45 protein-coding genes and 3 pseudogenes (1 of these 48 running past the window's edge) are annotated in these 57,671 nt (G+C 58.8%); 27 read left to right on the top strand and 21 right to left on the bottom strand.

Features of this window, described 5'->3' with window-relative positions; all coding sequences use genetic code 11:
- The 3 genes in view from ptsN to LOY56_RS04050 are tightly spaced (at most 15 nt apart) and all read left to right on the top strand, a layout consistent with a single transcriptional unit that may run on beyond the window.
- Positions 1-388, top strand: partial view of a PTS IIA-like nitrogen regulatory protein PtsN gene (gene ptsN / locus LOY56_RS04060; RefSeq protein ID WP_007901530.1) — the 3' portion only. It extends 77 nt beyond the left edge of the window; 388 of the gene's 465 nt are visible here — the last part of the coding sequence; its start codon lies beyond the left edge, outside the window; the stop codon is at positions 386-388.
- A 2-nt stretch (positions 389-390) separates the two neighbouring features.
- Complete coding sequence (rapZ, locus tag LOY56_RS04055; protein WP_258620083.1) at positions 391-1,248, top strand: RNase adapter RapZ; 858 nt, start codon at positions 391-393, stop codon at positions 1,246-1,248.
- Positions 1,249-1,263: 15 nt separating this feature from the next.
- Entirely contained in the window at positions 1,264-1,539 is a 276-nt protein-coding gene (locus LOY56_RS04050) for an HPr family phosphocarrier protein (protein ID WP_223486252.1), read from the top strand.
- Positions 1,540-1,724: 185 nt separating this feature from the next.
- On the opposite strand, the gene pmbA is transcribed toward LOY56_RS04050, so the two are convergent.
- The gene (gene pmbA, locus LOY56_RS04045; protein ID WP_258620082.1) at positions 1,725-3,071 is read right to left on the bottom strand and encodes a metalloprotease PmbA; all 1,347 of its coding nucleotides are present in this window, start codon (positions 3,069-3,071) and stop codon (positions 1,725-1,727) included.
- Positions 3,072-3,179: 108 nt separating this feature from the next.
- On the opposite strand from pmbA, the gene yjgA reads away from it, so the two are divergent.
- Positions 3,180-3,704, top strand: a complete 525-nt coding sequence (yjgA, locus tag LOY56_RS04040; RefSeq protein ID WP_258620081.1) for a ribosome biogenesis factor YjgA — start codon at positions 3,180-3,182, stop codon at positions 3,702-3,704.
- Positions 3,705-3,755: 51 nt separating this feature from the next.
- On the opposite strand, the gene tldD is transcribed toward yjgA, so the two are convergent.
- From tldD to mreB, 8 genes are all read right to left on the bottom strand, one after another.
- Positions 3,756-5,198: a metalloprotease TldD gene (tldD, locus tag LOY56_RS04035; protein ID WP_258620079.1), complete on the bottom strand. Its 1,443-nt coding sequence runs from the start codon at positions 5,196-5,198 to the stop codon at positions 3,756-3,758.
- Positions 5,199-5,210: 12 nt separating this feature from the next.
- Complete coding sequence (locus tag LOY56_RS04030) at positions 5,211-6,065, bottom strand: carbon-nitrogen hydrolase family protein (RefSeq protein WP_258620077.1); 855 nt, start codon at positions 6,063-6,065, stop codon at positions 5,211-5,213.
- 179 nt (positions 6,066-6,244) lie between these two features.
- Positions 6,245-10,048 carry a YhdP family protein gene (locus LOY56_RS04025; RefSeq protein ID WP_258620076.1) on the bottom strand — a complete coding sequence of 1,268 codons (3,804 nt, stop codon included), beginning with the start codon at positions 10,046-10,048 and terminating at the stop codon, positions 6,245-6,247.
- Positions 10,049-10,123: 75 nt separating this feature from the next.
- Positions 10,124-11,581, bottom strand: coding sequence for a ribonuclease G (gene rng / locus LOY56_RS04020; RefSeq protein WP_258620075.1), 1,458 nt, complete (start codon positions 11,579-11,581; stop codon positions 10,124-10,126).
- Between the two features lie 57 nt (positions 11,582-11,638).
- Entirely contained in the window at positions 11,639-12,235 is a 597-nt protein-coding gene (locus LOY56_RS04015; RefSeq protein WP_258620074.1) for a nucleoside triphosphate pyrophosphatase, read from the bottom strand.
- A gap of 90 nt (positions 12,236-12,325) precedes the next feature.
- Positions 12,326-12,817: a rod shape-determining protein MreD gene (gene mreD, locus LOY56_RS04010; protein ID WP_038978956.1), complete on the bottom strand. Its 492-nt coding sequence runs from the start codon at positions 12,815-12,817 to the stop codon at positions 12,326-12,328.
- A complete protein-coding gene (gene mreC / locus LOY56_RS04005; RefSeq protein ID WP_258622563.1) occupies positions 12,817-13,965 on the bottom strand; it encodes a rod shape-determining protein MreC in 1,149 nt (382 codons plus the stop codon). Before mreC ends, mreD begins: the two co-directional genes overlap by 1 nt.
- A 142-nt stretch (positions 13,966-14,107) precedes the next feature.
- Entirely contained in the window at positions 14,108-15,145 is a 1,038-nt protein-coding gene (gene mreB, locus LOY56_RS04000; protein ID WP_002555108.1) for a rod shape-determining protein MreB, read from the bottom strand.
- Between the two features lie 210 nt (positions 15,146-15,355).
- Between mreB and gatC the strand changes: the two genes are divergently transcribed.
- The 6 genes and pseudogenes from gatC to LOY56_RS03970 form a co-directional block, all read left to right on the top strand.
- Complete coding sequence (gene gatC / locus LOY56_RS03995; protein ID WP_007901429.1) at positions 15,356-15,643, top strand: Asp-tRNA(Asn)/Glu-tRNA(Gln) amidotransferase subunit GatC; 288 nt, start codon at positions 15,356-15,358, stop codon at positions 15,641-15,643.
- Positions 15,644-15,659: 16 nt separating this feature from the next.
- Positions 15,660-17,111, top strand: coding sequence for an Asp-tRNA(Asn)/Glu-tRNA(Gln) amidotransferase subunit GatA (gatA, locus tag LOY56_RS03990; protein ID WP_258620073.1), 1,452 nt, complete (start codon positions 15,660-15,662; stop codon positions 17,109-17,111).
- Between the two features lie 10 nt (positions 17,112-17,121).
- Positions 17,122-18,567 (top strand): Asp-tRNA(Asn)/Glu-tRNA(Gln) amidotransferase subunit GatB, encoded by a 1,446-nt coding sequence (gene gatB / locus LOY56_RS03985; protein ID WP_258620072.1) that lies wholly within the window; start codon positions 17,122-17,124, stop codon positions 18,565-18,567.
- A gap of 127 nt (positions 18,568-18,694) precedes the next feature.
- The gene (locus tag LOY56_RS03980; RefSeq protein ID WP_123355900.1) at positions 18,695-19,069 is read left to right on the top strand and encodes a septal ring lytic transglycosylase RlpA family protein; all 375 of its coding nucleotides are present in this window, start codon (positions 18,695-18,697) and stop codon (positions 19,067-19,069) included.
- A 50-nt stretch (positions 19,070-19,119) separates the two neighbouring features.
- Positions 19,120-20,181: a calcium/sodium antiporter gene (locus LOY56_RS03975; protein WP_258620071.1), complete on the top strand. Its 1,062-nt coding sequence runs from the start codon at positions 19,120-19,122 to the stop codon at positions 20,179-20,181.
- A gap of 42 nt (positions 20,182-20,223) precedes the next feature.
- A pseudogene (locus LOY56_RS03970) lies at positions 20,224-20,418 on the top strand (carboxymuconolactone decarboxylase family protein); the annotation flags it as partial.
- A gap of 17 nt (positions 20,419-20,435) precedes the next feature.
- Here the strand turns inward: LOY56_RS03970 and LOY56_RS03965 are convergent.
- The 4 genes from LOY56_RS03965 to LOY56_RS03950 form a co-directional block, all read right to left on the bottom strand.
- Positions 20,436-21,377: an AEC family transporter gene (locus tag LOY56_RS03965; protein WP_258620068.1), complete on the bottom strand. Its 942-nt coding sequence runs from the start codon at positions 21,375-21,377 to the stop codon at positions 20,436-20,438.
- Positions 21,378-21,507: 130 nt separating this feature from the next.
- Positions 21,508-23,235 (bottom strand): ABC transporter ATP-binding protein/permease, encoded by a 1,728-nt coding sequence (locus LOY56_RS03960; protein ID WP_258620067.1) that lies wholly within the window; start codon positions 23,233-23,235, stop codon positions 21,508-21,510.
- A 96-nt stretch (positions 23,236-23,331) separates the two neighbouring features.
- The gene (locus LOY56_RS03955; protein ID WP_007901386.1) at positions 23,332-23,892 is read right to left on the bottom strand and encodes a response regulator transcription factor; all 561 of its coding nucleotides are present in this window, start codon (positions 23,890-23,892) and stop codon (positions 23,332-23,334) included.
- Positions 23,885-25,147 carry an ATP-binding protein gene (locus LOY56_RS03950; RefSeq protein ID WP_030128039.1) on the bottom strand — a complete coding sequence of 421 codons (1,263 nt, stop codon included), beginning with the start codon at positions 25,145-25,147 and terminating at the stop codon, positions 23,885-23,887. The genes LOY56_RS03955 and LOY56_RS03950 overlap by 8 nt, the downstream gene beginning before the upstream one ends.
- A 321-nt stretch (positions 25,148-25,468) precedes the next feature.
- Between LOY56_RS03950 and LOY56_RS03945 the strand changes: the two genes are divergently transcribed.
- Complete coding sequence (locus tag LOY56_RS03945; RefSeq protein ID WP_258620066.1) at positions 25,469-26,185, top strand: SIMPL domain-containing protein; 717 nt, start codon at positions 25,469-25,471, stop codon at positions 26,183-26,185.
- 119 nt (positions 26,186-26,304) lie between these two features.
- On the opposite strand, the gene LOY56_RS03940 is transcribed toward LOY56_RS03945, so the two are convergent.
- The gene (locus LOY56_RS03940) at positions 26,305-26,673 is read right to left on the bottom strand and encodes a DUF6124 family protein (protein ID WP_258620065.1); all 369 of its coding nucleotides are present in this window, start codon (positions 26,671-26,673) and stop codon (positions 26,305-26,307) included.
- A gap of 891 nt (positions 26,674-27,564) precedes the next feature.
- Between LOY56_RS03940 and LOY56_RS03935 the strand changes: the two are divergent.
- The 9 genes and pseudogenes from LOY56_RS03935 to LOY56_RS03895 all read left to right on the top strand — a co-directional run.
- Positions 27,565-27,870: pseudogene (locus LOY56_RS03935) on the top strand (ABC transporter substrate-binding protein); the annotation flags it as partial.
- A 260-nt stretch (positions 27,871-28,130) separates the two neighbouring features.
- Positions 28,131-29,756, top strand: a complete 1,626-nt coding sequence (locus LOY56_RS03930) for an ABC transporter substrate-binding protein (protein ID WP_258620064.1) — start codon at positions 28,131-28,133, stop codon at positions 29,754-29,756.
- Between the two features lie 300 nt (positions 29,757-30,056).
- Positions 30,057-31,658, top strand: a complete 1,602-nt coding sequence (locus LOY56_RS03925; protein ID WP_258620063.1) for an ABC transporter substrate-binding protein — start codon at positions 30,057-30,059, stop codon at positions 31,656-31,658.
- Between the two features lie 172 nt (positions 31,659-31,830).
- Positions 31,831-33,264 carry an OprD family porin gene (locus tag LOY56_RS03920; protein WP_258620061.1) on the top strand — a complete coding sequence of 478 codons (1,434 nt, stop codon included), beginning with the start codon at positions 31,831-31,833 and terminating at the stop codon, positions 33,262-33,264.
- Between the two features lie 75 nt (positions 33,265-33,339).
- Entirely contained in the window at positions 33,340-34,935 is a 1,596-nt protein-coding gene (locus tag LOY56_RS03915) for an ABC transporter substrate-binding protein (protein WP_258620059.1), read from the top strand.
- A 73-nt stretch (positions 34,936-35,008) separates the two neighbouring features.
- Positions 35,009-36,019: an ABC transporter permease subunit gene (locus tag LOY56_RS03910; protein ID WP_054049982.1), complete on the top strand. Its 1,011-nt coding sequence runs from the start codon at positions 35,009-35,011 to the stop codon at positions 36,017-36,019.
- 10 nt (positions 36,020-36,029) lie between these two features.
- Positions 36,030-36,941, top strand: a complete 912-nt coding sequence (locus LOY56_RS03905; RefSeq protein WP_258620055.1) for an ABC transporter permease subunit — start codon at positions 36,030-36,032, stop codon at positions 36,939-36,941.
- 10 nt (positions 36,942-36,951) lie between these two features.
- Entirely contained in the window at positions 36,952-37,920 is a 969-nt protein-coding gene (locus LOY56_RS03900) for an ABC transporter ATP-binding protein (RefSeq protein WP_258620053.1), read from the top strand.
- Complete coding sequence (locus LOY56_RS03895; RefSeq protein WP_258620051.1) at positions 37,920-38,900, top strand: peptide ABC transporter ATP-binding protein; 981 nt, start codon at positions 37,920-37,922, stop codon at positions 38,898-38,900. Before LOY56_RS03900 ends, LOY56_RS03895 begins: the two co-directional genes overlap by 1 nt.
- A gap of 105 nt (positions 38,901-39,005) precedes the next feature.
- On the opposite strand, the gene LOY56_RS03890 is transcribed toward LOY56_RS03895, so the two are convergent.
- Both LOY56_RS03890 and LOY56_RS03885 read right to left on the bottom strand, forming a co-directional pair.
- The gene (locus tag LOY56_RS03890; protein WP_258620049.1) at positions 39,006-39,215 is read right to left on the bottom strand and encodes a hypothetical protein; all 210 of its coding nucleotides are present in this window, start codon (positions 39,213-39,215) and stop codon (positions 39,006-39,008) included.
- A gap of 232 nt (positions 39,216-39,447) precedes the next feature.
- Complete coding sequence (locus tag LOY56_RS03885; protein WP_258620047.1) at positions 39,448-41,031, bottom strand: peptide chain release factor 3; 1,584 nt, start codon at positions 41,029-41,031, stop codon at positions 39,448-39,450.
- A 329-nt stretch (positions 41,032-41,360) separates the two neighbouring features.
- On the opposite strand from LOY56_RS03885, the gene LOY56_RS03880 reads away from it, so the two are divergent.
- From LOY56_RS03880 to LOY56_RS03860, 5 genes are all read left to right on the top strand, one after another.
- A complete protein-coding gene (locus LOY56_RS03880; protein WP_258620045.1) occupies positions 41,361-42,077 on the top strand; it encodes an ABC transporter permease in 717 nt (238 codons plus the stop codon).
- A gap of 20 nt (positions 42,078-42,097) precedes the next feature.
- Positions 42,098-42,991 (top strand): glycine betaine ABC transporter substrate-binding protein, encoded by an 894-nt coding sequence (locus tag LOY56_RS03875; RefSeq protein WP_258620043.1) that lies wholly within the window; start codon positions 42,098-42,100, stop codon positions 42,989-42,991.
- Positions 42,992-43,003: 12 nt separating this feature from the next.
- Positions 43,004-43,657, top strand: a complete 654-nt coding sequence (locus tag LOY56_RS03870) for an ABC transporter permease (RefSeq protein WP_258620041.1) — start codon at positions 43,004-43,006, stop codon at positions 43,655-43,657.
- Entirely contained in the window at positions 43,654-44,811 is a 1,158-nt protein-coding gene (locus LOY56_RS03865) for a betaine/proline/choline family ABC transporter ATP-binding protein (protein WP_258620039.1), read from the top strand. Before LOY56_RS03870 ends, LOY56_RS03865 begins: the two co-directional genes overlap by 4 nt.
- Before the next feature lie 466 nt (positions 44,812-45,277).
- Positions 45,278-46,441, top strand: a complete 1,164-nt coding sequence (locus LOY56_RS03860) for a type III PLP-dependent enzyme (protein WP_123355945.1) — start codon at positions 45,278-45,280, stop codon at positions 46,439-46,441.
- 44 nt (positions 46,442-46,485) lie between these two features.
- Here LOY56_RS03860 and LOY56_RS03855 read toward each other — a convergent pair whose 3' ends face one another.
- From LOY56_RS03855 to LOY56_RS03840, 4 genes are all read right to left on the bottom strand, one after another.
- Positions 46,486-47,364, bottom strand: a complete 879-nt coding sequence (locus LOY56_RS03855) for a hypothetical protein (protein ID WP_258620038.1) — start codon at positions 47,362-47,364, stop codon at positions 46,486-46,488.
- Between the two features lie 46 nt (positions 47,365-47,410).
- Positions 47,411-49,618: an alpha-xenorhabdolysin family binary toxin subunit A gene (locus LOY56_RS03850; protein ID WP_258620036.1), complete on the bottom strand. Its 2,208-nt coding sequence runs from the start codon at positions 49,616-49,618 to the stop codon at positions 47,411-47,413.
- A gap of 387 nt (positions 49,619-50,005) precedes the next feature.
- The gene (locus tag LOY56_RS03845) at positions 50,006-50,707 is read right to left on the bottom strand and encodes a tetratricopeptide repeat protein (RefSeq protein WP_258622562.1); all 702 of its coding nucleotides are present in this window, start codon (positions 50,705-50,707) and stop codon (positions 50,006-50,008) included.
- A 57-nt stretch (positions 50,708-50,764) separates the two neighbouring features.
- Positions 50,765-51,445 carry a Fe2+-dependent dioxygenase gene (locus LOY56_RS03840; RefSeq protein WP_258620034.1) on the bottom strand — a complete coding sequence of 227 codons (681 nt, stop codon included), beginning with the start codon at positions 51,443-51,445 and terminating at the stop codon, positions 50,765-50,767.
- Positions 51,446-51,649: 204 nt separating this feature from the next.
- Here LOY56_RS03840 and LOY56_RS03835 point away from each other — a divergent pair, with 204 nt between their 5' ends.
- Together LOY56_RS03835 and LOY56_RS03830 are read left to right on the top strand one after the other, a co-directional pair.
- Complete coding sequence (locus LOY56_RS03835) at positions 51,650-53,908, top strand: TonB-dependent siderophore receptor (RefSeq protein WP_258620032.1); 2,259 nt, start codon at positions 51,650-51,652, stop codon at positions 53,906-53,908.
- 147 nt (positions 53,909-54,055) lie between these two features.
- A complete protein-coding gene (locus tag LOY56_RS03830) occupies positions 54,056-56,584 on the top strand; it encodes a sulfite reductase flavoprotein subunit alpha (RefSeq protein WP_258620031.1) in 2,529 nt (842 codons plus the stop codon).
- Positions 56,585-56,713: 129 nt separating this feature from the next.
- Here LOY56_RS03830 and LOY56_RS03825 read toward each other — a convergent pair.
- Positions 56,714-57,627 (bottom strand): annotated as a pseudogene (locus tag LOY56_RS03825) (alkaline phosphatase D family protein).
- Between the last annotated feature and the right edge of the window lie 44 nt (positions 57,628-57,671).

Below are 57,671 nucleotides of genomic sequence, written 5' to 3'. Positions count from 1 at the left end.
CGAGCAAATTGCCAACCTTATCCACCGCGAAGTACCGGATCTGGAAATGCAGGACGTCTTCGAGGCCCTGATTGCCCGTGAGAAACTCGGTTCTACCGGTTTCGGCAACGGCATCGCCATCCCCCACTGCCGGCTCAAAGGCTGCACCTCGCCAATCAGTGCGCTGCTGCACCTGGAAGCCCCTATCGATTTCGACGCCATTGATGGCGCCCCGGTTGACCTGCTGTTTGTGCTGCTGGTCCCGGAAGCCGCCACCGATGCACACCTGGAATTGCTCCGCCAGATCGCCAGCATGCTTGATCGCAAGGAAGTGCGTGAAAAACTGCGCAGCGCCCCGAGCAACGAAGCCTTGTATCAGGTTGTCCTGGACGAGCAAAACGGTCACTAATCATGCGCCTGATCATCGTCAGTGGCCGCTCCGGCTCAGGTAAAAGTACCGCCCTCGATGTGCTCGAGGACAACGGCTACTATTGCATCGACAACCTGCCTGCCGGCTTGCTGCCGGAACTGGCCGAACGCGCGCTGATTCACACCGAACTGGCACAACCGCTGGTGGCCGTGTCCATCGACGCGCGCAACCTGCCGAGCCATCTGTCACGGTTTCCCGAATTGCTGGAAGAGGTCCGCAGCCGGCACATCCAGTGCGATGTGCTGTACCTGGACGCCGACGAAGAAACCTTGCTCAAACGTTTTTCCGAAACTCGCCGCCGCCACCCGCTGAGCAGCGCCAATCGCTCATTGGCTGAGGCGATACAGGACGAAACCAATCTACTGGGACCTATCGCCGATCTGGCCGACCTCAAGGTCAATACCACCAATCTGAACCTGTATCAGCTACGCGATACCATCAAGCTGCGCCTGCTGAATCAGCCGGAGCCTGGTACTGCGTTCCTGGTGGAATCTTTCGGGTTCAAGCGTGGCATGCCGGTGGATGCCGATCTGGTATTCGACGTGCGCTGTCTGCCCAACCCTTATTGGAAGCCGGAGCTACGGGCACAGTCCGGGCTCGATCAACCGGTAGCCGAATACCTGGCGGCACAGCCGGATGTCGAAGAAATGTTCCAGGACATTTCCTCATATTTGCTCAAGTGGCTACCCCGTTTTGCTGCCAGCAATCGCGCCTACGTCACGATTGCCATTGGCTGCACCGGAGGGCATCACCGCTCTGTCTACCTGACCGAACGCCTGGGCCAGGTCCTGCAAAAAAACCTGAAGAACGTCCAGGTCCGCCACCGCGACCTCAGTTAAAGGATTCACATCGCGATGCCTGCTCTGGAAATCGAAATCATCAACAAGCTGGGCCTGCATGCCCGCGCGTCTGCCAAATTTGTCGGAGTCGCCGGTCAGTTCAAGGACTGTACGATCAGGGTAGGACGCACACCAGAATCCGCGGTCGACGGCAAAAGCATCATGGCCATGATGATGCTGGCCGCTGGCAAGGGCACCAAAATCCACCTGAGTACCGAAGGCGAACAGGAACAGGAAGCGCTGGATGCACTGGTAAAGCTGATCAACAACTACTTCGACGAAGGCGAATAAACAGCCTATCGAGCGGGCTCTTGTGGCGAGGGAGCTTGCCGCGATGAAGATTGAAAACTCAACATCGATGTCGACTGAAATGACGCTATCGCGGGCAAGCCCGTTCCCACAGGATCTGCGTTGCGTCCAATAAAAAAGGCGCGCCATCCAATAGATGGCGCGCCTTTTTTTGCAGCGATCGGAAGTCAGCTACCCGCCACGGTCATCCGCTCGATCAACACCGAACCGGTGCGAATGTTGCTGCGCAATTCCAGGTCATTACCGACCGCCACGATCTGCTGGAACATGTCGCGCATGTTGCCGGCGATGGTCACTTCCTGCACCGCGAACTGGATTTCGCCATTCTCGACCCAGAAACCCGCCGCGCCACGGGAGTAATCGCCGGTGACCATGTTCAGGCCCTGCCCCATCAGTTCGGTGACCAACAACCCGCGCCCCATGCGGCGCAGCAAGGCTGCCTGATCTTCATCGCCATGGGTGACGAACAGGTTGTGCACACCGCCGGCGTTGGCGGTGCTCGGCATGCCTAGTTTGCGGCCGGAATAAGTGCCAAGTATGTAGGACACCAACTCGCCCTTCTCCACGAACGGTTTGGCATAGGTCGCCAGGCCATCGCCGTCGAAGGCCGAACTGCCCAGACCGCACATCAAGTGCGGGCGCTCATCGAGGGTCAACCACTCAGGGAACAACCGTTGGCCCAGCGTGCCTTCGAGGAACGACGATTTGCGGTACAGGTTTCCACCGGAAATCGCCCCGAGGAAGCTGCTGAACAGACCGCCGGCCAATTCCGCGGAAAACAATACCGGCACTTCGCAGGTTGGCACCGGGCGGGCCCCCAGACGACTCGCCGCTCGTTGCGCGGCGCGTTGGCCGATGCTTTCCGGGTCAGCCAGCAAGTTGCCCTGACGATTCACGTCATACCAGTAATCGCGCTGCATCTGGCCATCGGCTTCGGCGATCATTACGCAGCTGAGGCTGTGACGAGTCGACGCGTAACCACCGACAAAACCGTGGCTATTACCGTAAACCCGGCAGCCCTGATGAGTGCTGAGCGTGGTGCCGTCGGCGTTCTTGATCCGGCTGTCGGCGGCAAATGCCGCCGCTTCACAGGCCAGGGCCTGCTCGATGGCTCGCTCCGGGGTGATGCTCCATTGGTGGAACAGGTCGAAATCCTGCAGATCCTTGGCCATCAGCGCGGCATCCGCCAAGCCCGCGGCTTCATCTTCCGAGGTGTGTTTGGCGATCGCCAACGCAGCGGCGACGGTTTCGCGAATCGCCTCCGGACCACTGGCCGAGGTGCTGGCCGAGCCTTTGCGCTGACCGACATACAAGGTGATGCCAAAACCCTGATCGCGATTGAATTCAACGGTTTCGACTTCCCGCTGACGCACCGTGGTCGACAGGCCCTGCTCCAGCGACACGGCCACTTCACAGGCACTGGCGCCCTGGCGCTTGGCTTCAGCGATGATCTGCTCGACTTGTTCTTGCAGTGCCGGCAACGCTTGTGGGCCGACGCTTTCAACTGCACTCATGCTGTTCTCCACTCAAATTCTGCTTTCGGTGACGGTCATCGAGCGACCGGGCCGGACAAGCGGCCCCCGACTGGTTATCATGGCGGCGTTTCTTTGCGGACGGCCACCATGGTTGATTCTTACGACGACTCCCTCGATACGGGAGAAAAAAGCAAATCCCAGGTTAAACGCGAGCTGCATGCTCTGGTTGACCTCGGCGAGCGCCTTACAACGCTCAAGCCTGACTTGTTGGCAAAACTGCCGTTGACCGACGCTATGCGCCGGGCCCTGGCCGATGCGCCCAAGCACACCGCGAATATCGCGCGTAAACGGCACCTTATGTTCATCGGCAAACTGATGCGCGATCAGGACACTGACGCCATTCTGATTCTGCTCGATCAACTGGATGCCTCCACTCGGCAGTACAACGAACGTTTCCATGGCCTGGAACGCTGGCGCGATCGCTTGATCGCGGGCGACGATGCAGTCCTGGAGAAGTTCGTGCTCGACTACCCGCAGGCTGATCGTCAGCAATTGCGCTCCCTGATCCGTCAGGCCCAGCACGAACTGGCGACCAACAAGCCACCGGCCTCGAGCCGTAAAATCTTCAAGTACATCCGTGAGCTGGACGAGACTCAACGCGGTTTGCGTTAAGTCCCGAATCGGGTGAGTTGCCAAGCGGCTCACCCGAAGCTCCATCCCTTCTCACGATCCTGTGCCACCCACAGTGATCGCATCAATTTTCAGCGTTGGCTGGCCGACACCCACCGGCACCGACTGCCCATCCTTGCCACACGTCCCCACACCGCTGTCCAGCGCCAGATCGTTACCGACCATCGACACTTTGCTCATGGCTTCCGGCCCGTTGCCGATCAACGTTGCGCCTTTGACCGGGGCAGTAATCTTGCCGTCTTCGATCAGGTACGCCTCGCTGGTGGAGAACACGAATTTGCCGCTGGTGATGTCCACCTGACCGCCGCCGAGGTTGGCGCAGTAAATGCCTTTTTTCACCGAGGCAATGATTTCCGCCGGGTCGCTTTCGCCAGCCAGCATGTAGGTGTTGGTCATGCGCGGCATCGGCAAATGCGCGTAGGATTCACGACGACCGTTGCCGGTGCGGGCTACGCCCATCAGGCGCGCGTTGAGCTTGTCCTGCATATAACCTTTGAGCACGCCGTTTTCGATCAGCGTGGTGCACTCGGTCGACGTGCCTTCGTCGTCGACGCTCAGCGAACCACGGCGCCCGGCGAGGGTGCCGTCATCGACGATGGTGCAGAGCTTCGAGGCAACCATTTCGCCCATGCGCCCGCTGTAGGCTGAACTGCCCTTGCGGTTGAAATCGCCTTCCAGACCATGGCCAACCGCTTCGTGCAGCAACACGCCGGACCAACCGGAACCCAACACCACCGGCAACGTACCGGCCGGGGCCGGAATCGCCTCCAGATTCACCAGCGCCTGACGCAACGCTTCGCGGGCATAGCCCATGGCGCGGTCGTCGCTGAGGAAATAGCGGTAGTCGGTACGACCGCCACCGCCATGACCGCCGCGCTCACGACGGCCATTCTGCTCGACGATCACGCTGACGTTGAAACGCACCAACGGCCGCACATCCGCCGCCAGCCCGCCGTCGGTGGAAGCAACCAGAATCCGCTCCCAGACCCCGGCCATGCTCACAGTGACTTGCTGAATACGCGGGTCGAGGGCGCGAGTCGCTACGTCGATACGCTTGAGCAGTTCGACTTTTTCGGCACGGGTCATCACTTCCAGCGGATTGTCTGGCCCGTACAACTGGGCGACATCCTGGGTGGTGAACGCCTGCACAGTGCCATTCTGCCCGGCCCGGGAGATCGAGCGGGCCGCACGGGCTGCCGCGCCCAAGGCTTCGAGGGTGATCGCATTGCTGTAGGCGAAACCGGTCTTTTCACCCGATTGCGCACGCACGCCAACACCCTGGTCGAGGTTGAAGCTGCCTTCCTTGACGATCCCGTCTTCCAGCGCCCAGGACTCGGAAATCTGCCCCTGGAAATACAGGTCGGCGGCATCAATGCCCGGGCCGGCCAGATCACCGAGCACACCTTGCAAGCTCTCGATTGTTACGCCGCCGGGTGCCAGGAGGTGTTCACTGACGGAGGACAACAACTCGCTCATATGCTTTACACCTTAAATTCGTCGTTCTGATGCAGGTCGCTGGGCGCCCTGCGAGAAAAAGCGCCGGTGAGTAGACACCGGCATCCGCGCCCTGATGGACGCCTGTTCGCTGCTGTCGCGCTCGGCCAGCAGCACGGCCTCACCCTGATCTTGGTGTGCCAGCACGCGCCCCCATGGGTCGACAATGGCGGCATGACCAAAGGTTTCTCGTGGCCCCGGATGCGTTCCACCCTGAGCGGCCGCGAGCACGTAACACTGAGTTTCGATGGCTCGCGCACGAATCAGCACGTCCCAATGGGCTGCGCCGGTCACCGCGGTGAAGGCCGACGGCGCGGTAATCAATTCCGCGCCGGCAGCACGCAATTCACTGTAAAGCTCCGGAAATCGTAAATCGTAACAAACCGTCAGGCCGACTCGACCGACGGGCGTGTCGGCAACCACCACGCCACTGCCATAAGCATAGTCATCGGATTCGCGATAACGCCCGCGATTGTCCGCTACATCGACATCGAACAGATGCAGCTTGTCATACCGTGCAATGGTTTCACCCTGGTCATCCACCAACAACGAGCACGCATGCACCTTGGCGGTCGGATAATCCACGGGCGGCAACGGCAATGTGCCGGCCACTATCCATAACTTGAGGTCGCGGGCAGTCTGTTTCAACCATGGCAGGATCGGACCTTCGCCCAAGGCTTCGGCGCGGCCGATGTCGGCAATGTCGCGACGGCCCATGGCAGCGAAATTTTCCGGCAGCACGGCAAGCCGCGCGCCACCGGTCGCCGCCTGTTCAAGCAGACGACGGGCCTGTGCCAGATTGGCCAGCACGTCGCTCTGGCTGACCATTTGAATCACCGCTACAGACATGGCCTATTCCCTATGTGAAATCTACGCAGACCTGTAGGAGCTGCGGAGCAGGCTGCGATCTTTTGACCTTGATCTTTAAAGTCAAAAGATCGCAGCCTGCGGCAGCTCCTACAGGGGTAAGCGGCGTCGCATGAAAACATGCTACTCCATAGGCCCAAAGAGTGCTTTTTCAAAAAAATTCAAAAAGGCTTGTCGAAGGTGATTTTCGGTTCTTTCCATGGGCCTTTGACGGTGTATTTGACACTGGCGAAGCGCGCCACGCGGTCACCGATCAGCTTATCGATCAGGAACAGCGCTCCGCCGACGGCCGGTGCACCAACGATCAGCGCGGCAATCGGCAGATTGTTGGTCACCGGTAAAGTCACCAACAACTTGGCGTCGACCTGATCAGCCACCAGGTCCAGTGTGCCGTTGAGCTCCAGATTGCTCGACGGCCCCGTCAACAAGATCGGCTCACGGGTCACGTAGACGCCGTTGCTCGCGACCAGCAGGCCTTTGACCCGGTCATAACTCAAACCTTTGCCAAACAGGTCGGAAAAATCCAGGCGCAAACGGCGGCCGATGGAGTTGAAGTTGAGCAGGCCAAACACCCGCAGCGCCTGAGCGCCGCCCTCGACTTCAACAAACTGACCTTTATTCAGTGATGCATCAAGACTGCCGGAGAAGCGCTTGGTGGCCAGCCACGCCGGTGAGCCAGGCCAGCGACCGTCGACATTCATGTGAAACTCTTCACTGGTGACGCTCGGCGCAAAACCCCAGCCCTTGAGCACGTCGGCAAGGTTCTTGCCACTGACTCGGCCCTTGTACCAACTGCTGGAATTACCCGGCACACCTTCCCAGCCACCGCTGCCCTGCAAGAGGATGCCCTTGAGGCCCATATCCAGCGTAGTGAGCGCAATGCCTGTGGCGCTCGGACGGACTTTCAAATGCCAGGCGCCTACCAGATCCTGGCCCTGAAACAACTGATTGATGGTGATATCCAGCGCCGGGATCTTTGTCGGGTCCACGGTGGCCAAAGGGTCCGGCGAATTCTCGTCAGCCAGCGCTGTCGGGTCTGGCGCCGGCAAACGCACGTATTGCAGATTGACCGCAATCGGCGCGGCTTTCGCATCGGGGATACCAACGCTGCCCTTGGCCTGCTGACTGTCGAGTTGCATGGCCCAAGCAGCCGGTTTACGCGTCAACTTCACCGACGCCTGATCGAGGGTGGTGCCGAAACCAGTGAGTTTTCCAACCTTGAAATCCGCGCCACTGAGCAATTGCTTGGCACTGCCACCCGGATCCTGACCGGCATACTTGTTCACCAGATCCTGCCAAGGGCCGACATCCAGTTCGGACAATACGCCACGCACGCGCAAGCCTTTGGCGCCAGGCAAGACGGCATTGCCGCCACCGAGAAACAACTCGCCGCGACCGTCGGCGAAATTGCCGGTCGGTGCCGCAAACGTGAAGCTCGCCAGTTCACCATAGGTGGCCCAGTAACGCCGCTCCGGTCCCTGCAGGGTCATGCGGAACACGGTATCGCGCCCGACATCGGCCGCCATGCCGAACGGCGCTGGCAGATCCACCGCCACGCCTTTGAGGTTGGAGCTGACCATCAATTGGCTGTCGGCGCCATCAAGGTTCAGCTGCAACTGATAAGGAATCATCCCCGTCACTGGCAATGGCTGAGTGACATTCAGCCAATCGGTGAGTTTCTTGACCTCGACCTCACCCGATGCGGCAACCCGAGTGTTGAGCTTGCCCGGGCTGCCTTCAGCAAAGATCTGTGCGGTCACCGGCTTGTCGAAGGCTCGCGCCGTGATCTTTTGCCCGCTCAGCCCCTTGGTGCTGTCGAAACGGAAATCGCCCTTGAGTTGTGTCAGTTCCAGAGTGGGCTCACTGAGCTTCAAACGGGCCTTGGCGGTCTTGAAGTCGACGAGGATTTTCGGCTGCTCGCCTTTGACCAGCGGGATATCGAGTTTGAGCTTGCCTTGCAGATCACCCTCACCTTCCCAACCGGCGAAGGTGTCGGCGGTGCCGATCGGCGCTTCCTGCAGAATCTTCAGGCCATCGCCCAACCCGCCAGCGAACGCGCCGTCGAGGAACAGATGAGTGCTCTGCCCGGCAGGTACACGGGGAATATTGACGTAGACGTCGCTGACCTGGGTGTCGAGCAATTGGCCCTTGCTCGCGAGGATCCGCACACCGCTGTCTTCGATGAACACATCGCCGCTAACCTTGCTGACAGGCGGCCAGCCTGGCTGAAACGCCAGCTCGGCATCGTGGACCTTGAAGAACAGGCTGATGCTGCGAGCCGTTTCGGCCGCGCCGTGATTCAGCGAGCCCTGGTACTGGAAGAAACCTTCATCCACCGCGCCTTTGAGAATCGCGGTGCGCAGCCATTCGTCCAACCCTGGGCTGAGAACCGTCGGCAGGTACTTGGCGGTGTAGCGACCGTCGCCGTCGACCAGGCCGACCCGCAGGTCCATGTAGTCTTCCTGGGTGTGATCGAAATGCAGGCGGATCAGGAAGTCGCCGGCAATCTTGCCCTCCTCGCCCAGCACCTTCAGGTACGGTGCGATCAGGGTGAAACCTTCTTTATCGAGTTTCCAGGTCAACCGGGCGTTGGCCTGAAGGTATTGCCATGGCTTGGCGAAAATCGGGTCCAGATGCAGGGAAAAATCCTTGCTGTCCATGCGTAATTCGCCCTGCCCGAGGTCGCCGCTGATGTTGCCGCTGACATTTCGCACCGCTGGTGCGCCGCGATAAGCGTCGAAACCGACCTTTTCCAGATTGGCGGCAAAGCTGAATTTGCTGTCATCGGTAGCGGCTGGGCGGAAGTCGATCAGTACGTTGCGCAAAACTCCGCTGACCTTGAGCCGCCCGACCGCCGTGGCGATCCCTTCGGGCAGTGGGCCCAGTGCGTTCAGCAGCGGAGTGAGCGGGGTGAGATCGAGACGGTCGGCTTGCAGGTGCAAGAGCTCTGGCACCGTATCGGTCGCGGCAGTTTGTTGAAATTGCAGTTTCGATTCCCAGCGGCTGTCGCCCAGGCTCATGGCCAGAGAATCCAGGGTCACCAGGACGCCTGTGGAACTGCGCTGGAAATACCCGTTCAGCGCCAGATTATTGATCTGGATCGGCTTGCGCTCGGCGTAGGCGCCCTTGAGTTGCGGCGCGTTCAAACGAATCGCGGCGCGTTGCAGGGTGCCCTTGCTCCAGTTCACCCAGAGCTCGCCACCGGCCTTGATCTCGGAGAAGTTCCATTGCTGGGTCAGGCGCTCGGGCAACCATTTCGACCAATCACTCTGCGGCAGGCTCAGGTAAGCGTCCGCTTCGCCGTCCTTCCATTGGGCTGCGCGCAAACGGGTGCGCAGGCTCATCGCCACCGGCTGGCCGTCGGGCAGGGTCAAACGGGCATCGAGCCGCTGGCGGGATGGACCGGTTTTCAGATTCAGGCCAACGTAGGTCAGGGTCAGCGGCGACTCCCCCAACGGCTGCAAGGTGATCTGGCTGTCGAGTACCGACAGTTGCTGAACCATCTGCATGCGATTGAGCAGTTGCTCCGGGTTCAGCGGCTGGTCCTGCTGCACCGGCAAACCTTCCAGCGCCCAATGACCGTCCTCACCTTCCTTGAGGCTGATCTTCAGACCGTTGAGCTCCAGGTGTGCGATGCGCACTTCGCGCGCCAGCAGGCTGGCCCAGAGATCCGGCACCGCGCGCACCTGATCCAGGCGCAAGGCATTGGTGCCCTCGCCGACCATCACGTCATGGGCCAGCAGAACCGGGGCGAGGCCGCTCCAGTTGCCTTCCAGCTTGCCGATCTGCAGGGGCATCCGCAAGGCATCGCCGGCTTTGGCTTCGACCTCGGCACGGTATTCGGCCACCAGCGGCGTCAGCTCCCGGCCGAGGCTGACGAACAGCGCCATCAGCACCAAAACCAACGCACACAGACCCAGCCCCCAGCGGGTCAGTGCGGCCAAAAGGCGTGTCAGACGGTCCATGTCAGTTGGCTCCCATGGCAAAAATACTGCAAAAAGCTGAGGCCAGCCGTTCTAGTGGAATTAAAACAAAACGATTCAGAGCAACACCACGTCGTATTGTTCCTGGGAATACATGGTTTCCACCTGGAACCGAATGGTACGTCCGATAAAGCCTTCGAGCTCGGCGACGTTGCCCGATTCTTCATCAAGCAAACGGTCGACCACTTTCTGATTTGCCAGCACCCGATAGCCTTCGGCCTGATAGGCCCGGGCCTCACGCAGGATTTCGCGGAAGATCTCGTAGCACACGGTTTCCGGAGTCTTGAGTTTGCCGCGCCCCTGGCAACTGCTGCACGGTTCGCACAGCACTTGCTCAAGACTTTCGCGGGTGCGCTTGCGGGTCATCTGCACCAGGCCCAACTCGGTGATGCCGATGATGTTGGTCTTGGCGTGATCGCGTTCCAGTTGTTTCTCGAGGGTGCGCAACACCTGACGCTGATGTTCTTCATCTTCCATGTCGATGAAGTCGATGATGATGATCCCGCCCAGGTTACGCAGACGCAGCTGACGGGCAATGGCGGTGGCGGCTTCGAGGTTGGTCTTGAAGATGGTTTCTTCGAGGTTGCGATGACCGACAAAGGCCCCGGTATTGACGTCGATGGTGCTCATGGCTTCCGCCGGATCGACTACCAGATAACCGCCCGATTTGAGCGGCACCTTGCGTTCCAGGGCTTTCTGGATTTCGTCTTCGACGCCATACAGGTCGAAGATCGGCCGTTCGCCTGGATAATGCTCCAGGCGGTCAGCGATTTCCGGCATCAGTTCGGCGACGAACTGCGTGGTTTTCTGGAAGGTTTCCCGGGAGTCGATGCGGATCTTCTCGATCTTCGGGCTCACCAGGTCACGCAAGGTGCGCAATGCCAGGCCAAGGTCTTCGTAGATCACGCTTGGTGCGCTGATGGTCTTGATCTGGTCGCTGATCTGGTCCCAGAGCCTGCGCAGGTAGCGGATGTCCATGAGGATTTCATCGGCCCCGGCCCCTTCGGCTGCGGTACGCAGAATAAACCCGCCGGCTTCCTTGATGCCTTCTTTGGCCACACAGTCGGTGACCACTTGTTTGAGGCGTTCGCGCTCGGCTTCGTCCTCGATCTTCAGGGAAATGCCGACGTGGGCAGTACGCGGCATGTACACCAGATAACGCGACGGAATCGACAATTGCGTCGTCAGGCGCGCGCCTTTGGAGCCGATCGGGTCCTTGGTGACTTGCACCACCAGGCTCTGACCTTCATGAACCAGCGCGCTGATGCTCTCCACCGTCGGGCCTTCGCGCAGGGAGATTTCCGAGGCGTGAATGAACGCGGCACGGTCCAGTCCGATATCGACGAAGGCGGCCTGCATGCCCGGCAATACCCGCACCACCTTGCCTTTATAGATGTTGCCGACGATCCCGCGTTTTTGCGTGCGTTCGACATGCACTTCTTGCAACACACCGTTTTCAACCACCGCCACGCGCGATTCCATCGGCGTGATGTTGATCAGGATCTCTTCACTCATGGCAGGGTCTCGTTCAGGCATGTTCACGATAATGGCCGCATCTTGTCAGTACGACGCTCAGCGCGCGTTAAGGGGTTGCCAACAGGGTATGCCGAAATGGCCGAGCAATTCTGCGGTTTCGCACAGCGGTAGTCCGACCACCGCCGAGTAACTGCCATTGAGCCCGACGACGAACACCGCGCCCAACCCTTGAATCCCATAGCCGCCAGCCTTGTCCCGAGGTTCGCCGCTGGCCCAGTAGGCCGCCGCTTCATCGTGACCGATGGTGCGAAAACGCACCAGGCTGCGCACCACCAAAGACTCGCAGCGCTCACCATTGCGCACCGCAATCGCTGTCAGCACTTCATGTTCGCGCCCGGACAACAGCATCAGCATGGCGCATGCGTCAGCTTCATCCACCGGTTTGCCGAGAATTTTCCCGTCCAGCACCACGGCGGTGTCGGCGCCCAATACACAGAAATCGGCGTCGGACGCCACCGTCTCGTGCCCGGCCTCGGCCTTGCCGCGCGCCAGACGCTCGACATAGGCCGATGGGGATTCTTCAGGTAAGGGGGTTTCATCGATGTCCGCGCTGATGACGGAGAACGACACGCCGATCTGCGTGAGCAGTTCACGCCGACGCGGCGAGCCTGAGGCGAGGTACAGCTGCTTCATCAAGACATCTCCCTGCTTGGCGCCCTGTCTCACAAATACTGTTCCTTTTTGGCGAGACAGGGCACCGGTGCGGGCACATGCCTGACCGAATTAATTGATTTTGTAGCGTCGACGCAAACCGCGCAAACCGTAGCTGATCCATGGCCAGAGCAACGCGCTGACCAGTGCCGGCAACACCAGCGCCAGGGTCGGCTGACGATTGCCGGTCAGGGCGCTCAGCCACAACTGAACCAGTTGGGCGAGGCCGAAGATCACCAGGATCACCAGGCTCTGTTGCCACATAGGGAACATGCGCAGGCGCTGTTGCAACGACAGCACCAGGAAGGTAATGAGCGTGAGGATCAACGCGTTCTGGCCCAGCAATGTGCCATACAGCACGTCTTCGGCCAGCCCCAGGCACCAGGCAGTCACCATCCCGACTTTCTGCGGCAGGGCCAACGCCCAAAAGGCCAACAACAAGGCCAGCCACAGAGGCCGCAGGATTTCCATGAACTGCGGCAACGGTGAAACGCTGAGAAGCATGCCGATAGCGAAGGTCAGCCAGACCATCCAGCCGTTTCGGGAGGAAGTTGCACCACCCATTATTCTCTTCCCCCAGTAGTAGCCGGCGCGGAGACAGGCGGTTTGGCAGCTGGCTTCACGGCAGCGGGCTGGGCCGTCGGTGGTTTGGCGGCGGCCGGTGCCGTCGCGGGTGGCTTGCTGGCAGCATGAGCAGCGGCAGGTTTTGCCGGGGTTGCGACAGCAGGCGCGACAGCAGATGCCGCCGCCGGAACAGCCGGAGCAGCGACAGTAGCCGGTATCACCGACACGGCCGGTTTCGGCACGGTCGCTGGAATGATCGGCCCACCGCCGTGCTGGTCCAGCGCTTCCTGAGCCTGGGCGGCGTCGTTGGCGCGCTCCTCGGCTGTGCGCCCGTCACTGAATACCAACAACAGATAACGGCTGCGGTTCAACGCGGCGGTCGGCACCGCACGGACGATGGCAAAGGGTTGACCGGAATCGTGAATCACTTCCTTGACCGTCGCCACCGGGTAACCCGCCGGGAAACGCTGGCCGAGGCCTGAGCTGACCAGCAAATCGCCTTCTTTAATGTCGGCGGTATCGGCCACATGACGCAGTTCAAGGCGTTCCGGGTTGCCGGTGCCGCTGGCAATCGCCCGCAGACCGTTACGGTTCACCTGCACTGGAATGCTGTGAGTGGTGTCCGTCAGCAACAGTACGCGGGAGGTGTATGGCATCAACTCCACCACCTGCCCCATCAGGCCCCGTGCATCGAGCACCGGCTGACCAAGGATCACACCGTCGCGCTCACCTTTATTGATGATGATGCGATGGGTAAAGGGGTTGGGGTCCATACCGATCAACTCGGCCACTTCGACCTTTTCGTTGACCAATGCGGAAGAGTTGAGCAACTCGCGCAGCCGAACGTTCTGCTCGGTGAGGGCGGCCAGCTTTTGCATGCGCCCCTGCAGCAGCAGGTTTTCGGTCTTGAGTTTTTCGTTTTCGGCGACCAGTTCGGTCCGGCTGCCAAATTGGCTGGCCACACCTTGCCATAGCCGCTGCGGCAGGTCGGTGATCCAGTAAGACTGCATCAATACCAGCGACATTTGGCTACGCACTGGCTTGAGCAGTGTGAAGCGGGCATCGACCACCATCAGCGCGACCGATAGCACGGCCAGCACCAACAAGCGCACGCCCAGTGAGGGGCCTTTGGTGAAAAGCGGTTTAATAAGCCGCTCCTCCCAGGCAAATGTTCTCTTTATTCATACGGCATCAAACCGGCCTGGATGCAGACTGACAGAAGATAAACGCAACAGGCAGCACTGCAAAGTGCTGCCCGCGCGCTCAACAGCATAGAGGCGATCCGGCGACTTATTCGCTGGAAAGCAGGTCCATGGTGTGTTTATCCATCATTTCCAATGCGCGGCCACCGCCACGAGCAACGCAGGTCAATGGGTCTTCGGCGACGATCACCGGCAGACCGGTTTCCTGGGCCAGCAACTTGTCGAGGTCGCGCAGCAAGGCGCCACCACCGGTCAATACCAGACCACGTTCGGCGATATCCGACGCCAGCTCCGGAGGCGACTGCTCCAGTGCACTTTTCACGGCCTGAACGATGGTGGCCAGGGACTCTTGCAGAGCTTCCAGCACTTCATTGGAGTTCAGGGTGAATGCGCGTGGAACGCCTTCGGCCAGGTTACGGCCACGAACGTCGACTTCACGAACTTCGCCGCCCGGGTAGGCCGTACCGATTTCCTGTTTGATGCGCTCGGCGGTGGATTCGCCGATCAGGCTGCCGTAGTTGCGACGCACGTAGGTGATGATCGCTTCGTCGAAGCGGTCGCCGCCAACCCGTACGGATTCGGCATAGACCACACCGTTGAGGGAGATCAGCGCGATTTCAGTAGTACCACCACCGATATCGACCACCATCGAACCGCGCGCTTCTTCAACCGGCAGACCGGCACCGATTGCAGCAGCCATCGGCTCTTCGATCAGGAATACTTCACGTGCACCGGCGCCAAGGGCCGATTCACGGATGGCACGACGCTCAACCTGGGTGGATTTGCATGGAACGCAGATCAGCACACGAGGGCTAGGCTGCAGAAAGCTGTTTTCGTGAACCTTGTTGATAAAGTACTGCAGCATTTTTTCGCAGACGCTGAAGTCGGCGATTACGCCGTCCTTCATCGGACGAATGGCAGCAATGTTGCCCGGCGTACGACCGAGCATGCGCTTGGCCTCGGTGCCGACAGCAACGACACTTTTCTGGTTACCGTGTGTCCGAATAGCCACAACGGAGGGCTCATTCAGGACGATACCGCGCTCGCGCACGTAAATAAGGGTGTTGGCAGTGCCCAGGTCAATGGAAAGATCGCTGGAAAACATGCCACGCAGTTTCTTGAACATGGGAAAGGGACCCTAGGCAACGCGTGGGTAAAAAAGTGCGGCAAACTCTAACAACGACAGGGATTTTGGGCAAGGCGCCAATATGTTAAATTGGCCGCTTTTATGTGCACCAAGCCCCACAATCGCGGCCTTGAGACCGTAGAAATGCGGTAGTGTTCCGACAATCTAACACACGGACGCCGTCCGTTCTGTTTTCCACTGGAGAATCCCATGGCGCTTGAACGCTCCGACGTGGAAAAAATCGCTCATTTGGCCTGCCTTGGCCTCAATGATGCCGATCTTCCACACATCACTTCGGCCCTGAACAGCATTCTCGGGCTGGTCGACGAAATGCAAGCGGTCAATACCGACGGTATCGAGCCGCTGGCCCACCCATTGGAAGCCAGCCAGCGCCTGCGTGCAGACGTCGTGACCGAAACCAATCATCGCGAGGCCTATCAGTCCATCGCACCAGCGGTCGAAAACGGCCTGTATCTGGTTCCGAAAGTCATCGACTAAAGGGAAAGAGCCTGCAATGCATCAATTGACTCTGGCCGAGATCGCCCGCGGACTCGCCGATAAAAAGTTTTCTTCCGAAGAGCTGACCAAAGTCCTGCTGGCGCGCATCGCCCAGCTCGACCCGCAGCTCAACAGTTTCATCAGCCTCACCGAAGACCTGGCGCTTGAGCAGGCGAAAGCCGCTGATGCTCGTCGGGCCAATGGTGAGAGCGGCGCCCTGCTCGGCGCGCCGATCGCCCACAAAGACCTGTTCTGCACCCAGGGCATCCGCACCAGCTGCGGTTCGAAGATGCTCGACAACTTCAAAGCCCCGTACGACGCCACCGTGGTTGCCAAACTGGCCGCAGCCGGGGCCGTGACCCTGGGCAAGACCAACATGGACGAATTCGCCATGGGGTCGGCCAACGAGTCGAGTTACTACGGCGCAGTGAAAAACCCGTGGAACCTGGAACACGTTCCGGGCGGTTCGTCTGGTGGTTCGGCTGCTGCAGTTGCCGCTCGTCTGTTACCGGCCGCGACCGCCACCGATACCGGCGGCTCGATCCGCCAACCGGCAGCGTTCACCAACCTCACCGGTCTGAAACCGACGTACGGTCGCGTTTCGCGTTGGGGCATGATCGCTTACGCGTCCAGCCTCGATCAGGGCGGCCCATTGGCCCGCACCGCCGAAGACTGCGCGATCCTGCTGCAAGGCATGGCCGGTTTCGACCCGCAGGACTCCACCAGCATCGACGAGCCCGTGCCAGATTACTGCGCCGGCCTCAACGGTTCGCTGCAAGGCCTGCGCATCGGCGTGCCGAAGGAATACTTCAGCGCCGGTCTCGACCCACGCATCGCCGACTTGGTCATGGCCAGCGTTGAAGAGCTGAAAAAGCTCGGCGCCGTGGTCAAGGAAATCAGCCTGCCGAACATGCAGCACGCAATCCCTGCGTACTACGTGATCGCTCCGGCGGAAGCGTCTTCCAACCTGTCGCGTTTCGACGGCGTGCGTTTCGGCTATCGCTGCGAAGCCCCGAAAAACCTGGAAGACCTGTACAAGCGTTCCCGTGGCGAAGGTTTCGGCCCGGAAGTGCAGCGCCGGATCATGGTCGGTGCCTACGCGCTGTCGGCCGGTTACTACGACGCCTATTACCTGAAGGCACAGAAGATCCGTCGCCTGGTGAAGAACGATTTCATGGCTGCCTTTAATGAGGTCGACGTCATCCTCGGCCCAACCACGCCGAACCCGGCCTGGAAGCTTGGTGCCAAGAAAGACGATCCTATTGCCGAGTACCTGGAAGACTTCTACACCATCACCGCCAACCTCGCCGGTCTGCCGGGCTTGTCCATGCCAGCAGGTTTTGTCGATGGCCTGCCGGTCGGCGTGCAGTTGCTCGCCCCGTATTTCCAGGAAGGCCGCTTGCTCAATGTTGCCCATCAGTACCAACTGAACACTGACTGGCACACTCGCACCCCAACCGGCTTCTGAGGAGAAACACATGCAATGGGAAGTCGTGATCGGGCTGGAGATTCATACCCAGCTCACCACCCGGTCGAAAATCTTTTCCGGTAGTTCCACCACCTTCGGTTCCGAGCCGAACACCCAGGCCAGTCTGGTAGACTTGGGCATGCCCGGCGTATTGCCGGTGCTGAACCAGGAAGCGGTGCGCATGGCAGTGATGTTCGGCCTGGCCATCGATGCCGAGATCGGTCAGCACAACGTGTTCGCCCGTAAAAACTACTTCTACCCGGACCTGCCCAAGGGCTACCAGATCAGCCAGATGGAATTGCCGATCGTCGGCAAGGGCCACTTGGACATCGCCATGGAAGACGGCACGATCAAACGTGTCGGTGTGACCCGTGCGCACCTGGAAGAAGACGCCGGCAAAAGCCTGCACGAAGAGTTCAACGGCGCCACCGGCATCGACCTGAACCGCGCCGGCACGCCGTTGCTGGAAATCGTTTCCGAGCCGGACATGCGCAGCGCCAAGGAAGCCGTGGCCTACGTCAAGACGATCCATGCGCTGGTGCGTTACCTCGGCATCTGCGACGGCAACATGGCCGAAGGCTCGCTGCGTTGCGACTGCAACGTGTCGATCCGTCCGAAAGGCCAAGCTGAGTTCGGCACGCGCTGCGAGATCAAGAACGTCAACTCGTTCCGCTTCATCGAAAAGGCGATCAACAGCGAAGTGCAACGTCAGATCGAGCTGATCGAAGACGGCGGCAAGGTGATCCAGCAGACCCGTCTGTACGATCCGAACAAGGACGAAACCCGTCCAATGCGCAGCAAAGAGGAAGCCAACGACTACCGTTACTTCCCCGATCCGGACCTGCTGCCAGTGGTCATCGAGGACTCGTTCCTCGACGAGGTGCGCGTCACCCTGCCGGAACTGCCACCGCAGAAACGCGAGCGTTTCCAGGAACAGTTCGGTCTGTCGGTCTACGACGCCAGCGTCCTGGCCACCAGCCGCGAGCAAGCCGATTACTTCGAGAAAGTCGTGAGCATCGGCGGCGACGCCAAACTGGCGGCTAACTGGGTAATGGTTGAACTGGGCAGCCTGTTGAACAAGCAAGGCCTGGATATCGACCAGTCACCGGTTTCGGCCGAGCAACTGGGCGGCATGCTGCTGCGCATCAAGGACAACACCATCTCCGGCAAGATCGCCAAGGTAGTGTTTGAAGCGATGGCCAACGGCGAAGGCAGCGCAGACGAGATCATCGACAAGCGCGGCCTCAAGCAAGTGACCGACACCGGCGCGATCTCGGCGGTGCTGGACGAAATGCTCGCGGCCAACGCCGAGCAGGTCGAACAATACCGCGCGGCAGACGAAGCCAAACGCGGCAAGATGTTCGGCTTCTTCGTCGGCCAGGCCATGAAAGCCTCCAAAGGCAAGGCCAACCCGCAACAGGTCAACGAACTGCTTAAAAGCAAGCTCGAAGGCTAACCACAGTGATCGTTCCCACGCTCCGCGTGGGAACGCCTCACTGGACGCTCTGCGTCCGCTTTTGTGACGCGGAGCGTCACGGGCTGCATTCCCACGCGGAGCGTGGGAACGATCATGGGGTCACCTAATGAAACGTCTGCTCAGTGCCTGCGCCCTGCTCTCTCTGCTGGCCGGTTGTGCCAGTACGGATACCATCGATCCACACGGCTACGACAAGACCGGCGTAGCTTCGTATTACGGCGCCAAACACCATGGCAAACGCACCGCCAGCGGCGAGCGTTTCAACCAGCACGGCCTGACCGCCGCCCATCGCCAGTTGCCGTTCGGCACCCGGGTGAAGATTACCAACCTGAATAACGACAGGTCCTGCGTGGTGCGCGTCAACGACCGCGGGCCATACTCTCGTGGGCGCCTGATCGACGTGTCACGTGAAGCGGCCGAACAGTTGGGCATGCTACGCAGTGGCACCGCGAAAGTTCGCGTGCAAGCCCTCGACGACTGATAGACGGAGCGCTGACTATTTTCGGACTGGCCGATTTACCCCTGATCAGCGTGATTGAATTGTTCAGCGGTCTGTTTTTACTGATCGCCGGTGCCGAACTGATGGTGCGCGCCGCCGTGCGCCTGGCCGCGCGGCTGCATGTGCGGCCGCTGATCATCGGCCTGACCATCGTGGCCCTCGGCAGCAGCGCACCGCAGATGGCGGTCAGCCTGCAAGCCACCCTGGCGCAAAACGCCGATATCGCCGTTGGCAGCGTGATCGGCAGCAGCATCTTCAACATCCTCGTCTCCCTCGGGCTCTCGGCGCTGATTATTCCGCTACGGGTTTCGCGGCAATTGGTGCGCCTGGATATTCCGCTGATGATCGGCGCCAGCCTGTTGGTGTTCGTCCTGGCGTGGAACGAAGAACTGAACCGGGTCGACGGCATGATTCTGCTGGGCGCGTTGGTGCTGTATCTGGGCTTGCTGCTGCGCCAGTCGCGACACTCGGCCCGCCCGCCATCGGGCGCTCGTGAAGCAGCACAGGCACCGTGGTTCAGCAGCCTGCTGATGATCGTCGTCGGGCTGGCGATGCTGGTGTTCGCCGGGCACTTGCTGCTCGGCGCCGCGGTGGCGGTCGCGACCGACCTGGGGTTGTCGGAGCGGATCATCGGCCTGACCATCGTCGCCGTCAGCACGTCCCTGCCGGAGCTGGCCACTTCGTTGATTGCCGCGTTGCGCGGTCAGCGCGACATCGCGGTGGGCAACGTGATCGGCAGCAACCTGTTCAACCTCTTGGGTGTGCTCGGCGTTACCGCATTGATCGCGCCGCTGCCGTTGTCAGTCTCGCCCAACGCCCTGGATTTCGACCTGCCGGTGATGCTCGGCGTCGCGGTGCTGTGCCTGCCGGTGTTCTATTCCGGTTACCGGGTGACGCGCGCCGAGGGCCTGCTGTTTTTGGGTTTATATCTGGCTTATGGGCTGCACGTGGTGTCGTTCACCACCGGCATGCCGCTGGCCGGCAAGCTTGAACACCTGATGCTGTTTTTCGTCCTGCCGGCGCTGGGGGCGTTTTTGCTGTTCACGTCGCTGCGCGCCTGGCGGCGCCAACACCACAAGAAGGAATTGCCGTGAGCACTGATAAAAAAGTCTGGGGTTGAAGTCCGCCGCCAAGTGATGGGCGACGCCTTCGTCGACCGCGCCTTGGGCAACGCCACCGAGTTCACCCAGTCGCTACAGGACTTCGTCAATGAACACGCCTGGGGCGGGGTCTGGAACCGTGAAGGTCTGCCGCTGAAAACCCGCAGCCTGATCACCCTCGCCGCGCTGACCGCGTTGAAGTGCCCGCAAGAATTGAAAGGCCATGTGCGCCACCGCAGCTCCCGAACTTAAATCCACCCACTCCACTGCAACAAAAAGATCCCGACGTTGGTGGTGATCGCCGCCATCAACGTAGTAATCACGATGATCGCCGCCGCCAGTTCATGATTGCCATTGGCCTGCCGGGCCATGACGAAACTGGCCGCGGCGGTCGGGCTGCCGAAATACAAAAACAGAATCCCCAACTCCGCCCCGCGAAAACCCCAGAGCCAGGCACCCAGTGTCGCCAGCACCGGCAGGCCGATCATCTTCACCAGGCTGGAACTCAGCGCCAGCGTGCCGCTTTTGCGCATCGCCGCCAGCGACAACGTGCCACCGATGCAGATCAACGCCAACGGCAAAGTAGTTTGTGCCAGGTACTGGCCGGACTTTTCCAGCCACCCCGGCAAACCGATTTCGAACCAGGCAAATGGCGCCGCCGCAAACACGCTGATGATCAACGGGTTGACCATCACGCTCTTGCAAATGCTCCACGGGTCAGACTTGATCACCGGGCTGTAGACCGCGAGCACGATGGTCGAAAGCGTGTTGTAGAACAGGATCACCAACGCCGCGAGAATGGCCCCGAGGGAAATCCCGTAGTCGCCGTACATGCTCGCCGCCAAGGCCAGACCGATCACGCCGTTGTTGCCGCGAAACGCGCCTTGGGTGTAGATGCCCCGGTCTTCCCGCGGGCATTTGTAGATCGCCCAGCCCCAGGCAATCGCAAAGCACATCAGTGTGGCGATAGAGAAATAGATCAGCAGCGCCGGTTGCAACGCGGCATGCAGGTCGGCATGCAAGATGCCCAGAAACAGCAACGCCGGCATGGTGACGTTGAACACCAGGGCCGACGCGGTATGAATGAAATTGTCGTTGATCCAGTCGATGCGCTTGAGCAGCGCCCCCAGAAACAGCATGGCAAACACCGGCGCGGTGATGTTCAGGGTTTCGAGGAAGATAGCCAACATGCCTGGGGAACCTTGGGTGGGCGTCGTTAGGGGGCTAATGATAAGGCACTGGGGACGTTGGCGTCTGGTAGAACGCCTTCGCGGGCAAGTCGGACCGCCGCACCGCTCGCTCCCACAGAGGTTGTGGTGTTCAGGCGGTCACGGTTTGATCCACCAGGTGGCCATTCTCGATACGAACATGCCGAGGGTGGAAACGCTTCAGGCTACTGCGATGCCCGACGCTGACGATGCTCAGCCCCGGCAACTCATCGATCAATGCCTGATACAGCGACGCTTCATCCTCTTCGTCCATCGCCGAGGTGGCTTCGTCCATGTACAGCCATTGCGGCGCATAAAGCAGCGCACGGGCGAAGGCCAGACGTTGTTGCTCACCCGGTGAGAGCATGCGCTGCCAGTGATTAGCCTCATCCAGACGCGAAACCAGGTGCGGCAAGCGGCAGGTTTCCAGCACGTGGACGTAGCGCTCGTGCGGGTAGGTGTCGCCAGGCTGTGGATAACTCAGTGCCTCGCGCAAGGTGCCAATCGGCAGATAGGGTTTTTGCGGCAGGAACAGATAACGCCCCGTCGGCAGGCGGATGCTGCCGTGGCCGGCCGGCCAAAGGTGCCCCATCGCCCGCAGCAACGTCGATTTGCCGCTGCCGGAACGACCGCTGAGCATGACGCGCTCGCCCTCCTCCACGGTCATGTCGGCGTTGGTCAGCAGGTGACGACCGTCAGCGAGGTGGAGGCCAAGGTTATGCACCTTCAACGCCGAGCCCTGATTCTGCACGTCGATGGCCGGTGCGCGCTCTTCGTTATCGGTCATGGCCTGACGGAAACTCAGCAGACGATCACACGTCGCGCGCCATGCCGCCAGATCCGTATACGCGTTGATGAACCAGCTGAAGTTCTCCTGCACGTTGCCAAAGGCCGAGTTGATTTGCATCAGCTCACCGAGTTCGATCTTGCCGGTGAAGTAACGCGGCGCCGCAACGATGAACGGGAAAATGATCGCGATTTGACCATATCCGGAGGTGAAGAATGTCAGGCGTTTGGACACGCGCATGATGTCCCAGAAATTGTGCCAGACCAGCCCGAAGCGATTGCTCAAGCGCCGGTTTTCATTCGGCTCGCCGTTGTACAACGCAATGCTTTCGGCGTTTTCGCGCACCCGCACCATGGAGAAACGCAGGTCGGCCTCAAAGCGCTGCTGGTTGTTGTTCAGGCCGATCAAGCGTTTGCCGATCAGGTGTGCCAGCCAACTGCCGACCGTCGCGTACACAAGCGCACACCAGAACATGTAACCGGGAATGGTGAAGCCGAACACCTCAATGCTGCCCGAAACGCCCCACAAAATGATCGAGAACGACACCAGGCTGACCACGGTGCGGATCAGCCCCAGGCCGAGGTCCAGGGTGATAGTGGTGAATCTATTAAGGTCTTCGGAAATCCGCTGGTCAGGGTTATCGGTGTAACCGCCCTGCTCCAGCTGATAGTAATTCTTGTGCGCGAGCCAGCGGGCAAAGTGCTTTTCGGTGAGCCAGGCTCGCCAGCGAATGGTCAGCATCTGGGTCAGGTAAAGCCGGTACACCGCGCCAAGAATCGCCACGGCAGCGATGCCGCAGAAATACAGGATCAACTGCCAGAACGCCGCTTCGTCTTTCTTTTGCAGGGCGTTGTAGAAATCCTTGTACCAACTGTTGAGCCACACCGAAATCGCCACGCTGAACAACGACAGCGCGATCACGGCGATCAGCAACGTCCAGGCCTTGCCTTTCTCTTCGCTGCGCCAGTAAGGCGTGGTCATCGCCCAGACTTTGCGAAAAAACTGCCCGCGCACAGCATCGTTGACCGCGCAATATTCAGCGTTCTGATTCATGGAAAAGGCTCGATAAAGAAAAGAACACACACGAGCCGATCATAAATGAACGGCTCGGCTTGTAGCGAGGTGTGACAACAATTGTTCAGCGCCGGTTCAGCGCCGGACCGGACGCTTCTGCAGTTTGCGCTGCAGCGTGCGGCGGTGCATGCCCAAGGCGCGGGCCGTGGCGGAGATGTTGCCTTCGTGTTCGGTCAGCACGCGCTGAATATGCTCCCATTGGAGGCGGTCCACCGACATCGGGTTTTCCGGCACCAGCGTGTCGAGGTCGGCGTGCTCGGAGAGCAACGCGGCCAACACGTCATCGGCGTCCGCCGGTTTGCACAGGTAATTGCAGGCACCGCGCTTGATCGCCTCGACGGCGGTGGCAATGCTCGAATAACCGGTGAGGATCACCACGCGCATTTCCGGGTCGAGTTCGAGCAGTTTGGGCAGCAACACCAGTCCCGAATCGCCGTCCATTTTCAGATCAAGGGCGGCGTAATCCGGGATGTCGGCCTGGGCGATTGTCAGGCCTTCTTCGGCGGAACCTGCTGTGCTGACCCGAAAACCGCGGCGGGCCATGGCACGGGCCATCACGCGGGTGAAGGTTGCGTCGTCGTCTACCAGCAGCAAATGCGGCAGTTCTTCGCCTTCGACTTGGATCTCGTCACTCATGTTCGTCTCCTCGGGCGACACGGGGCAGGCGCAGCTCGGTAAGCGTGCCACCTTCCTCATGACTGTAGAGTTTCACTGAGCCGCCGGCGCGTGTCACGCTGGCCTTGCTCAAAAACAGGCCCAGGCCGAAACCTTTGCCCTTGGTGGTAAAAAACGGTTTGCCAATCTGCTCGGCAATGGCCAATGGCACACCGGCACCGTGGTCGCGAATGCTGATGGTCAAGTCCTCGGCATTCCAGTCCAGCGTCACTTGCAAGCCTTCGGGGCACGCATCGGCGGCGTTGTTCAGCAAATTTAGCAGGGCCTGGGTCAGGTCTGGCGGTGGCGCCATGCGCGGCACGGTTCCCTGGCCCAGGCGCTGGAAGCGGTAACTGGCTTCCGGGCGCATCAGGTGCCAGCGGTTCAGGGCTTCGTCGAGCCAATCGGTGACGTCCTGCATTTCCACCGCCAGACGACGATTGGCTTCCGCCGCCCGAACCAACTGCTGCAAGGTCTCTTTGCAGAGTTTGACCTGATCCTGCAGCACGCTCAAATCGTCCTGCAACAGCGGGTCGGGATGGTCCTGACGCATTTCCTTGAGCAACACGCTCATGGTCGCCAGCGGTGTGCCCAATTCATGGGCGGCGCCGGCAGCCTGGGTCGCGACGGCCAGCAATTGCTGATCGCGCAGGCCTTCTTCACGACGAATGGCGCGCAGCTCTTCCTGACGACGCAGCTCTTCGGCCATGCGGGCGGCGAAGAATGTGATGACCGCCGCCGCCAGGGCGAAGCTCAGCCACATGCCGTAGATCTGAAGGTTCTCCCGGGCGATCGGGAACGTTTCCAGCGGGTAGAACCGCGCCAGCAGCAACGTATAAAGCGCCAATGCGATACCCGACAGAATCACCGAATAGCGCCACGGCAGTGTCACGGCAGCGATAGTCAGCGGCACCAGGTAATAAGAAACGAACGGGTTGGTCGAACCGCCGGAGAAGTACAGCAAGGCACTGTGGATAAACAGGTCGCAGGCCAGTTGCAGTGCATATTCAAGCTCGGTGACTGGCCAGGAGGTACGCAAGCGTACGGCGGTGAACACGCAGAGCAGAATCGAGCAACCGAGGGTCATTGCCAGTTGCACCCACGGCAACGGCAGCAGGTCGAACCAGTAGGCCAAACCTACGGAACCGGCCTGAGCGGCCAGCACCAACGTGCGGATGAACGTGAGCCGCCAGAGGTTCTGGCGAGTGGCGGAAGTGATTTGAACGGGGGCGAGCATGAGCTCTCCTGATGAGCGCTCCAGGCGGATCGCACGGAGTATAACCAAGCCACGGGCCTGAGAGGCGAAAGTGCGGCAAACGACCACATGGCGGAAAGGATTGTGGCGTCTATAAGGCCGCCATCGCGGGCAAGCCACGCTCCCACATTGGAATGCGTTCCCTGTGGGAGCGTGGCTTGCCCGCGATTGACCGCGCAGCGGTCACCAGCATTCCATCTGTATAGAAGTTGTAACTGTGCGAACCGGATCATTGAAGCTAGAGTCTGATGGTTTCACGCAGGTTCGGACCTTAACCCCTGCGCATCGTCCAAGGAGCTTTTCATGCACACATTGCGCCGCAGCGCCGCCCTTCTTGCCTTAAGCGTTGGCACCGTCGCCAGCCTCCCGGCCCTGGCCGTCGACGAACTGCATTACAACCAGATCTCTCTGCGCGCCGAAGTCAGCCAGGAAGTGGCCCGCGACCTGATGATCGTGACCCTCTACACCGAAGAGCAAAACACCGACCCGGCCAAACTCGCCGCCGACGTCAGCACCACCATGAACAAAGCACTGGCCCAGGCCAAACAGGTCAAAGACATCACCCTGCGTCAGGGCAGCCGCAACAGCTACCCGATCTACGACACCAAAGGCCAGAAAATCACCGGCTGGCGTGAACGCGCCGAACTGCGCCTGGAAAGCTCGGACTTCGCCGCCCTCTCCAAACTCACCGGCGAACTGCTCACCGACCTGAAAATGGGCGGCATGGACTTCGCCATCGCCACCCCAACCCGCAAGGCCAGCGAAGACGCCCTGCTCAAGGAAGCCGTGACCGCCTTCAAGTCCCGCGCCCAACTGGCCACCGACGCCCTGGGTGGCAAGAGCTACAAAATCGTCAACCTGAACCTCAACAGCAACGGTTATCCACAACCCTACATGCGCGGGCCGATGATGATGAAAGCTGCCGGCATGGATTCCGCGCCGATGACGCCCGAGGTTGAAGCGGGTACCAGCCAGGTCAGCATGACGGCGGATGGGGCGATTGAAGTGTTGATGCAGTGATTGGATAAGGGTTAAACGAAAACCGGCGATCAATAAGTGATCGCCGGTTTTTTTGTGCCCTGAAGAAATGGAGTTTGTCCGTCAGGCCTTGTGTTGATTGGTCTGCCGCCAATCACGGTCTACGCCGGATCGACGTTATCCAACGCTCGGTTCACCGCCAACTCCGCCAACATGACAATCTGCTGAATTGCCAACGCCGTATGACGCTGCGGGCCGATCAGATTGTTGGCGAAATCGGTGGCCAGGACACTCGCTGAGGCCAACGATTCGTAGGCATAGGCCAGCAGGCTTTCGGTGCCGGCACCCGGGGCGACCATGAACATCGTGCTGGGGCGGCGGGGCTTTTCGGTGTATTGCGCGGGGGGATCGAGGTAGTAGTCGAGGGCGCGCTTTATGGCTTCGCGGTCTTTGAGTAATTCTTCGGTGCGCGAAGCTTCGGCGTTGGGGGTGGTGGTGTTGAAGGGTGGATCCGGGATTAACTTATCCATATAAAACTCCTACTTGCGAGTGGGAGCCATCCATTTGTCGTTTCCACACGACAAAAAGGTGGCAGCTGTACGCAGGGTGGAAAACCGGTAAGTAGGCACCCGGCCAGACCGAAGTCTGCCCACGCACAGCCGCCATGACGCAGTTTGCAGACGAAAGAAGACGTCGGCAATGATTACGGTGGGGATGCAATGCAACTACTTAAGGGTCAGGTTTCCACACCTGCTCGCTGGTTTTGCAGCGACAGCCAAAGACTAGAAGGCCCACGTCCGACCGACAACCTGGAAACTGCGTGGGAAACTTCTGCGATTCATGCCAATTTCTTAAACATTCAATAACAGATTGGTCGACTATCAGTCCGCCTTCGCGGGCAAGCCTCGCTCCTACAGTGCAGCGGCATACACCCGCCCCTCACCACTCAACAGGCCGAGCGTTAGCTCGCCTGCAGCTTTTGATCTGGCTTTTGATTTTGATCCACCCGCCCCTTCGGGAGGCTGAGTGGAGGTGTTCATCTGGGGATTGGCGCGCAGCGCCGTTCGACGCAGTCGAACCCATCGCATGTAGGTCGTAGCGAAGCAGACCGTAGGGCGATGCCCCCAGATGGATACCGGAGCGAAGGAACGCCGAGCCTCAGCGAGGGGCCGGACGCTTGGGGCGAGCGTTTTTTTGCTTACTTTTTTTAGGCGCTTGTAAAAAAAGTGAGTCGCCGTAAGGGCGAAACCCTAAGTGGCCGTTACCGCAGAAATGGATATGTACTCAAATCAGCAAGAACTTGGTCGGCTATTTGACCGCCAAGATCGAGATCAAAAGATCGCAGCCTTCGGCAGCTCAGGCCGCCAAGATCCAAAATGGCCCAAGAGGTATGCCCGAACAAAGGGGTCCCCCTCAAAAAAGGCGATAACGGCGACCCGGACAACTGGCTCGGCGTGCTCTACAGCTGCGCCGCAGTGAAAGGCAGCAACTACGCCAAATGGTGCGACCCGGCTTACGACAAGCTGGTGCAGCAAGCCAAGGTGTCCACGGGCAAACAGCAGCGGGTCAATCTGTACCAGCAGGCACAGCAAATCATCAAGCAACAAGTACCGATCACACCGATTGCCAACTCGACGGTATTCCAGCCACTGCGCAAGGAAGTTGCCGACTTCAAGATCAGCCCTTTCGGCCTTACTCCCTTCTATGGGGTGGGTATAAATAAGTAACACCTGGCGCCAATCGGGTGCATAAAACGCCCCGATCGCCCTTTGTCGGTGCGCGATTTGCACCTAAAAAAACCTGCGCAAACGGTCAAATACCTCAGCATTTATACATATGCGACATTAAGGTACGTTCGTACCACTGTTTAAGGTTTGTGGCCATTCTGGACCTTGCATTGGGTATGGCCCCTGCATAAGTATCCGCAGGAACGGCTCACGAGGTCGTACCTCAAAATCCAAAAATGACAACAAATCATGAGGCCAACATGCTTAAACACGCGGTCATTCCGTTTTTAGTCGGCGCAGGCTTGTTAGCCAGCGCACCTTTCGCCGCCGCGGCGACTAGCCTGGTGTTTTGCTCCGAAGGGAGCCCGGCCGGTTTTGACCCGGGTCAGTACACCACCGGAACCGACTTTGACGCCTCAGCCGAAACCATGTTCAACCGCCTGACCCAGTTCGAGCGCGGCGGCACCGCCGTGATTCCTGGTCTGGCGACCAAGTGGGACATTTCCGATGATGGCCTGACTTATACCTTTCACCTGCGTGAAGGCGTCAAGTTCCACACCACCCCGTACTTCAAGCCCACTCGTGAGTTCAACGCCGACGACGTGCTGTTCACCTTCAATCGCATGATTAACAAGGATGATCCGTTCCGTAAGGCATACCCGACCGAATTCCCGTACTTCACCGACATGGGAATGGACACCAACATCACCAAGATCGATAAAGTCGATGACCATACGGTCAAGTTCACCCTCAAAGAAGTTGATGCCGCGTTCATTCAGAACATGGCCATGAGTTTCGCCTCGGTCCAGTCCGCCGAGTACGCTGCCCAGTTGCTCAAGGAAGGCAAAGCCGCCGACATCAACCAGAAACCGGTCGGTACTGGTCCGTTTGTGTTCAAGAGCTACCAGAAAGACTCCAACATCCGCTACACCGGGAACAAGGACTACTGGAAGCCTGACGACGTGAAGATCGACAACCTGATCTTCGCCATCACCACCGACCCGTCGGTGCGTATTCAGAAGCTGAAAAAGAACGAGTGTCAGGTCACCCTGTTCCCTCGTCCGGCCGACCTGAAGGCGTTGAAGGAAGACAAAACCCTGAAGGTGCCTGATCAGGCCGGGTTTAACCTGGGTTACATCGCCTACAACGTGATGGACAAGGTCAAGGGCAGCAACGAACCGAACCCGCTGGCCGACCTGCGAGTTCGTCAGGCGCTGGACATGGCAGTCAACAAGCCGCAGATCATCGACTCGGTTTATCAGGGCGCGGGTCAACTGGCCGTCAACGCCATGCCACCAACCCAGTGGTCTTACGACACCACTATCAAGGATGCGCCGTACAACCCTGAGAAAGCCAAAGAGCTGCTCAAGGAAGCCGGCGTCAAGGAAGGCACCGAAATCGTTCTGTGGGCGATGCCGGTACAGCGTCCGTACAACCCGAACGCCAAGCTGATGGCTGAAATGCTGCAGTCCGACTGGAAGAAGATTGGCCTGAACGTCAAGATCACCAGCTACGAATGGGGCGAGTACATCAAGCGTTCCAAGGGCGGCGAAAACCAGGCGATGATCATCGGCTGGAGTGGCGACAATGGTGACCCGGACAACTGGCTCAACGTGCTGTTCGGTTGCGACTCGTTGCAGGGCAACAACTTCTCCAAGTGGTGTGATAAGAAGTTTGACGGCATCGTGAAAGAAGCCAAGCGCACCACCGATCAGGCCAAGCGCACCGAACTGTACAAACAGGCGCAACACGTCCTCAAAGATGCTATTCCAATGACACCTATCGCTCACTCGACGGTGTTCCAACCCATGCGCGCCAATGTGCAGGACTTCAAGATCAGCCCGTTTGGCTTGAACTCCTTCTACGGCGTCAGCGTCAGCCAATAAGAAAAGGCAGCGGCGACGTTTTCAGCGTCGCCGCTGCTTTTTTTGCCGAGAAGCCAGGAATTTTCCTACATCCAAATCCACTGCCTGGTGCAGCAGGGTTTAGGACGCGTTGACTTTTCCTACGAGTCTTTAGGACTCAGCGCATTTACTGCCAGATCCACGGCACCTACCGTCGGATTCTGACCAGTGATTGCGTGGGCTATCGGTTTGCTGCCCGTATTGGTTTGAGCTCAATGCAGCCACAACGTCCCCGGACGGGATCGCGGCGCATTGAATAACACTACAAAAAGAGGGAGCGTCATGCGCCATACCTTGGTTTTATCCGCATTGCTGGGCACCGGCCTATTGGCCGCCACGCCTTTCAGCCAGGCCGCCAATAACAGCCTGGTGTTCTGTTCCGAAGGCAGCCCCGCTGGTTTCGATACCGCGCAGTACACCACCGCGACCGATAACGACGCCGCCGAGCCGCTGTACAACCGACTGGCAGAGTTTGAAAAAGGCGCCACCAACGTTGTACCGGGCCTGGCAACCCGCTGGGACATTTCCGAGGACGGCCTCGCGTACACCTTTCATCTGCGCGAAGGGGTGAAATTTCACACGACCCAATACTTCACACCGACCCGCGATTTCAACGCCGATGACGTGCTGTTCACCTTCAATCGCATGCTCGATCCGCAGCAAACTTTCCGTAAGGCTTACCCGACCGAGTTCCCGTATTTCAACGGAATGAGCCTGAACAAGAACATCGCCAAGGTCGAGAAGACCGGGCCGCTGACCGTGGTGATGACGCTCAACAGCGTCGACGCCGCGTTCATCCAGAACATCGCCATGAGTTTCGCCGCCATCCTCTCCGCCGAATACGCCGATCAGTTGCTGGCCTCCGGCAAGCCGAGCGACATCAACCAGAAGCCGATCGGTACTGGTCCGTTCGTGTTCAAGAGCTACCAGAAAGATTCCAACATCCGCTACAGCGGCAACAAGCAGTACTGGGACCCGAGCAGGGTCAAGCTCGACAACCTGATTTTCGCCATCAACACCGACGCCTCGGTGCGCGTGCAGAAACTCAAGGCCAACGAATGCCAGATCACCCTGCACCCGCGCCCCGCCGACGTGACTGCGCTGAAAAACGATCCGAAACTGCAACTGATCGAGAAACCCGGCTTCAACCTTGGTTACATCGCCTATAACGTGCGGCACAAACCGTTCGATCAGCTCGAAGTGCGCCAGGCGCTGGACATGGCGGTGAACAAGCAAGGCATTCTCAACGCCGTCTATCAAGGCGCCGGTCAACTGGCGGTTAACGCCATGCCACCGACCCAATGGTCCTACGACGAGACAATTAAAGACGCCGCCTACAACCCGGAAAAAGCCAAGGAACTGCTCAAGGCTGCCGGCGTGAAGGAAGGCACCGAAATCACCCTCTGGGCCATGCCGGTCCAGCGTCCGTACAACCCCAACGCCAAGCTGATGGCCGAAATGCTCCAGGCGGATTGGGCGAAAATCGGCCTCAAGGTCAAGATCGTCAGCTACGAATGGGGCGAGTACATCAAGCGCACCAAGAACGGCGAGCATGACATCAGCCTGATTGGCTGGACCGGTGACAACGGGGACCCGGACAACTGGCTCGCCACGCTGTACAGCTGCGATGCCATTGGCGGCAACAACTACTCCATGTGGTGTGATCCGGCTTACGACAAGCTGATCAAGCAGGCCAAGGTCGTGACCGATCGCGACCAGCGCACCGTGCTCTACAAACAGGCGCAGCAGTACCTCAAGCAGCAGGTACCCATCACGCCGGTCGCCCACTCAACGGTCAACCAGCCGCTGAGCGCCAAAATCGAAGGATTCAAGGTGAGTCCTTTCGGCCGTAACGTGTTCTCGGGCGTCAGTATCGACCAATAACCCATTAGCCAAAACGCTGGGGGCGGATTCCGCCCTCACGCAAGCGTATTGCCGTAATTCGCCAATTCGGCCTGTAGCAAACGTTTGCGATGCGTGCATGAGTTCTAAACCAAATAGCCGGATCACCAAAAAAGACCGGCATTAAAAAAAAAGAAAGTAAGGAGCTTCCCCCATGAAACTGAGCAGCACCGCGATATTGGCCTTGGCCATCAGCAGCGTGACCGCCACGGCTTACGCAGAATCCCAGAGCCAGGCTTTTACTCCGGTTACCGTGAAAGAGAAAAGTGCTCAGAGTGAAGCCACTGGCTTTGTCGAAGGCCAATCGATCAGCGGCACTACGCGCAACTGGTACGCCAACGAGCAACTGAAACGTGGCGCCACGTTCAGCTACAAGAAAGACGGCGTATCGACCCCGACTGATCGTCGTATCAACTGGGTTCAAGGCACCATCCTCAAGTACAACTCCGGCTTCACTGAAGGCACCGTGGGTTTCAGTACCGAAGTGGCGGCCTACAACGCCATCGCTCTGGATCGTGATCGCAAGGATCTGGCGTCCAACAACGGCGGCGCACCGGGCACCCGTTCCGGGGCGGGCAACAACCGTACCCTGACCGAAGAAGGTGGCGACGCCGTCGGACAGTGGAGCAAGCTGGGCCTGGCCAACGTCAAGGCCCGTGTGTCCAACACCACCCTCACCGCCGGCCGCCAGAACTTCAGCAGCCCGATGGTCGATGTCATCGGTAACCGTGCGCTGCCTTCGAGCTTCCAGGGCGTGAGCCTGCACAGCGAAGAGCTGGAAAACCTGAGCTTCGACCTCGGTACGTTCGATCGCAATTCACCGCGAACCGAACAAAGCCAACGCAAGTTCCGCACCGAATACGCCAACGGCATCGTCGAAACCGATCACGTCAACACGGCCGGTATCACCTACACGCCATTTGCCAGTCTGACCACCAGCCTGTGGGCGACCCAGGCCGAAGACATCTGGAACCAGTACTACTTCGGCGCCAGTCATGTGCTGGGCGACAGCCAGGTCCTGAGCCTGACCACCGGCCTGAACTACTACAAAACCCAGGAAGAAGGTAAAGCCCTCATAGGCAAAATCGACAACGACACCTACTCCCTGTCGTTCGGCCTGACCCACCAGGCGCACAGCCTGACCTTCTCCTACCAGGAAGTGAACGGTAACGAGTATTTCGACTACCTGCACGAAACCAACGGCATCTACCTGGCCAACTCCTTGCTCTCGGACTTCAACGGCCCGAACGAGAAGTCCTTCCAGATTGCCTACGGTTTGAACATGGCCGAATACGGCGTGCCGGGCCTGAAATTCAACATCTACCAGGCTCGCGGCTGGGGCATCGACGGCACTCACTACACCGGCAACGGCGGAGTGGCGAACAAGGGTTACGACGGTATCCAGAGCCAGGATGGCGAACACCACTATGAATACGGCATCGGTGCTTCGTACGCCGTACAGAGCGGTCCACTCAAGGCCACCGCTATCCGCGCGACCTACACCGCTCACCGCGCCAGCGAAAACCAGGCGGATGGCAGCATCAACGAGTTCCGTCTCGTGACCACCATCCCGTTCAACATTTTGTAAAACCCACGCCTTCGGCTGACTCACGATGAGTCGGCCGTCTGGCTTTTCTGTTCAACCGATTGCAGAGGGCTCTAGATGAAAATGCTTCCCCTACGAGCGGCCATCGCTGCCGCGTTGCTGAGTGTCGCCGTCGGCGTCTCGGCCAAACCCTTGGTGGTCTGTACCGAAAACAGCCCGGAAGGCTTCGACATGGTCCAGTACACGACTGCAGTCACAGGCGACGCGGTGTCAGAAACCATCTTCAATCGTCTGGCGGACTTCAAGCCCGGCACCACTGAAGTGATCCCGGCACTGGCCGAGTCGTGGGACATCAGCGACGACGGTCTGACCTACACGTTCCATCTGCGCAAAGGCGTCAAGTTTCACACCACCGACTACTTCAAGCCGACCCGCGACATGAACGCCGACGACGTGGCCTGGAGCTTCCAGCGTCAACTGGACCCGAAACACCCATGGCACAAACTGTCGAGCGTGGGCTTCCCGTACTTTGAAAGCATGGGCTTCAAAGAGCTGCTCAAAAGCGTCAAGAGAGTCGACGACAGCACGGTCAAATTCACCCTGACCCGCCGTGAAGCGCCGTTCCTGGCCGACATCGCCATGGCCTTCTCCTCGATCTACTCCGCCGAGTACGCCGATCAGTTGCTCAAGGCCAACAAGGCCGGCGACCTGAACAACAAGCCAATCGGCACCGGCCCGTTCGTCTTCCAGCGTTACGCCAAGGATGCTCAGGTTCGCTTCAAGGCCAACCCGGACTACTTCCGCGGCAAACCACCAGCTGATTCGCTGATTCTGGCGATTGCCACCGACAACAACGTGCGCCTGCAAAAGCTCAAGGCCAATGAGTGCCAGATCGCGCTGTATCCGAAACCGGATGACATCCCGAGCATCAAGAAAGACGACAAGCTGAAGGTCGATGAACTGAACGCGATGACCGTCTCCTATATCGCCATGAACACCACTCGCAAGTACATGAGCGATGTGCGGGTGCGTAAAGCCATCGATATCGCCTTCGACAAAGAAGCGGCGGTCAACGCCCTGTTCGGCAAAGGCAACGCCACCGTGGCGGTCAACCCGTACCCGGACACCTTGCTGGGCTACAACCACACATTGACCAACCCGCCCCGCGACCTGGACAAGGCTCGCGCCCTGATCAAGGAAGCCGGTGTGCCGCAAGGCACGGTGTTTACCCTGTTCACCCGCAACGGTGGGGGTGCAACCAACCCGAACCCGATGCTCGCCGCGCAGATGATGCAGGCTGACCTGGCGAAAATCGGGATCAACGTGGACATTCGTGTCATGGAATGGGGCGAAATGCTCAAACGCGCGAAAAATGGCGAGCACGATATGGTGGCCGCTGGATGGGCTGGCGATAACGGCGACCCGGATAACTTCCTGACGCCTATGCTCAGTTGTGAGGCCGCCAAAAACGGCGAAAACTATGCACGCTGGTGCAACGAGAAATTCCAGGCACTGCTCGACCAGGCACGGGCCAAAGTGGATCCGGCCGAACGCGCCGCGCTCTACGAACAGGCCCAGGCCATTTTCAATCAGGACCAGCCGTGGATCAGCCTGGCGCACACCCGGATGTTCACTGCAATGCGCGCCAACGTAGTGGGCTATCACATTAGTCCCCTCACCACGAATAACTTCGCCACCACCCAGGTGAAGTAGATAAGAAACGCTCGGCATCGCTGACCCCAGCGCTGCCGGGCACGCCTAACCGGCTGATGAGGTACACCTTACGATGTTTAGTTTTATTGCCCGCCGACTGGGGTTACTGATCCCTACGTTCTTCGGCATCACCTTGCTGACTTTCGCGTTGATTCGCATGATTCCTGGCGACCCCGTGGAAGTGATGATGGGCGAACGTCGAGTCGACCCCGAAATGCATGCTCAGGCAATGGAACGCCTAGGTCTGAATAAACCCCTGTATGCCCAGTACCTGGATTACATCGGCAAACTGGCCCACGGCGATCTTGGCGAATCCCTGCGTACCCGGGAAAGCGTCTGGACCGAGTTCAGCTCTCTATTCCCCGCGACCCTGGAACTGTCCATGGCCGCCCTGTTGTTCGCCGGTATCCTGGGCCTTCTGGCCGGGGTGATCGCAGCACTCAAGCGAGGGTCCCTGTTCGACCACGGGGTGATGGGCATCTCCCTGGCGGGATACTCGATGCCGATCTTCTGGTGGGGCCTGATTCTGATCATGTTCTTCTCGGTGAGCCTGGGCTGGACCCCGGTGTCCGGGCGGATCGACCTGCTCTACGATATCGAGCCGCGCACCGGCTTCATGCTGATCGATACGTTGTTGGCCGATGACGTCGGGGCGTTCTTCGATGCCCTGCATCACCTGATCCTTCCGGCCATCGTGCTCGGCACCATTCCGCTGGCGGTGATCGCGCGGATGACCCGTTCGTCGATGCTCGAAGTGCTGCGTGAAGACTACATCCGTACCGCCCGCGCCAAAGGCCTGTCGCCGGCGCGCGTGGTATTCGTTCACGGCCTGCGTAACGCATTGATTCCGGTCCTGACCGTGGTCGGCCTGCAAGTCGGCACGTTGCTGGCCGGTGCAGTCCTGACCGAAACCATTTTCTCCTGGCCCGGCATCGGCAAATGGCTGATCGAAGCCATTGGCGCACGGGACTATCCCGTGGTGCAGAACGGCATCCTGTTAATCGCCTGCCTGGTGATTCTGGTCAACTTCGTAGTGGACATCCTCTACGGCTTTGCCAACCCACGCATCCGTCATCAGCGCTGAGATCAAGACCATGACCACTCTCACTACACCGGTAACAGTCGATCAAAGCCTGCTGTATCCGTCCCCCTACAAAGAATTCTGGCATGCGTTTTCCAGGAACAAAGGGGCCGTCGCCGGCCTGATGTTCATGCTGCTGGTGATTTTCTGCGCGATCTTCGCGCCGTGGGTTGCGCCGCATAACCCGAGCGAACAGTACCGCGACTTCCTGTTGACCCCGCCGGCCTGGCTGGAAGGCGGGAAAATCCAGTTCCTGCTCGGTACCGATGAGCTCGGTCGCGACTTGCTGTCGCGTTTGATTCATGGTTCGCGCCTGTCGTTGATGATCGGCCTGTCGTCCGTGGTGATGTCGCTGATCCCGGGCATCCTGCTGGGGCTGTTAGCCGGGTTCTTCCCGCGCGTGCTCGGCCCAACCATCATGCGTCTGATGGACATCATGCTGGCCCTGCCGTCCCTGCTGCTGGCCGTGGCGATTGTCGCCATCCTCGGCCCTGGCCTGATCAACACCATTATCGCCATCGCCGTGGTTTCGTTGCCGTCCTATGTTCGTCTGACCCGCGCCGCGGTGATGGGCGAACTGAACCGCGACTACGTGACCGCCGCGCGTCTGGCCGGTGCCGGTCTGCCGCGCCTGATGTTCATCACCGTGCTGCCCAACTGCATGGCGCCGCTGATCGTTCAGGCCACCTTGAGCTTCTCTTCGGCGATTCTCGATGCCGCGGCGCTGGGCTTCCTTGGCCTTGGCGTACAACCGCCGACCCCGGAGTGGGGCACCATGCTGGCTTCGGCTCGCGACTACATCGAACGTGCCTGGTGGGTGGTGAGCTTGCCTGGTTTGACCATTTTGCTCAGCGTGCTGGCAATCAACTTGATGGGCGACGGCCTGCGCGATGCGCTGGACCCGAAACTCAAGAACGCCGCCTGAGGAGATTCAAATGCCCCTGTTAGAAATCAAGAATCTCAACGTTCGCTTCGGCGACGCCAACGCCGTTCCGGTGGTCGACGGTCTCGACATTACCGTGGACAAGGGCGAAGTGCTGGCCATCGTTGGCGAATCGGGTTCCGGCAAGTCCGTGACCATGATGGCGCTGATGGGCCTGATCGAGCCTCCGGGAATCGTCACCGCCGACGCCCTGAATTTCGACGGCAAGAACATGCTCAAGCTGAGCAACCGTCAGCGTCGGCAAATCGTCGGCAAAGACCTGGCCATGGTCTTCCAGGACCCGATGACTGCGCTGAACCCGAGCTACACCGTCGGTTTCCAGATTGAAGAAGTGCTGCGTCTGCACCTGAAAATGTCCAGAAAGGACGCCCGAAAACGCGCCATCGAATTGCTGGAAAAAGTCGAAATCCCCGGCGCCGCCAGCCGTATGGACGCCTATCCGCATCAACTCTCCGGCGGTATGAGTCAGCGTGTTGCAATCGCCATGGCGATTGCCGGCGAACCGAAACTGCTGATCGCCGACGAACCGACCACCGCGCTGGACGTAACGATTCAGGCGCAGATCATGGACCTGCTGCTGGCCCTGCAAAAAGAACATGACATGGGCCTGGTGCTGATCACTCACGACCTCGCGGTCGTCGCCGAAACAGCCCAGCGCGTCTGCGTGATGTACGCCGGCCAAGCGGTTGAAGTCGGTCAGGTGCCACAGCTGTTCGACATGCCGGCGCACCCGTACAGCGAAGCGCTGCTTAAGGCGATTCCGGAACACAGCCTGGGCGCCGCGCGCCTGTCGACGCTGCCGGGCATCGTTCCCGGTCGCTACGACCGACCGCAAGGCTGCCTGCTGTCGCCGCGCTGCCCCTACGTGCAGGACAACTGCCGTACCCAGCGTCCGACCCTTGACCCGAAAAACAACAGCCTCGCCCGCTGCTTCTACCCGCTGAATCAGGAGGTGGCGTAATGGCCGTCGTACTTACCGCGCGCAACCTGACCCGTCACTACGAAGTGTCCCGTGGCCTGTTCAAGGGCCATGCGACCGTGCGCGCCCTGAACGGGGTGTCGTTCGAACTGGAAGCCGGCAAAACCCTCGCCGTTGTGGGCGAATCGGGTTGCGGCAAATCCACCCTGGCCCGTGCCCTGACGCTGATCGAAGAACCGTCCTCCGGCTCCTTGAAAATCGCCGGGCAGGAAGTTGCCGGCGCCGACAAGGCTCAGCGCAAGCAACTGCGCAAAGACGTGCAGATGGTGTTCCAGAGCCCGTACGCGTCGCTGAACCCACGGCAGAAAATCGGTGATCAGCTTGCAGAGCCGTTATTGATCAACACCAACCTGAGCGCCTCGGAACGTCGCGAGAAAGTCCAGGCGATGATGAAACAGGTGGGCTTGCGGCCTGAGCATTACCAGCGCTATCCGCACATGTTCTCCGGCGGTCAACGTCAGCGGATCGCTCTGGCCCGTGCGATGATGCTGCACCCGAAAGTGCTGGTCGCGGACGAACCGACCTCGGCGCTGGACGTGTCGATTCAGGCGCAGGTGCTCAACCTGTTCATGGATTTGCAGCAAGAGTTCAACACCGCCTACGTGTTCATCTCCCACAACCTGGCCGTGGTGCGTCACGTCGCCGATCACGTGATGGTGATGTACCTCGGTCGCCCGGTGGAAATGGGTCCGAAAGAGGACATCTACACTCGCCCTCTGCACCCGTACACCCAGGCGCTGTTGTCTGCCACGCCGACCATCCACCCGGATCCGGACAAGCCGAAAATCAAGATCGTCGGCGAACTGCCCAATCCGCTGAACCCACCGTCCGGCTGCGCCTTCCACAAACGCTGCCCGTACGCGACTGAGCGTTGCACCACCGAAGAACCGCTGCTGCGCCTGGTCGATACGCGTCAGGTGGCTTGTCACTACGCCGAGCAATTTCTCGACGGCGCGACATAAAAAAACGTGCCTCGGATATCGGGGCGCGCTTTTGCTGAGTTGACCAGCCCCCTTCCGCCAGACTGCGCATCAATCCGGCAGGAGGGGTTTTCTTTTGTCCGTCATTTACGTTTGCGTGTCTTCCTCATCTTCATCGGCGTCTGGGTCGTCATCGTCTGTTTCGGTCGCAGCGATCATCAGCTCGCTGTGCACGCCTTGCCCGTTCAAGGCCTGTTTTTCATGGTCCTGACATTCTGCCCACGCCAGCGCCGACGTGCCGAGGGACAGCATCACCAAAACCTTTAGCAACAACACAATGCGTTGAAAAATGCTCATAACCGATTCCATCCTTTGTGGGTGACGCATGGATGCCTGAGTGAAATTTAGTTCCGATTGACCGGGTTCTCCAGACAGGACGCTACCGGGTAGCAGAAAACTCCGTTGGCGGGGAGATTGGTTTGGAATAGGTGTTATGCCGAAAAGATCAAACACCAAAATCAAAAGATCGTCCAAAAAAAAGGCGAAGCCCGAAAGCTTCGCCTTTTATGTCCCAGAGCACCTTTACCGATTAATGATGCTCACGCGTCGCACGGAATTTCACGTCCGGCCAGCGTTCTTCCATCAGCGCCAGGTTGACCCGGGTCGGGGCCAGGTAGGTCAGATGTCCGCCGCCGTCGACCGCCAGGTTTTCCACAGCCTTGTTGGAGAATTCCTCAAGCTTCTTCTTGTCGCTGCAATCGATCCAGCGCGCGGAATAAACCGTGATCGGCTCGTAGGAGCACTCGACTTTGTATTCCTCTTTCAAACGGCTGGCGACCACATCGAACTGCAGCACACCGACGGCGCCAAGGATGATGTCGTTGCTGCGCTCGGGGAAAAACACCTGAGTGGCGCCTTCTTCGGCCAATTGCTGCAAGCCCTGACGCAGTTGCTTGGATTTCAGCGGATCACGCAGACGTACGCGACGGAACAGTTCCGGGGCGAAGTGCGGGATGCCGGTGAAGCCCAGGACTTCGCCTTCGCTGAAGGTGTCGCCGATCTGGATGGTGCCGTGGTTGTGCAGGCCGATGATGTCGCCGGCAAACGCTTCTTCCAGTTGCTCACGTTCGGAAGAGAAGAACGTCAGCGCATCGCCGATCCGCACGTCCTTGCCGGTGCGCACATGGCGCATTTTCATGCCTTTTTCGTACTTGCCAGAGCAGATCCGCATGAAGGCGATACGGTCGCGGTGTTTCGGGTCCATGTTCGCCTGAATCTTGAAGATGAAGCCCGAGAACTTCTCTTCCACCGGCTCCACGGTGCGCTCGTTGGCTACGCGCGCCAATGGACGCGGCGCCCAATCGACCACGGCGTCGAGCACATGATCGACACCGAAGTTTCCCAGTGCGGTACCGAAGAACACCGGGGTCAGTTGACCGTCGAGGAATTCCTGCTGATTGAATTCATGGCAGGCGCCCTGCACCAGTTCCAGCTGCTCAACGAAGCGATCGTACTCGTCGCCCAAGTGCGCGCGGGCTTCATCGGAGTCGAGCTTCTCGATGATTTTCACATCGGTGCGCTCGTGGCCGTGACCGGCGGTGTAGACGATGATGTAGTCGTCGGCGAGGTGATAAACACCCTTGAAATCGCGGTAGCAACCGATCGGCCAGGTGATCGGCGCAGCCTTGATCTTCAGGACCGCTTCGATTTCGTCGAGCAGTTCAATCGGGTCGCGAATGTCACGGTCGAGTTTGTTGATGAAGCTGACGATCGGCGTGTCACGCAGACGGCAAACATCCATCAGGGCGATGGTCCGTGGCTCTACACCCTTACCGCCGTCGAGGACCATCAAGGCCGAGTCCACCGCGGTCAGGGTACGGTAGGTATCTTCGGAGAAGTCTTCGTGGCCCGGGGTGTCGAGCAGGTTGATCATGTGATCGCGATACGGGAACTGCATGACCGACGTGGTAATGGAAATACCCCGTTGTTTTTCCATTTCCATCCAGTCGGAGGTGGCATGGCGGTCGGATTTACGCGACTTCACCGTGCCCGCAATCGCAATCGCCTTGCCCATCAGCAAGAGCTTCTCGGTGATGGTGGTCTTACCGGCATCGGGGTGGGAAATAATGGCGAAAGTGCGGCGTTTCGCGACTTCGGCGGCCTGTTTGGTCATGGGAAATCGCCTGGCAGGTGATTCAAAAAAAGGGCGCAGATTATAGCCCAACTTGAGTCAATAACCGAACCGTTGAGCACATTAGGGGTGGCCAAATGCTGCCGTAGATGGGAACCTTTTAAAGCACGGAGACGTCCACTCCCCCGTAACGACCACTCGTCGGGGGCCTGAAACACCTGCAATTCGGCCTGACGAGGCTGTGCTCACGGCTCGATTGCATGCTGTTTCACCGGTATGACGAGCTGCTTCTCGCGATCATTTTTTCGGCAGCCAAGAAAGGCGTTGCCACACGAAAGAGTGTTCGCCGACTGAAAAAAAGGAGTCCGCCTGTGGCTATCCACTATGGCAAAGGGCTGATAGGAGGCGCGCTGGTAATCGCCCTTCTGGCCCTGCTGATCCACTGGATCGGCATCAATACAATCGAACAGTACCGCGACGATTTGTTGTTCTACCTGCAAGCTCATCTGGTTCTCGTCCTCGTTTCCATGCTGGCCGCCCTCGCTGTGGGCATCCCCGCCGGCATCTTCCTCAGCCGCCCGACCCTGGTTGGACGCGCCGAACGCTTCATGCAGATCTTCAATATCGGCAACACTGTGCCGCCTCTCGCCGTACTGGCCATCGCCCTGGGTATCCTCGGCATCGGCAGCGGCCCTGCGATCTTCGCCTTGTTCCTCGCCTCACTGTTGCCGATTGTGCGCAACACCTACGAAGGGCTGAAAAACGTCCAGAGTTCACTCAAGGAAGCGGCCGTCGGCATCGGCATGACACCGACTCAGGTGCTATGGCGCGTCGAACTGCCGAACGCCGTGCCGATCATCATCGGTGGTGTGCGCGTGGCGCTGGCGATCAACGTCGGGACTGCACCGCTGGCGTTCCTGATTGGCGCGAACAGTCTGGGCAGCCTGATTTTCCCCGGCATCGCCCTGAACAATCAGCCGCAACTGCTGCTCGGCGCGGCCTGCACCGCCTTGCTGGCCTTGCTGCTCGACGGCCTGGTGACACTCGCCAGCCGCCTCTGGCTCGAACGCGGCTTGCGCCCGTCTTAAGCCTCGGCAAAGGAATATTCATGAAGACATTTAGCTTTTTACTAGGCTGCGTTCTGCTGTTCGCAGGATTTGCCCAAGCCGCTGAAAAACCCGTGATTCGCATCGGCGCCCGGGTGTTCACCGAACAAACACTGCTGGCGGAAATCACTTCCCAATACCTGCGCACCAAGGGTTATGACACTCAAGTGACGGGCGGTCTGGGCAGCAACCTGGCTCGCAGCGCCCACGAAAGTGGTCAGCTGGATTTGATGTGGGAATACACCGGCGTGTCGCTGGTGGCTTACAACCACGTCACCGACAAGCTCGACAGCGCTCAGTCCTACGCCCGAGTGAAAGCACTCGACGCGAAAAAAGGCCTGGTCTGGCTCACCCCGTCGAAGTTCAGCAACACCTACGCCCTGGCCCTGCCGGAAAACACCGCGAAGGCTTATCCGCAGATCAACACCATGAGCGAGCTGAACACGGTGATGCAGGCTGAGGCGAAGACCCATCACCTCGTCGCGCTGGACACCGAGTTCGCCAACCGTTCCGACGGTCTCGACGGCATGGTTGACCTCTACGGCATGAACCTGACCCGCAACAACATCCGTCAGATGGACGCCGGGCTGGTCTACACCGCCCTGCGCAATGGCCAGGCGTTCGCCGGTCTGGTCTACACCACCGACGGTCGCTTGAACGCCTTCAAGCTCAAATTGCTGGAAGACGACAAACACTACTTCCCCGACTACACCGCCGCGCCAGTGGTGCGTCAGGTTTACCTCGACGCCCACCCGAAACTCGCCGAAGAGCTCAAGCCGCTGGCCGAACTGTTCGACGACGCCACCATGCGCGCACTGAATGCGCGGGTCGACGTCGATCACGAAAGCCCTTCATCCGTTGCCGCCGATTTCCTGCGCCAGCACCCCATCAACTGAGGAGGAAAAGACATGGAATTTCTGAACGCCTTTTCCCATCTCGATTGGCCGCAGGTTTTGCACCTGACCGGGCAGCACATCACTCTGGTCGGCATCGCCGTGACCCTGGCGATTCTGGTTGGCGTGCCGCTGGGCATCCTGATGACCCGTTTCCCGACACTGGCTGGCCCGTTGCAAGCCAGCGCTACGGTGTTGCTGACCGTGCCATCAATTGCGCTGTTCGGCCTGCTACTGCCGTTCTATTCGACATTCGGCCAGGGCCTGGGCCCAATGCCGGCGATCACCGCAGTGTTTCTGTACTCGCTGCTGCCGATCATGCGTAACACCTACCTGGCCCTGACCGGCGTCGAACCGGGTATCCGTGAAGCCGCCCGCGGCATCGGCATGACCTTCGGCCAGCGCCTGCGCATGGTCGAACTGCCGATTGCCGTGCCGGTGATCCTCGCCGGCGTGCGCACCGCCGTGGTGATGAACATCGGTGTGATGACCATCGCCGCGACCATCGGCGCCGGTGGCCTCGGTGTACTCATTCTCGCTTCCATCAGCCGCAGCGACATGTCGATGCTGATCGTCGGCGCCGTGCTGGTCAGCCTCCTGGCCATCTTCGCCGACCTGCTTCTGCAATGGCTGCAACGCACGCTGACTCCAAAAGGATTGCTCAAATGATCGAACTTCAAAACCTCAGCAAGACCTTCCAAAGCAACGGCAAAGATGTGAAAGCCGTGGACTCGGTAAGCCTGACCGTCAATGAAGGCGAAATCTGTGTGTTCCTGGGGCCATCGGGCTGCGGCAAAAGCACCACGCTGAAGATGATCAACCGCCTGATCAAGCCAACCTCGGGCAAGATCCTGATCAACGGCGAAGACACCACCGACCTCGACGCCGTGACCCTGCGTCGCAACATCGGTTACGTGATCCAGCAGATCGGTCTGTTCCCGAACATGACCATCGAGGAAAACATCACCATCGTTCCGCGCCTGCTCGGCTGGGACAAACAGAAATGCCACGACCGTGCCCGCGAGTTGATGAGCATGATCAAGCTCGAACCCAAGCAGTATCTGACTCGCTATCCGCGTGAGTTGTCCGGTGGCCAGCAGCAGCGGATCGGCGTGATTCGCGCGCTGGCAGCGGATGCGCCGCTGTTGTTGATGGACGAACCGTTCGGCGCGGTCGACCCGATCAACCGCGAGATGATCCAGAACGAATTCTTCGAGATGCAACGGGCGCTGAACAAGACCGTGATCATGGTCAGTCATGACATCGACGAAGCGATCAAGCTCGGCGACAAGATTGCAATTTTCCGCGCGGGCAAACTGCTGCAGATCGACCATCCGGACACCCTGCTCGCGCATCCGGCGGATGATTTTGTCAGCAACTTTGTCGGCCAGGACAGCACCCTCAAGCGTCTGTTGCTGGTGAAAGCCGAAGACGCGGCGGACAACGCGCCCTCGGTGAGCCCGGGAACTCCGGTGGTCGAAGCGCTGGAATTGATGGACGAACTGGACCGTCGCTACGTGGTGGTTACCTGTGCCGAGAACAAGGCCTTGGGCTACGTGCGCCGTCGCGACCTGCACCGCCAGACCGGTACCTGCACGCAATACCTGCGCGAGTTCAACGCCACCGCGGCGTACGACGAGCATTTGCGCATCCTGCTGTCGCGCATGTACGAGTTCAACCGTTCGTGGCTGCCGGTGATGGATGCCGAGCGGGTGTTCCTGGGTGAGGTGACTCAGGAATCGATTGCCGAGTATTTGAGCTCTGGTAAGTCTCGTGGGGGCAAGACCAGCATTGTTTCGCCAGCCGAGGTCGCAATGGCCTGATCCCTTTCTACTGATCGTTCCCACGCTCCGCGTGGGAATGCATCCAGAGACGCTCCGCGTCTCAACGGCTGGACGCAGAGCGTCCGGGGCGGCATTCCCACGCAGAGCGTGGGAACGATGATCATCCACCTCAAATATCCCTCCTACGGGAACATCACACTGTCATGCAGGTCGGTTACATCAGTAGCTGTCCAGGACCGCACGACGGATGTGTGTAAAAACGCGACATTTTTTGTTGATCTCAAGCCCCTCACGCCCTAAAGTTCGCGCCGAACGTCCATGCTGGAAACGATCCATCCGGCTCAAGTACTGACGACGAGACAGCAAGGCCAAGGGCAGACCCATCTCCCATGGCCTTTTTGCTTTCGGCGACATGCCTTGGGAAGTAGGCGAACCAAAGTGGGGATACGGAGGACGTTCATTTGCACCCATTGTTAATTTCAGTTTGCCAGTAGGAGTTCCCAGCATGTCGATCAACGTCGAAGACTATTTCGCGCGCGATACCTTCCAGAAAATGAAGGCCTTCGCCGACAAACAAGAAACCCCGTTCGTGGTGATCGACACCGCGATGATCAGCCAGGCCTACGACGACCTGCGCGCCGGTTTCGAATTCGCCAAGGTCTACTACGCAGTCAAGGCCAACCCGGCCGTTGAAATCATCGACCTACTTAAAGAGAAAGGCTCGAACTTCGACATCGCCTCGATCTACGAGCTCGACAAGGTGATGAACCAGGGCGTCGGCCCGGATCGCATCAGCTACGGCAACACCATCAAGAAATCCAAAGACATTCGCTACTTCTACGACAAGGGCGTGCGTCTGTATGCCACCGACTCCGAAGCCGACCTGCGCAACATCGCCAAGGCAGCTCCAGGCTCGAAAGTCTATGTGCGCATCCTGACTGAAGGCTCGACCACCGCCGACTGGCCACTGTCGCGTAAATTCGGCTGCCAGACCGACATGGCCATGGACTTGCTGATCCTTGCTCGTGACCTGGGTCTGGTGCCTTACGGCATCTCGTTCCACGTCGGTTCGCAGCAGCGCGACATCAGCGTCTGGGATGCGGCGATCGCCAAAGTCAAAGTGATCTTCGAGCGTCTGAAAGAAGAAGACGGTATCCACTTGAAGCTGATCAACATGGGCGGTGGCTTCCCGGCCAACTACATCACCCGCACCAACAGCCTGGAAACCTACGCTGAAGAAATCATTCGCTTCCTCAAGGAAGACTTCGGCGATGACCTGCCGGAAATCATCCTGGAACCAGGCCGTTCGCTGATCGCCAACGCCGGCATTCTGGTCAGTGAAGTGGTGCTGGTGGCGCGTAAATCCCGTACCGCCGTCGAGCGATGGGTGTACACGGATGTGGGCAAATTCTCCGGCCTGATCGAAACCATGGACGAAGCCATCAAGTTCCCGATCTGGACCGAGAAGAAAGGCGAGATGGAAGAAGTGGTTATCGCCGGCCCAACCTGCGACAGCGCTGACATCATGTATGAGAACTACAAGTACGGTTTGCCGTTGAACCTGGCGATCGGTGACCGTTTGTACTGGTTGTCGACCGGTGCGTATACCACTAGTTACAGTGCGGTTGAGTTCAATGGCTTCCCGCCGTTGAAGTCGTTCTACGTTTAAGCGATCTCATGAAATAAAAGGTCCATGAAAACATGGACCTTTTATTATTTGCGCAGCCATGCCTCAATGTGATTCATCATTGTTATAAATTCCCGCCCCCCCTCCACAGCCGCGCCCAACGCAAAATTCAACTCTCCAAGCTTTGACGCACTTTTTGCTCTCAAGAGTTCGTTGATAGCGTTATCTATACGTTGATATATTTCCTCGATAAACAGGCTCATCCGGGAGTTCACAGCAGCGACTCCATTAAACAACGCAGCAATATCGGTTTTATATTCTGTTGCCCTGACCGAAGCATCCCGGGAAGAGTAAGTGATGTCCCAGACAGGTGTAGTTCCAGTCTCGCGAAACAACTCTTGCGCGACACTCGGTTGTGGATGGCAATTGCAGGATCGATGATCCATAGCCCGCATGAATACCGATTTCAGCCCAAACGACTCGTTATACACTTCCACAACTGTATATTTGAGTTGCCTCACTGTAGACCTCAGGTTAAAAAAACGAAGCGCTAGCTCGTGAATTAGGTCCTGTACCTTCTCTGGCGGAAATAACTCCCAGGTCAGGGATCTGGACAAACTGTACAGTCTGAAATCCACTTGACTTATGAGTTCGTTCCTGGAGGTCTGCCTGGTTATATCCAGAGATTCACGGGTAAATATTTCAAGGTCTTCAACATAAGCATTGCATAGGCGTCTGGCGTCTTCAGTCCTTTCCCAAAACCCTTGCAGATATCGCTCATTAAACGAGGCATTGTTCAAGCGCGAATCCTCGGCCAGAACCGTAAGTTGATGACCGCTATTTTTTCGACGTTCAAACACAACCGGTATATTATTGAATGTCGGGTGCAGGGAGCCAAGAAAATGTGTATAGCGTTCTAACTCGCGTCGCTGCGCAGCAGTAAACTCAAATGCAAGTGTATTCATATTCCATCTTGGAGGAGGCAGGTGTGCAACCCGCCTCCTCGCCCCCTTAATATTGCTGAATGGTCTTCAAGTATTTAATAACGTCTGCGATCCGGGTCATTGCGGTCTCAACTCGTTCCTCGACGGGCAGCGACTTATCTTGCGCAAATTCGCGGGACAAACTTTCAAAGTCCGCAACCAGGTTGGAAAATTCAGTCACGTATTCCCAGCGCCCATCGTCCAACTCGTCCAGCGTCTTTACCAGTTCAATCTTCCCTTCAATCCGGTCGATTTCTTTGGTGTGATTTTGCAACTGGCCACGCAGATCACCCGCTTTTTCCTTGAGACTGTTATACGCCGCCAGCATATTGAGATAAGAAATGGCCTCCCCAATACCTGAGATCAACTTCTTCAGCGTATCAATAGCTAACAACGCGACTTGAATCTGCGGCGGCGCCAAACCCAGCGCTTTCAAATTATCCAGCGATAACTTTGCCTCCTCACCGATTTTTTCGACGCCGGCTTTACCGATCGCGTCAATGGTTGACGATACGGACTTCATCTGCTCTTGCAATTCAGCCAGTTTTTCTTCGGACTTAATTTTTAGTGCTTCTGTGAATTCCCGATCCTGCTGCAGCGCAACAACCCATTTTTCCGAGACATTCCTGTCATACGGGGCTTTAATACTCTTATGAATACTTTTTAGATCTTCAGTATGTGCGGAGATTTGATCAAATACTTTTTTGAGTTCCACCTCCATGTCCTCTCGAACCTCGTCCGCATCGCCCGGATTCTCAACCTCGATCTGATAGCCTTTCAGTTTTGTATCCGCTCGGCCCAAATTGATAATGTTTGTCTGAGCCCGGTCACGTAGATCGTACGTTGTCTTGTTGATAGCAAGCGCCAGATCTTTCATTGTCCCAACGGTACCAGGCATGTAATCGTATTGTGCGAAAAGCATTTGTGCAGTGGTGTTCTTTCCTTGCACCGCGGCGTTATGGCCACGCAAATTCATCATACTGAAATCTGGAGAATCCGAATTATTAAACAGTGAACGCATGATTATCCAACCCTCAAAAGTCAAGCTATTATTTTCATATTCCTTATCAGCCTCTGCGAACACACCGAGTAATTGATCCGAACTTACTTTTATTTGCTCCCAAGGATCGATAATACTGAGTATTTGATTTTTAAACCGTCTCAAAGAAATCGCTTCCTCCAGCGTATCGACATCTTTTACAGAGGCGGTGATATAGGTACTCAGCGCATTCCACACCAGCATAAGATTCTGAGTTGCAACCTTAGCTTCAATCGCAACGTAGCTAAGGTTCTGAAGATCATCACGGATTTTATTCAAGGAACTCAGTGTCTGGCTTTTACTGGCCATGTTTTTATTGGCCACTTGTTGCTCTTCTTTCAGCCTATTACGCTCTTTTCGTATTTGTTCAGCTTTGACACCCTGATAAATGCCGAGAATCAAACCGCCAATATTGAGGGTCGCCGCCGACTTGATCGCTTCCTGGACCAGTTGATCGTACTGTTTATTGAGCTCATCAATCTCTTTCGAGCGCTGGTCAATTTCATTTTGCAGAACCTGAATATCTGCCTGATAAGTATTTCTCGAAACAAACTCCAATCGCAATTTTATTTCCGGAAGCACTATCGCGCGCATATCGGTGCCAAACAGATCCAGATCGGCTCTTACTTTCTCGGCCTTCGCATGACATTCTCTAACCTTCGCAAGCACATCATTGAGGTAGACCTTGATTTCAGGAACATCTCCCGGAGGCAAGCCAAGATCGGGAAGATTCGGAATCTTGAGTTTCAGTTTCAGATACTCCTCCGGCGTATTGATATCGTGCTCTTCCAGGTATTTCGACGCGTTGAGGTCTTCGTAGACTTCTACAATTGCGGTGCCAGTTCTGATGATGCTGCCAGCAAAAATCTTAAGGTCAGTACCTGTCAGCATAATTTGCTCACGTAATGGCGACCAGCGCTTAGCATGGTCATACGTCCAGGTAAATGTGCGTAGAAAGTCCATGGCAGTAAGTCCCACACCGCCTTCATCACCCGCGCCATAATTTAAATACGCGACCACATCGCCAAGCCGAACGGGAAGAGACAGCCCTAGTGTTTCATACTTCCTCAGACTGATAATCTGCTCTTTAGTCAGCTGTATTCCGGTCTCCCGGTTATACTCATCCCCCTCGCCAAGCGAGGCATCCACAAATAGTTTTGGCGCTTTTGCAGCAGCCTCAAATACTTTATCATCCATTTTTAGTTCCACTTCCCTGTCCTCTACGGACATTAGTACACGTTAAGTTCGCCCTGACATTGACGAGCCGTCTTACTCAGCCAATAACAGATATTGCGCAAACAAAACTTAGAGCACTATGAATACCAAGCGCAAACCATTAAATGTTAAGAAACGCGACAACCCCACTGCAACATCTGACGTGCGCAGCTTTTGAAACAAAGCATGAGCCACTCACTGAGCGATTCGACTTATCCTTAATTGAAAACAGACTACCAAAATGGCGACTTTATCCACCAACAACACGAACACCAACTAATGCATAAAGCCTGTTCAGGTAATGCTCTTTATCGCGCAACAATCTGGATGAAATATCACTATCAAGAAGTTAACGGCAACAACAATCCGTTACAACGAGGCCAACTGAGATAGCCGCAGCCGATAAGCATCTGCCATCTTACGGATTTGCGGATGATGTGCGCCTAGCAATGATTCACTGCTCACCCGCAAGAAATTCAAGTTTCCCCCGGCCAGCGCCTTGCGCAACCAGCCTAACGCATCATCGATGCGCCCTTCGTAGGCCAGTACCGCGGCATAACTGAACTGTCCACGAAAATCCCCGCCCTCTGCCGAGCGTCGATACCATTCCCGAGCCGCAAACAGATCCTGTGGGCAGTGGTGCCCTGCTTCCAGATAGCGGCCCAACAGGTTCATGGATTTGGCGTGGCCCAACTCGGCGGCGCAGCGATACAACGCCAGGGCTTGCGCCTGGTTTTCCGCTATCCCGCGTCCGGTGGCAAGCAGGTTGGCAATGTTGTACATCGCCCAATCCAGTCCCGCTTCTGCCGCAATTCGATAATGTCGCGCGGCAATCGCAACCTCCACTCGGCAACCCCAACCATGTTCATGACAACGGCCGAGCATGTTGCGCGCCATCGAGTGTCCGCCTTGGGCGGCGATCTCGAACCAGCGCACGGCAAGCGGCTGATCCTGCTCAATCCCTCGCCCGTCCAGCAGGATCTGCCCGAGCAACGCCTGAGCATCGAGCACGCCTTCACGGGCGGCGATCAGGATCGCCTGCGCCGCGCGCGCCGGGCTTTCTTCGAGCATCGATTTGAGGCGGTCGCCGTCGAGGATTTCTTCGCGGTGCAACCGAAAGTCCGTCACTTACACCTCGACCCAGCGACGCAACAGGTTGTGATAGGTGCCAGTCAGGCGGATCAATGAAGGATGGTCGGGCATGTCCTGGGTCAACTGTTGAATCGCCCCGTCCATCTCGAACAGCAAGGCGCGCTGGCTGTCTTCACGCACCAGGCTTTGCGTCCAGAAAAACGAGGCGTACCGGCTGCCGCGAGTGACAGCGTTGACCTTGTGCAGGCTGGTCCCGGGATAAAGAACCATGTCACCGGCGGGCAATTTCACGCGCTGGGCGCCGAAGGTGTCCTGGATTTCCAGCTCGCCTCCGTCGTAGTCCTCCGGCTCACTGAAGAACAGCGTCGCCGACAGGTCGGTGCGCACTCGCTCCAGGCTGCCCTTGGGCTGACGCACGGCGTTGTCGATATGAAAGTCGAAACTGCCACCGGCCGTATAACAGTTCAGTGACGGAGGGAAGACCTTGTGCGGTAACGCCGCCGACATGAACTGCGGATTTTTCCATAACCTTTCGAGCATCGCCGCACCGATTTCTTTGGCCAACGGATGCCCTTCCGGCAGTTGCAGATTGTGCTTGGCCTTGGCCGACTGATAACCGGCGGTGATTTTGCCATCGGCCCAATCCGCCTGCATCAGGGCCTCGCGAATGCGCTGCACTTCTTCTTTCGCGAACACGCCGGGAATGTGCAGCAACATGCAAAGACACCTGAAGGCAAAGGGGTGCCAATGATATTGATTCTTATTGCCAATGTAAAACCCGTGTGGCGAATGACACGGCAAAAACGTAAAGGTCAATTGTAAAGAATGTAAATTTGTCGCAAATAGCAACGTTTCGCAATTGATACAGATACGTGTTTACCCTATATTCCGCGGCCTTAAATCCTTGGGGAGGGGAATTCAATGTCACGCCAACCACTACAATTAACGGTCAATTCACCGCGTTTACTTGCGTCTGCAATTGGCGTGGCGATCACTGCCGGCTCAGCGTGCCACATGGTTTTCGCGGCCGAAAAGACCGACGAAAAAGCACCCGGCAATGCGATTTCCCTGGACGCGACCAGCGTTGTGGGCGAGCAGGACGACACTTCTTACAAGACCGATACTTCGGCCTCCAAGAAGTACACCGCGCCACTGCGTGAGACACCGAAAAGCGTCACCGTGATCCCGCAGCAAGTGATTCGCGACACCGGCGCCACCAGCCTGGTCGACGCCCTGCGCACCACCCCGGGCATCACCTTCGGTGCCGGCGAGGGCGGTAACCCGGCGGGCGATCGTCCGATCATTCGTGGCTTCAACGCCGAAAGCGACACGTTCGTCGACGGCATGCGCGACCCAGCGTCCCAGAGCCGCGAGATTTTCAACGTTGAATCGGTCGAAGTCAGCAAGGGCCCGGGCTCAGCCTACACCGGCGCCGGTTCCACCGGTGGCAGCCTGAACCTGGTGAGCAAGACCGCCAAGCTGGGCAATGCCTACAATGGCGGCTTCACTTGGGGCTCGGATCAGACCAAGCGCACCACCCTGGATCTGAACCAGCAGATGACCGACACCTCGGCCGTGCGCTTGAACCTGATGAAGCACGAAGCCAACGTCGCCGGTCGCGATACCGTGGACGTGAGTCGCTGGGGTGTGGCGCCGTCCTTCGCCTTCGGCCTGGGCACCGACACCCGCTTGACCGTCGGCTACTACCACGTCGAAACCGACGACATGCCCGACTACGGCATCCCGTTGACCTTGAGTCCCAACCGCAGCAAGTACAACGTCGACAAGCCGGCCAACGTTGACCGCGACAATTTCTACGGCCTCACCGGTCGCGACTTTCGCCAGACCACCAATGACAGCGGCACCGTCAAGATCGAGCACGATCTGAATGAAGACCTGACCGTGTCGAACAGTTTCCGCATGTCCCGTTCGACCCTGGACTACATCGTCAGCAACCCGGACGACAGCAAGGGCAACGTGGTCAATGGCAGCGCTTACCGTGGCGCGAAGAGCCGTAACTCGACGTCCAGCGGCTGGGTCAACCAGACCGACCTGAGCGCCAAATTCAACACCGGTAGTGTCGAACACAGCCTGGTGACCGGCCTGGAGTTTTCCTATCAGGACACCCACAACCGCCCGTACCTCCTGACGTCCACCGCCAGCGGCACTCGATGCAACCGCGCCCTGTTCAACTCCGGCGATTGCACCAGCCTGTACAACCCGACGCCTGGGGATAACTGGAACGGCAGGATCAGCGACAGCGCCGCGTTCACTGACACCAACACCAAGACCGCCGCGGCCTACGCGTTCGACACCCTGAAGTTCAACGAGCAATGGTCCCTGAACCTGGGCCTGCGTTATGACAACTACCAGGTCGAATCCAGTGGCCACGCCAACGCCAGCAGCACGGCGCCAGCGAACGACTTCTCCCGCGCAAACACCAGCGACCTGGTGAACTACCAGATCGGCGTGGTCTACAACCCGTTGCCTAACGGCAGCATCTACGCGGCCTACTCGACCTCCAGCAACCCGGCCGGCGAAACCAGCGGCAACGGTGGCCTGGAACTGGCAGCGAACAACGCCAGTCTGGACCCGGAAAAGAACCGCAACTACGAGATCGGCACCAAGTGGGACTTCTTCGGTGACGATCTGTCGCTGACCGCTGCGCTGTTCCGCACCGAGAAAACCAACGCACGGATCAACGATCCGGACGGCGGCACCACGCAAGTGCTGGACGGTGAACAGCAGGTCAATGGCCTGGAACTGAGCTACGCCGGCAAGCTGACCCGTAACTGGAGAGTCTTCGGCGGCTACACCTACATGGACAGCGAAGTGGTCAAAACCACCCTCGCCGCCGATGAAGGCAACCACATGCCAAGTACCCCACGGAACAACTTCACGTTCTGGTCGACCTATGACCTGGTGCCGGACAAGTTGACCGTCGGCGCCGGTGCGACCTTCGTCGACTCCCAGTTCGGCAACGTCGCCAACTCGGTGGAGATCCCGTCCTACTGGCGTTACGACGCGATGGCCAGCTACCGCCTGAGCAAAAACGTCGACCTGCAACTCAACGTACAGAACCTGACCGACAAGCGTTACTTCGATCAGGTGCTCCAGACGCACTACGCCCACGTGGCGCCGGGCCGCACCGCACTGCTGAGCGCCAACTTCCACTTCTGATAACAGAAGCGTGAAGGCCAACAGCGCTTAGGCAAAAGCCCCGTTCATCGAAGTGAACGGGGCTTTTGTGTGTAAAAAAGAATGCTTCTCGACAACTCACGGCATAATGCGCGCCGTGATGACTTTTGAACGAACAAGGCGAGCAACGTGTTGAAAAAATCCCTGTTCCAGTTGCACTGGTTTTTCGGCATCAGCGCCGGACTGGTCCTGGCCCTGATGGGCATCACCGGGGCGACGGTGTCGTTTCAGGATGAAATCCTGCGCGCACTGAACCCTTCTGTGCTGCACGTCGAGAAGCAGGTCGCTGGCGTCCTGCCGCCCGCCGAACTGGTGGAAAAAATCGAAGGCGCCTCGGGCAAAAAAGTCTCGATGCTCATGGTCGAGACCGACAGCGGCAACGCGGCACGGGTGTTCTTTACCCCGCCGCCGGGAGAGCGCCGTGGGCAGATGCGCTATTTCGATCCGTACACCGCCGAGTTCATGGGTGACGCCACCGGCCAGGACTTCTTCGGCCTGATGCTGCAACTGCACCGCTTCCTCGCCATGGGTGATACCGGCCGGCAGATCACCGGCGCCTGCACGCTGATTCTGCTGTTCTTCTGCCTGTCTGGCCTGTACCTGCGCTGGCCGCGTCAGTGGAAAAACTGGCGCACCTGGGTGACGCTGGACTGGAAGAAAAAGGGTCGCAGCTTCAACTGGGACCTGCACTCGGTGGCGGGTACCTGGTGCCTGGGGTTTTACCTCCTGGCAGCGCTCACCGGGTTGTCCTGGTCCTACGAGTGGTACAACAAAGGCCTGACCCGACTGCTTTCCGATTCGCCGCAGAATGAGCAAGTGCGCAGTGGTCGCGGTCCTGCGCCAAGCGGCCCGGCCCCCACTGCCGATTACGCCGCGATATGGAGCAGCATCTACAGCGCCGCCGGCCCAGGTCTTTCGTCCTACAACGTGCGTATGCCGCCCGTGGCCGGGCAACCGGCAACCGTGTTCTATCTGCTGAAGAATTCACCCCACGACCAGGCGCGGAACCAGATCATCCTCGATCCGGCGACCGGCATCGTCAGCCGTCATGACCGCTACAGCGACAAGAGCTTCAAGGCGCAGCTGCTGACCAGCATCTATGCACTGCACGTCGGCAGTTATTTCGGGCTGGTCGGGCGGATCATCCTGACCATCGCCGCGCTGGCCATGCCGCTGTTTTTCATCACGGGCTGGTTGCTGTACCTGGACCGTCGACGCAAGAAACGTCAGATCAAGGACGCCCGCAGAGGCCTCGTGCAACCGGGCAGTGATGCGCCGGCATGGCTGATCGGCTTCGCCAGTCAGAGCGGATTCGCCGAACAGCTCGCCTGGCAGACCGCCGGGCAATTGCAGGCTGCCGGGTTACCGGTGAAGGTTCAACCGTTGGCGAATGTCAGTGAACAGGACCTGCAGGATTCCAGCAACGCGCTGTTTGTGGTCAGCACCTTCGGCGACGGTGAGGCGCCCGACAGCGCCCGAGGATTCGAACGCAAAGTGCTGGGTCGTGCGTTGAGCTTCGACAGCCTTAACTATGCCGTGCTTGGCCTCGGTGACCGCCAGTATCAACACTTCTGCGGCTTCGCCCGCCGCTTGCACACTTGGTTGGGCGAGCACGGCGGCAAGACCTTGTTCGCCCCGGTGGAAGTCGACAGCGGCGACCCTTACGCCCTGCGCCACTGGCAACAGCAACTCGGCCTGCTGACGGGCCAGGCGCCGGTGGATACCTGGCAAGCGCCAAGCTACGACAACTGGACCCTGACCCGTCGCGAATTGATGAACCCGGACAGCAGCGGTTCGCCCGTGTACTTGCTGGGCCTCAGCGCCCCCACCACCAGCAGCTGGCTGGCCGGTGACCGGGTGGAAGTGCTGCCTCGCAACGGTTCATGGCCCATCGAGCATTTCCTCGACGGCCTGGGGATTGACGGTCGAGCCACGGTTGAGTTCGATGGCCTGTCGCAAACGCTGGAACAAGCCCTGGCCAGCCGCCAACTGCCCGAGAACCGCGCTCATCTGGTCGGCCTGCACGCGCAAGCGCTGGCGGACGCCTTGGTGCCGTTGGCCATGCGCGAATACTCAATCGCATCGATTGCCGCCGATGGCGTGCTGGAATTGATCGTGCGTCAGGAATTGCATGCCGACGGCAGCTTGGGCGTCGGTTCCGGCTGGTTGACCGAATACGCTCCCGTGGGCAGCAGCATCAGCCTGCGAGTACGCCGCAACAGTGGTTTCCATCTACCGAACGAACCGGTGCCGATGATCCTGCTGGGCAACGGCACCGGGCTGGCCGGGTTGCGCAGTTTGCTCAAGGCACGGATTGCCGACGGGCAGCAGCGTCACTGGCTGCTGTTCGGCGAGCGTCATCGCGAGCATGACTACCTGTGCCGCGCAGAGCTTGAGGAATGGTTGATCAACGGTGATCTGGCACGGCTGGATCTGGCGTTCTCCCGAGATCAAGCCGAGAAGATCTATGTGCAGGATTGCCTGCGCGAATCCGCCGCCGAGCTGAAAAAATGGCTGGCCGACGGCGCCGTGATTTACATCTGCGGCAGTTTGCAGGGGATGGCTTCAGGGGTGGATCACGCGCTCAACGAATTGCTCGGCATTGAAGAGGTCGACCGCCTGATCGAACAAGGCCGCTACCGCCGCGACGTCTACTGACGGTAGTTCGCGATCGTTCCCATGCTCCGCGTGGGAACGCCTCAACGGACGCTCCGCGTTCGGCTTGAAAGGGACGCGGAGCGTCCCAGGCTGCATTCCCACGCAGAGCGTGGGAACGATCATGCGGCCTCAAACCGGCTGCAACTTACGCTCAAACACCCCCACCCCATCCAGATCCCGCAGCACGACACTCAACTCCCCCCTCTGCCCATCGATGTTCACCTCGCAAAAAAACTGAAACCCGGCAAACGGCGAGGTGTTCTGCGCCGCGGGTGCCTTCTGGAATACCACCTCGGGGCCGAAGGTTTTATCCAGCGCGTTAGGCCCGAAGCTCCCCGCATTCAGTGGCCCCGCGACAAATTCCCAGAACGGTTCGAAATCCTGGAACGCCGCGCGGTCGGGGTGGAAATGGTGCGCCGCGCAGTAATGCACATCCGCCGTCAGCCAGACGAAATTGCGCACCTGCTGCGCCCGCAGAAAACCGAGCAATTCAGCGATCTCCAGTTCACGGCCCTGAGCCGGGCCCGGATCACCGTTGGCCACCGCTTCCCAACGCGCCACACCGGGGCTGACTTCGCCGTCCGGGACACCGAGGCCGATGGGCATGTCGGCGGCGATCAGACGAACCGAATATCCCGCCGAGCGCTGGGCACACTGCGCAGATGGCCGAACCAGAGTTCACTGGCGACACCGCTCTGGGCGTCTTCGAACGTCACGCGGTAGAAAATTGCCTGATCGGCGGGCAGGCCGCTGAGTTCGACCCGTGCGGTGAAGTCGGTGCGGGCATCGGCCAATGGCGAGACGAATCGACGCGGGTTGCTGAACAGGCTACGCGTGTCCCATTCCACCACCATCCGCGCCGCACGGTCGCTACGGCTCCAGATCATCGCCCGGTCGCCCAACAGGTCGCCGGACTGCACACCATCGGTGAGTTGCGGCCGATCCTTGAACGAAGCAATCACCGCCGGCGCCAGGCCAGGCATCAACAGCCCGGCCCCAACGGCTTGCATGACACGACGGCGGCCGAGGTCGAATTCGCTCATGGTGTTCTCCCTGAAAAAGGAAAACTTAAGCATGGCTGTGTGAA

The organism is Pseudomonas sp. B21-048 (assembly GCF_024748615.1).
In the GTDB taxonomy this organism is placed as follows: domain Bacteria; phylum Pseudomonadota; class Gammaproteobacteria; order Pseudomonadales; family Pseudomonadaceae; genus Aquipseudomonas.
This window is presented reverse-complemented; position numbering and strand designations above follow the sequence as displayed.

What these genes read in the sequence shown, in the direction of transcription:
- rapZ (WP_258620083.1), top strand. Translation starts at nt 391, where the DNA reads ATGCGCCTGATCATCGTCAGTGGCCGCTCCGGCTCAGGTAAAAGTACC.
- LOY56_RS04050 (WP_223486252.1), top strand. Translation starts at nt 1,264, where the DNA reads ATGCCTGCTCTGGAAATCGAAATCATCAACAAGCTGGGCCTGCATGCC.
- pmbA (WP_258620082.1), bottom strand. Translation starts at nt 3,071, where the DNA reads ATGAGTGCAGTTGAAAGCGTCGGCCCACAAGCGTTGCCGGCACTGCAA.
- yjgA (WP_258620081.1), top strand. Translation starts at nt 3,180, where the DNA reads ATGGTTGATTCTTACGACGACTCCCTCGATACGGGAGAAAAAAGCAAA.
- tldD (WP_258620079.1), bottom strand. Translation starts at nt 5,198, where the DNA reads ATGAGCGAGTTGTTGTCCTCCGTCAGTGAACACCTCCTGGCACCCGGC.
- LOY56_RS04030 (WP_258620077.1), bottom strand. Translation starts at nt 6,065, where the DNA reads ATGTCTGTAGCGGTGATTCAAATGGTCAGCCAGAGCGACGTGCTGGCC.
- LOY56_RS04025 (WP_258620076.1), bottom strand. Translation starts at nt 10,048, where the DNA reads ATGGACCGTCTGACACGCCTTTTGGCCGCACTGACCCGCTGGGGGCTG.
- rng (WP_258620075.1), bottom strand. Translation starts at nt 11,581, where the DNA reads ATGAGTGAAGAGATCCTGATCAACATCACGCCGATGGAATCGCGCGTG.
- LOY56_RS04015 (WP_258620074.1), bottom strand. Translation starts at nt 12,235, where the DNA reads ATGAAGCAGCTGTACCTCGCCTCAGGCTCGCCGCGTCGGCGTGAACTG.
- mreD (WP_038978956.1), bottom strand. Translation starts at nt 12,817, where the DNA reads ATGGGTGGTGCAACTTCCTCCCGAAACGGCTGGATGGTCTGGCTGACC.
- mreB (WP_002555108.1), bottom strand. Translation starts at nt 15,145, where the DNA reads ATGTTCAAGAAACTGCGTGGCATGTTTTCCAGCGATCTTTCCATTGAC.
- gatC (WP_007901429.1), top strand. Translation starts at nt 15,356, where the DNA reads ATGGCGCTTGAACGCTCCGACGTGGAAAAAATCGCTCATTTGGCCTGC.
- gatA (WP_258620073.1), top strand. Translation starts at nt 15,660, where the DNA reads ATGCATCAATTGACTCTGGCCGAGATCGCCCGCGGACTCGCCGATAAA.
- gatB (WP_258620072.1), top strand. Translation starts at nt 17,122, where the DNA reads ATGCAATGGGAAGTCGTGATCGGGCTGGAGATTCATACCCAGCTCACC.
- LOY56_RS03980 (WP_123355900.1), top strand. Translation starts at nt 18,695, where the DNA reads ATGAAACGTCTGCTCAGTGCCTGCGCCCTGCTCTCTCTGCTGGCCGGT.
- LOY56_RS03965 (WP_258620068.1), bottom strand. Translation starts at nt 21,377, where the DNA reads ATGTTGGCTATCTTCCTCGAAACCCTGAACATCACCGCGCCGGTGTTT.
- LOY56_RS03960 (WP_258620067.1), bottom strand. Translation starts at nt 23,235, where the DNA reads ATGAATCAGAACGCTGAATATTGCGCGGTCAACGATGCTGTGCGCGGG.
- LOY56_RS03955 (WP_007901386.1), bottom strand. Translation starts at nt 23,892, where the DNA reads ATGAGTGACGAGATCCAAGTCGAAGGCGAAGAACTGCCGCATTTGCTG.
- LOY56_RS03950 (WP_030128039.1), bottom strand. Translation starts at nt 25,147, where the DNA reads ATGCTCGCCCCCGTTCAAATCACTTCCGCCACTCGCCAGAACCTCTGG.
- LOY56_RS03945 (WP_258620066.1), top strand. Translation starts at nt 25,469, where the DNA reads ATGCACACATTGCGCCGCAGCGCCGCCCTTCTTGCCTTAAGCGTTGGC.
- LOY56_RS03940 (WP_258620065.1), bottom strand. Translation starts at nt 26,673, where the DNA reads ATGGATAAGTTAATCCCGGATCCACCCTTCAACACCACCACCCCCAAC.
- LOY56_RS03930 (WP_258620064.1), top strand. Translation starts at nt 28,131, where the DNA reads ATGCTTAAACACGCGGTCATTCCGTTTTTAGTCGGCGCAGGCTTGTTA.
- LOY56_RS03925 (WP_258620063.1), top strand. Translation starts at nt 30,057, where the DNA reads ATGCGCCATACCTTGGTTTTATCCGCATTGCTGGGCACCGGCCTATTG.
- LOY56_RS03920 (WP_258620061.1), top strand. Translation starts at nt 31,831, where the DNA reads ATGAAACTGAGCAGCACCGCGATATTGGCCTTGGCCATCAGCAGCGTG.
- LOY56_RS03915 (WP_258620059.1), top strand. Translation starts at nt 33,340, where the DNA reads ATGAAAATGCTTCCCCTACGAGCGGCCATCGCTGCCGCGTTGCTGAGT.
- LOY56_RS03910 (WP_054049982.1), top strand. Translation starts at nt 35,009, where the DNA reads ATGTTTAGTTTTATTGCCCGCCGACTGGGGTTACTGATCCCTACGTTC.
- LOY56_RS03905 (WP_258620055.1), top strand. Translation starts at nt 36,030, where the DNA reads ATGACCACTCTCACTACACCGGTAACAGTCGATCAAAGCCTGCTGTAT.
- LOY56_RS03900 (WP_258620053.1), top strand. Translation starts at nt 36,952, where the DNA reads ATGCCCCTGTTAGAAATCAAGAATCTCAACGTTCGCTTCGGCGACGCC.
- LOY56_RS03895 (WP_258620051.1), top strand. Translation starts at nt 37,920, where the DNA reads ATGGCCGTCGTACTTACCGCGCGCAACCTGACCCGTCACTACGAAGTG.
- LOY56_RS03890 (WP_258620049.1), bottom strand. Translation starts at nt 39,215, where the DNA reads ATGAGCATTTTTCAACGCATTGTGTTGTTGCTAAAGGTTTTGGTGATG.
- LOY56_RS03885 (WP_258620047.1), bottom strand. Translation starts at nt 41,031, where the DNA reads ATGACCAAACAGGCCGCCGAAGTCGCGAAACGCCGCACTTTCGCCATT.
- LOY56_RS03875 (WP_258620043.1), top strand. Translation starts at nt 42,098, where the DNA reads ATGAAGACATTTAGCTTTTTACTAGGCTGCGTTCTGCTGTTCGCAGGA.
- LOY56_RS03870 (WP_258620041.1), top strand. Translation starts at nt 43,004, where the DNA reads ATGGAATTTCTGAACGCCTTTTCCCATCTCGATTGGCCGCAGGTTTTG.
- LOY56_RS03865 (WP_258620039.1), top strand. Translation starts at nt 43,654, where the DNA reads ATGATCGAACTTCAAAACCTCAGCAAGACCTTCCAAAGCAACGGCAAA.
- LOY56_RS03860 (WP_123355945.1), top strand. Translation starts at nt 45,278, where the DNA reads ATGTCGATCAACGTCGAAGACTATTTCGCGCGCGATACCTTCCAGAAA.
- LOY56_RS03855 (WP_258620038.1), bottom strand. Translation starts at nt 47,364, where the DNA reads ATGAATACACTTGCATTTGAGTTTACTGCTGCGCAGCGACGCGAGTTA.
- LOY56_RS03850 (WP_258620036.1), bottom strand. Translation starts at nt 49,618, where the DNA reads ATGGATGATAAAGTATTTGAGGCTGCTGCAAAAGCGCCAAAACTATTT.
- LOY56_RS03845 (WP_258622562.1), bottom strand. Translation starts at nt 50,707, where the DNA reads ATGCTCGAAGAAAGCCCGGCGCGCGCGGCGCAGGCGATCCTGATCGCC.
- LOY56_RS03840 (WP_258620034.1), bottom strand. Translation starts at nt 51,445, where the DNA reads ATGTTGCTGCACATTCCCGGCGTGTTCGCGAAAGAAGAAGTGCAGCGC.
- LOY56_RS03835 (WP_258620032.1), top strand. Translation starts at nt 51,650, where the DNA reads ATGTCACGCCAACCACTACAATTAACGGTCAATTCACCGCGTTTACTT.